Raw genomic sequence first — 57,671 nt, 5'->3', positions numbered from 1 at the left:
CAATGAGATCACTTACTTTCCCATTTTCACTTTCTTCAATTTCTAATTCATCATTCAGATCTTTGGCTTCGGCATGAATTTCATCATGATCAAACCCAAGCGCATGACTGGCTTGCACTTCATGTTTTTTCATCAGGCCAACATCCAATTGGAACCAGGCCACAACGAATACCATCAACAATGCAAATACTGCGTAAAAGTTCATAGGTGCCAGTTGAATAAACGCACTCAGTGCAGAATATTCTGTAACACCATGTGAAACCAAAATACCACCAACAACTGTAATGATATATGCCCCCCAACTTGAGGCTGGCATCAGTACGCACATAGGTGCGGCAGTCGAGTCCAGAATATAAGCCAGCTTAGAACGGGAAACATAAAAACGATCCGTTACCGGTCTGGAAATTGACCCGACAGCAAGACTGTTAAAATAATCATCGACAAAAATAAACACGCCAAGAAAAGCGGCTAAAAGTTTTGCACCGCGTTTACTTTTGATTTTTGTTTGAGCCCAATGTGCAAATGCACGCGTACCACCAGACAATGTCAGCAGCGCAGTGGTCATTCCTAATAAAAGCAGAAAAGCAACAATACTCATATTCCAGGTATTGATACCGCCATCTTCAATAAAGAGGCCTTTTACTTTACCGCCAACATAAGACAAGGTATTCGCGGCACTAAAGTCTGTCAGTAATAGCGCACCCATCAGGATACCAATGCCTAAAGACAACAGAACGCGCCGGGTCAGAATTGCCAGACTCAATGCCACAAGGGGCGGTAAGACTGAAATGGAAGATTGGGAAAAATCTACAAGGTTCATGATCTCTACTACAACCGATCTTGGTTGGAGATCTACTGCTGAACACGGCTTTACCGTGATGGGAAGCAAAATAGGAAGGCGGGTTTCACCTCTCCGGACCCCACAGTAGCGCTCCATAGTTAAATGTAAATTACTATGGCAGTGTTGTCCCTATTTGGCGACAACCCCAGCAAGGTGCTTTGACAGTTCAACCTTACTTCGGCACTGGCTCCTTTCACTGACGTTCTTCGGGGTCACCTCCCGCCAGTTACTAATAGACAATGCACCTCTACCCTTAGTCAAGGAACCGCGTATTCTACTTTTTGTTATCTGATTTGCAACCTATAAAGTACAAGATTAACTCATACTGATGAATAAGCGCTTACTAATTTACTGTATTTACTTACATTTACAGCGAGCATTACGATGTTGAATATGAAATTACTCACATTCAAACGCATTAAGAAAATTAGAACTATCTCAATTTATTAACAAGCAAAAATTTGATTTCTTCGCATCAGATGGCGATTAATCATTATGACACGGATAAAAAACCATCGAATTAACTCCGTAAATCTGAGATTTTATTTGGCAGACAGGTTTAAAAAGTATTACTATTGCTGATATAAACTTTCTCACTAATTATTAGTATAACGACAATAGGAAATTTAAAATGTCTGATGCAATGAAAGCGCTATTAAACCTTCGTAGTCTTCGTGCACTTGCTCGTGAATATTCACTGGAGCAACTGAAAGAAGCTCTGGAGAAACTTCAGACCGTTGTCACCGAACGTGAAGAGTCTGATGCAGAAGAAATCGCGAAAGAAAAAGAGCGCGAAGACAAACTGAACCAATACCGTGAAATGCTGCTGGCTGACGGTATTGACCCAGAAGAACTGATGGCAAGCCTGGGTAAAACTAAAACCAAGCGTGCTGCTCGTCCGCCAAAATACAAATTCATCGATGAAAACGGCGAAGAGAAAACCTGGACTGGCCAGGGCCGTACTCCTTCAGCACTGAAAAAGGCGCTGGATGAAGGTAAATCTCTGGACGACTTTAAGATCTAATCTGATTCGATTTGATCAAAAAGCCCGGCAACTTTAGCCGGGCTTTTTCTTTTTCCAACATCAATTTAGAGCAATCACTTAAATAATGGCTATGCCATTAGTGAATACTGTCTGCTAGTGTACTCACAGCCAGCGCAAAGTAATGCGAGCGATTCCATTTCAGTAATGTCTGATAATTGCCATAAATCAAATAAGCACGACCATGATTATCATCCGGTTGAACTAACCAGGCATCTACATCAACTTTAGGCAATGCTGAGCCATTTAAACGACGCACACCCAATGCCTGCCATTCTGACAACGTTTTCCGCTTCTGAGGTTCCACCCCTTTCAGATCATCGCTCAGGCCATCAGGAACCTTCACCTGACGTCCCCAGGTATATTTATCATCCCAGCCAGATTTACTGAGATAATTTGCAGCCGAAGCGAAGACATCCGCTTCCGTTTTCCAGATATCTGCCTTACCGTCTCCATTTCCATCCACGGCAAAAGTCAGATAAGAAGTCGGCATAAACTGTGGTTGTCCCATCGCCCCTGCCCAGGAACCTTTCATTTCACTCACAGTAATATGTCCGTCCTGAAGAATGCTCAGTGCAGCCATAATCTGCTCACGGAAAAAAGCTTCCCGCCGGCCTTCATATGCCAGGGTAGTTAAAGCTTCAATCACGCTGTAACTTCCGGTCAGCTTGCCAAAATTACTCTCCACTCCCCACAAAGCAACAATGAACCGAGGCTGTACGCCATACTGACGCCCAACACGCTCCAGTGCCTTCCTGTGCTGGTGGTAATACTTATTTGCCTGGGCAATTTTCCATTGCGGAACCGCTTTCGGCAAATACTCATCCAGAGTGAGTTTTTTCTCCGGCTGGTTTTTATCGGCTGTAACCGCACGCTCAATAAATGTCACATTGGCAAATGCAGATTCCAGAATCGATTCATCAATTCCCTTCGCTCGCGCTTCCTGCTTTAACCCGGTTACATAATTGTCAAAACTTTCATCCGCCGCAGCCATAGGCGATGAAAGGCCAAGTCCTAAGGCCACCAGGGCCGCTAACCATTGCTTCCGCATATCCATTTTTTCACCGTCAGGTATTATTCAGTGCTTTTTTTGCTTTGTATTCTTCAAGAAGATTAGTCACTGGTGGTGGTATTTGCAGGTAATAACCCTGCGTTGACAGCGACTCCCTCACCTTCCTGATATCCGCCAGGGCCAGTTTTCTGTCTTCACTCAGTTTGAGTACCATCACGAACTGAGGCGTGCCAAAGGTGCTCAGTAACGCTTCCGGGACTTCTGAAAAATCATCTTTCTTGTTGATGTATAGATAAGTGTTGTCTTTTTTAGGACTTTTATAGATTGCACAAAACATAAGCAGACCTGCTGGTTACCCTTCACCACTATCTGACCACGACAAACGGAAATCATTCCTGAACGGAGGACATTCTGCCCAGCGCTGTCACCATCATGGTCATCATTTAAACTTTATACCGAACTCTGACAAGGAGAACTTGCTGAGACCTGCCGGGGAATATAACATGCTATAACCTATGTGATAACGTACCTGAGCGCGAAATTCTCCGCGCAAGAAGAATAAGCCATGGCAAAAACGGCAGAATTGAAAGGGGGCAGCTATACGCTCTCATCACTACACTTGGCTGACAGCGGTTTAGATCAGGCGATCAGTTTCCTTAAGGATAAAGTAGAGCAGGCTCCGGCATTCTTTGCTCACGCCCCGCTGGTGATTGATATCAGCAAAACCAGTCAGGAGCTTGACTTCAGGCAGTTGCGACAAGGCATTCTGGATGCAGGGATGATCCCGGTAGGCATCAGTGGTTGCAAGCCGTCACATTTACAGGCTCAGGCAAAATCCGCAGGTTTTGCCATCATGAATGCCGCCAGACAGGCAAAAGCCAGCAGCCCTGTCATGGAACCCACAAAAGTGATTCGCTCCCCGGTTCGTTCAGGGCAGCAAATTTATGCTAAAAATTGCGATCTGGTCGTATTGAATCATGTCAGCGCTGGTGCTGAAATTATTGCTGACGGCTGCATCCATATTTACGGGTGCTTGCGTGGCCGGGCAATTGCCGGAGCCAGTGGGGAGACGAACGCTCAGATTTTCTGCCATAATCTACAGTCGGAATTAATATCCATTGCAGGCAATTACTGGCTGAGCGATAAGATTCAAGAATCTCACTGGGGATCGAGTGTCGTTATCTCTTTGATAGACAACAATTTAAATATAGAGCATCTGGCTGTATAACTTTAAAAAGGAATAAAACAGATGGCACGAATTATCGTGGTGACCTCAGGTAAAGGCGGGGTCGGAAAAACGACCTCCAGTGCGGCCATTGCGTCCGGCCTTGCTCTGAAAGGCAAAAAAACAGCCGTCATCGATTTTGATATTGGTCTGCGAAATCTTGATCTGATTATGGGCTGTGAACGTCGGGTCGTGTTTGATTTTGTGAATGTTATCAATGGCGAAGCAAAACTGAATCAGGCGCTGATCAAAGATAAGCGCGTGGACAACTTGTACGTGCTTCCGGCATCGCAAACCCGTGACAAAGATGCGTTAAGTAAAGAAGGCGTCGAAAAAGTTCTGAATGAAATGGATGAAATGGGTTTTGAATTCATTATCTGCGATTCTCCTGCAGGTATTGAAACCGGTGCATTAATGGCGCTGTACTTTGCAGATGAAGCCATTGTTACCACAAACCCTGAAGTAGCTTCCGTCCGGGATTCAGACCGTATTCTGGGAATTCTGGACTCCAAATCGCGTCGCGCTGAAAATAACGAAACGCCAGTGAAACAACACCTGCTGCTGACCCGTTATAACCCATCCCGGGTAACTCAGGGTGATATGCTCAGTGTTGCTGACGTCGAAGAGATCCTGCACATTCCTTTGCTGGGTGTCGTACCGGAAAGCCAGTCTGTTCTGAATGCTTCAAACAAAGGCGAACCGGTCATTTTTGATGTTGATTCTGATGCGGGTCAGGCTTATCAGGATACAATTGAACGTTTGCTGGGCGAAGAACGCCCGTTCCGGTTCATTGAGGAAGAGAAAAAAGGCTTCCTGAAACGAATATTTGGAGGCTAACCACACTATGGCTTTGCTAGAGTTCTTCCGCCCCAAAAAACAATCGACCGCGAGTGTGGCGAAAGAAAGGCTGCAGATCATTGTTGCTGAACGTCGCTCCGCCTCTATGGGCAGCCCGAGTTACCTGCCACAGCTTAAGCAGGATATTCTGGACGTCATCCGCCGTTATGTTGATGTCACGCCGGAACATGTCACGGTCCACCTCGATCAGAAAGAGGAAGACCTGTCCGTTCTGGAATTGAATGTGACTTTGCCAGACGAGAAATAAAAAAATCCCCGGTTTCAACGCCGGGGATTTTTTCATGAAACTTTTCAGTTTTCAGCCTGTTTTGCTGGTGACCAAAGGTAAAACACGAGGGGCAAAGTGTTCCCGGCGCCAGGTGGATAACATTTCAGGCAATGCATCTTCCGGACATCCTTTCTTCCAGGCCCAGCTCAGCAACTGATTGATTTGTTTCTTCGATGCAAGAAACTCCTGCGCCAATCCTGTTTGTTCAGAGACCGCAACCACTTCATCTTTAATGCGTTTTACCATCTGTTTATAGCCCGGCAGATCAACCAAACGCGTTAAACGTTCCGGATAATCAAGCTCGCTCATCTGCTCCACTTCCCTCACCAGAGCAATCAGCCGGTTTCCGTGTCGCTGAATTTCACGCTCGTCAAAGCCCTCTCTGGACATCACCGCTTTAGACGTGATTTCAAAACGCGCCACTTTCCACAGATTCAGTTCTTTGAGCACAAAGTTCAACGCAAGATCCCGCTTTCTGGCTTCCTGAAGCCGCCAGGCTGCCACTTTTTGCAAGATAGCCAATTGCTTCGGAGACAGCTGCCAGGCATTCTTGATGTCTTTATACACCTGATCCGACGATACAGTACGGCTTCGTTTCACCAGCATGGTATCGCATTCTTGCTGAAGTGCTTCCATCCAGCCTTTCTCTTCCACTCCCGCCAAGAGCTTCTGATAAAGTGGCAGCAGGTAGTACACATCTGCCGCCGCATAATCGAGCTGCTTATCTGTCAGAGGACGCGCCAGCCAATTGGTTCTGGCTTCCCCTTTCTCCAGTTCAATCCCCAGATATTCCTGGACCAGCGCGCCAAAACCGGTCGACAGTCCATGTCCGAGAAACGCAGCCATAATCTGCGTATCCAGCATCGGAGTCGGCATACAACCCGCAGCAGACTGAAACACTTCCAGATCCTCACCGCAGGCATGGAGTACTTTAATCACCCCGGGGTTCTTCAGCAGCGCCCAAAGTGGCGACAGGTCTGTCAGAGCCAGCGGATCGATCAGGGATAACTGCTCGCCATCATACAGCTGAATCAGCCCCAGCTGGGCAAACAGGGTTCGGGTGCGAACAAACTCAGTATCCAGCATCACAGCAGGATACTGACTTGCCTGCTGGCAGACTTCTGCCAGTCTGTCGTTCGTTGTTATGATTTCAAATTTCAAAGCTCACCTTTTTACAGAGACTAAGCTCACATTGCCCAGTCTTGCATATCAATGCACAGAGCGGAAAAACAAAGTGCCGGCTAAACAGCCGGCACTAACGCAAAATCAGTGTATCTTAAAATCGGCGTTTATGCTTGTGCCGCCTCTTTCTGGGCTTGATCCGACTCTTCGCGCAACGCACGTCGTAAAATCTTACCCACATTAGTTTTCGGCAGCTCATCGCGGAATTCAACCACTTTGGGTACCTTATAACCCGTCAGATACTGGCGGCAGTGGGCCAGCAGCTCATCCTTCGTCAAGCTCGGATCGCGCTTCACGACACAGATCTTTACCACTTCACCGGCCGCACCATTCGGTTGGCCAATCGCGGCAACTTCCAGCACTTTCCCATGAAGCGCAACGACATCCTCGATTTCATTCGGGTAAACATTGAAACCCGAAACCAGAATCATATCTTTCTTCCGGTCTACGATATGCAGGAAACCATCTTCATCAAAGCGGACCACATCACCCGTCGACAACCAGCCATCCTCAGACAGGACCTCACGAGTTGCTTCCGGACGCTGCCAGTAACCTTTCATAACCTGCGGACCTTTCACCTGCAGTTCGCCGGTCTGATCCATGCCCAGCACGTTACCTTCTTCATCCACAATACGGATATCAGTCGACGACACCGGTAAACCAATCGATCCGTTATATTCGGTCAGATCATGCGGGTAAGCAGCCACCAGAGGAGAGCATTCCGTCAGGCCATAGCCTTCCAGCAAATAGTTTTTGGTGGTTGCCAGCCATTTTTCTGCAACGGCTCGCTGAACGGCCATACCGCCACCCACCGACAGACGCAGTCGGCTGAAGTCCAGTTCGTGGAAATCTTCATTACCAAGTAACGCATTAAACAGGGTGTTTACCCCGGTCATCGCTGTAAATGGGTAACGTTTCAGCTCTTTGACAAAAGTTGGAATATCTCTCGGATTGGTGATCAGCAGGTTCTGACCGCCCATCTCGATAAACAGCAGACAGTTCACCGTCAGCGCAAACACGTGATACAGCGGCAGCGCCGTAACCACAAACTCACGACCTTCGTGCAGAATCGGTCCGTATGCAGCTTTGGCCTGGAAGACGTTAGCCATCATGTTTCGGTGGGTCAGTATTGCCCCTTTCGCGACACCGGTTGTCCCTCCCGTATACTGAAGGAACGCCATGTCATTGCCTTCAATGAACGGCTTCACATACTGCATACGGCGTCCCTTTTTCAGGGCATGATTGAGTGACGTTGCATGTGGCAGATGATACTTCGGCACCATCTTTTTGATGTATTTCACCACAAAGTTCACCAGGGTACGCTTCGGATGCGACAGCTGATCACCTAAGCTGGTCAGAATGACATGCTCAACGCCCGTATTCCCGACGATTTTTTCCAGCGTGTGTGCAAAATTGGACACAATGACAATGGCTTTCGCACCAGAATCGTTCAGCTGATGCTCCAGCTCACGAGGGGTGTACAGCGGATTGACGTTCACCACCACACAGCCGGCCCGGAGAATACCGAACAGCGCAATCGGGTACTGAAGCAGGTTGGGCATCATGACTGCCACACGATCACCTTTTTTCAGTTTCAGATCGTTTTGCAGATATGCCGCAAAAGCCCGGCTGCGTTCTTCCAGTTTCCTGAAAGTCATCACCTGGCCCATATTGATAAAGGCCGTTTGGTCGGAATATTTCTGGACAGACTGTTCAAAAAGTTCAACCAATGAAGTGTAAGCATCTGGGTTGATTTCAGCCGGTACATCATCCGGATAGCGGTTAAGCCAAACCTTATCCACCATGCACTCTCCTTATATTTTTCTGGGCTTTAAACGCCATAATATTGCTGTAGCGAAAATTCAAACACTTGTTCTATACAAGCATTACAGCACAATTAACATTGAATTAACACAACTGATTAGACCAGCTTTTTGATTTTTGAAGTAAACAGCAAAATCTGTTCACAGACTTGCCGGGGGCTTTCCAGATGGCAGTGATGGCCACCGGGAACTGTTATCTGAGCGGCCTGTGGAACCCAGGAAAGCCCTGCATCAGGCTCTTTCAGATAAGTGAACCCACGCTCACCAAGTACGGACAAGACCGGGCACGCAATACCGGACATCATTGTTTTCGCTTGCGTTTCTGTCATCCTGATCAGTGAGTCACAACGTAACTTGTCGTCATGCCGCCAGTACCAGTAATCCCCATCCCGATAAGTTGCACGCTGAACCAATGGTCGCAGTTGCTCTGCATCCAATCCATTAATCCGGCAACGAACAGTCAATGCGGCCTGAAATGAGTCGAGCTTAAGTCTTTTCGAGACTCTTTGCCTGCGTTTCATCCGGCTTTCAATTCCCTGACGTAACCTGTCAGCAGCTAATTCAGCGTTTTCACAAAGCGGAGCGAGCCCTTCAATTAACACTAAACCAGCCAGAGTTTCAGGAAATGCTCCTGCGTAGGCCGCCGCCACCAGTGCTCCCAGCGAGTGCCCGACTAAAATCACAGATTGTCCGGCTAATGCCTGTCTGATCTGTGCCAGATCGTCAACATAATCCATGAAATAGTAGTAATTATCGATCCCCCTGTGCTCAGACAAGCCATGTCCCGGCCAGTCAACCGAGACCAGATGGAAAGCTTCGCTCAAGGGTTTGAATAAGGGTGTAAAACTGGCCGCATTATCATGCCAGCCATGCAGAAAGACCAAAGTCGGTCGCTGATCTGGCAATTCAGCAGCGGAGACAAGCTTCCCCTGTGCCAGTGCTTCTCGGCAAGGAGGAAAAGATGTCATGATCGCCAGCTCGGATTCTGCCAGCGGCAATCGGCACTCATACATCATATGAAGATTCAATCATCAGGTACGATAGAAAATCAGATTTGTTCAGGGGCTGACCCGATACCGGATATCAGCACTGTCCGGCCTCAGACCGTAGTGAATATACTGACAACGAATGCCCAGACACCGGTAGTAGGTGTTCACATCGTCAATGCGAACCTGCTCTTCGATACGCCAGACTTGCTGCCCTTTGGCAAAGACAACAGGATAGGTGTAATCATACTGGCCGATTTTCCCCATTTCGCTGCCACGAAGCTGACCGGCGACAGTCACCAGCTTTCCTTCCGCGTACTCAATCGGATCGGCAAATCCGTCAATATATGCAATAAAACGGCCTTGAGGTTTTGCCGTTAGATTGGGGCGGCCGGAGGTGTCAATTGGTAAACTGGCCACTTCCAGACGGGTGCGTTTCGCCTCATTTACAACAGAAGCAATCACACCGCCCAGACGCACTTCACGCCCCTGCACCCCCTGCGGGTCTTCAATCACCATCGTCAGATCGGTAATCGGTTTATCTGTTGTTGTTTGTAAACTGTCGGGCAACTGACTGCAACCACTCAGAGCCAGTAAGGCAAACGCCAGGATTGTCTTTTTCACCACGGATCCTTTTCAAAAAGAAAAACAGGGAACTGCTTTGCGATTGCGACTGATCAAATAAAAAGATCGACGCCCAGCAACCGGGAGAACTCTTCCCGTTTAGACTGATGCAGTACATCCAGATAAGCAGAAAGGGCCTGCTTATTTCTCCCTTGCGGGCTGTCATACTGAACCTGACTGTGGGCTTCCTCAATCAGTGCAGGATCTTTAATCGTTTCCGCCACGGCTCTGGCCACCACAGTCGGCTGAGCAACCGGCGCAACGGACTGTTCAGCTTTCTGCCGTTTGTCGGTTCTTCTGGCCCGTTGCGGGGCCTGTGTCGATGCCGGTAAACGAGGTATGGTGACCATAAAGACAATGAATCCTGATCAGAGGCCGTTATTCGCGGCCCGGTAGTTTTTTCCAGGTCACTTCATCCCGCAGGTAGACAGGGCTGGCATGTTCAGCGTCGACCACTTCACCACGCTGCAAAGCAAATTGTGCCAGCCAGGCCATATCCTGAGCTTCCGGATAAAGGACTGTGCTGGCTTGTTTTTCGACAGCCAATCCATTTAATTGTTCCTGATAGGTTTGCCAGCCGGTTCCGGCGGTAAACCAGTTCACTTCTGGCAGAGTAACCAAGCGTTCAGCAGCCATTTCTGGCGGAAAAACCGCTTCTTCACCCAGCACAGACCAGTCGCCGTTTTGCTGACGCTGATACTGACCCCAGTAAATTTCGCCCATTCGTGCATCAATCGCAGCCAGAACATGATCTGCCTGATGCAGGCGATAAGCTCCCTGAGACATTGCAGCCAGCGTTGAAATACCAATCATAGGCAGCTCAGCGCCAAACGCGAGCCCCTGCGCAATACCAATTCCGATGCGCACACCGGTGAAACTGCCGGGACCACGGCCAAAAGCCAGCGCATCCAACTGATTGAGTCGCAGGCCGGCTTCGGCCAGTACTTCATCAACCATAGGCAAAATTTTGGTTGTATGCTCACGCGGTGCAAACTCACAGCGTGCAATCACATCGCTCCCTGTCAAAAGAGCTACGGAACAATTTTCGGTCGCGGTATCAACAGCTAAGATCTTAGTGCTCATTCAAGCCTCTGAATGCTGGCTGTCTGAAACATCCTGCGCGTTGTGCAGGCCAGACAGGAACTGCCCGACGCCTTCAACATCCCGGGTTCGCGGAATCGGCGGCAGACTTCGTAAAAACACAGCGCCATACGGGCGCGTCACCAATCGGTTATCACAGATCACCAGCACACCTTTGTCCTGCTGGTCCCGGATCAAACGGCCAACCCCCTGTTTCAGGGTGATCACTGCATCCGGGATCTGAACCTGTGCGAAAGGATCGCCGCCGCGCAGGCGGCAATCCTCAATCCGTGCCTTCAGTAATGGATCATCCGGCGCGGTAAACGGTAATTTGTCGATAATAACACAGCTCAGCGCCTGCCCTCTAACATCAATGCCTTCCCAGAAAGCACCTGTTGCAATAAGCAGCGCATTTCCCAATTCCAGATATTCTGCCAGCAGTTTTTGCTTACTCGTTTCCCCCTGAACCAGTACAGGCAAGTCCAGAGACTCCCGAAAACCTTCGGCCAGTTCCCGGACCATCTGATGCGACGTACACAGGAAAAAACACCGCCCCCGATTGGCTTCAATCACCGGCGACATCAGCTGCACCAGCTTCGCGGCCATGCCATGACTATTCGGTTCAGGAAGAAACCGCGGCACACACAAGAGTGCCTGCTGTTGGTAATCAAACGGACTGGGTAAAGACATCTGCGCGGCTGGCTGCAAACCAAGACGGTGACTGAAATGGCCGAAGTCGTCATCCACTGCCAGCGTGGCTGAGGTAAAAATCCAGGCGCCTTTTTGCTGTTCTATCTGCTCATGAAACTTTTCTGCGACCGACAGCGGCGTAATATGCAAACTAAAATGACGCGGCGTACATTCATACCAATAGGAATAACCGGTGATAGATGTGTCACAAAGCCGCACTAAACGGGCCTTAAACAACGTCGTACGCTCAAAAGCAGCATCCAGTAATTCGCTTCGCCCCAAAGCCAGTTTGAGCACGTCATGCGCCAATTCCAGCGCATCGTTTAAACGGGTCAGTTCACGCTGAATGGCCGGGCTGTTCACCGCATCACGCCAGTTACCGCGATAGCCGGGTTCACCGAGCACCAAACGTAAATCTGAAGCAGCCTGACTGAGCCGGTCAGCGGTTTTTTCCAGCTGGCGCATGTCCCGCGCCTCGGTCCGGTAACCAATGGTAATATCTTTCGACAAATCCTGGATTTGCCGGCTGGACAGACTCTGCCCGAAATACTGGCTGGCGATATCCGGGATTTGGTGCGCCTCGTCAAAAATGAAGACATCAGCTTCGGGGATCAGCTCGCCAAATCCGGTTTCTTTGATGGCCAGATCCGCCAGAAACAAGTGATGGTTCACCACCACCACATCAGCATCCATGGCTTTCCGGCGTGCTTTCACCACAAAACAGTCTTCATAGGAAGGACATTCCCGCCCCAGGCAGTTGTCATTGGTTGAGGTGATGGTCGGAATAACCGGACTGTCTTCAGGAATGGAATCACATTCACTGATATCGCCGGTTTTCGTGGCGGACGACCAGCTTCGAATCGTCACGAGCTGACTGAGCATTCCCGGATCAACATGACCACCGTGACTTTCCGTAATCTGGCGGCTGAGCCGATCCAGACACAGATAGTTTGAACGTCCTTTCAGCAGAGCAACTTTACCGGTAAAACCCAGTGCCTGCGTCATCAGGGGTAAATCACGATGAAACAACTGTTCCTGAAGGTTTTTGGAACCGGTGCTGATAATGGTTTTATGCCCTTTGACTAGCGCAGGCACCAGATAGGCGAATGTTTTTCCCGTTCCCGTGCCCGCTTCGACCACCAGCTGCTGCTGATGCCTGATTGCTTTTTCAACCGCTTCTGCCATATCAATCTGCGGCTGTCGTGCCTGAAATCCCGGAATGGCCTTTTCCAGTGCACCACCCGGTTGAAAAAATTTCGCAATCATAGAAGTCAGTCTATTGGTTATTTATCCAGTATCTTTCCGCCGATTATGCCAAGAAAGCGGGGGGACAGCCAGCGGCAGTCATCCTCAAAAATTGTTGAGTGAGATCACAAAAGTTTTGACGCCGAAATCAATCCCATGTAAACAATAGGGTCTGTCAGCCTTTCCATACCCGGAACGCTGACAAAAAACCTAAAACAACATTCATTGATATGCTCGCAACATTAAGGACACCATGGAAAAGAAAATCCTGCTGACCGATTGCCCGGATGCCATGGGATTGATTTCTAAAATCACCAACATCTGTTACAAACATCAACTCAACATCGTTCATAACAAAGAATTTGTGGATCACAGCCACCGCCAGTTCTTTATGCGAACTGAACTGGAAGGGATCTTTAACGATGAAACCTTTCTGCTTGATTTAGACCGTGCACTGCCTGAAGGCAGCCACCGTCGTCTGGTCAGTTCAGCGCGTAAGAAAATCGTGATCATGGTGACCAAAGAAGCCCACTGTCTGGGTGATATTCTGGTCAAAGCCTATGATGGCACGCTGGATGTCGAGATTGCGGCTGTGGTCGGGAACTACGACAAACTGGGCGAACTGGTCGAAAAGTTCGGCATTCCGTTCCATCACGTTTGCCATGAAGGCCTGAGCCGTGAAGAGCATGAAGCGAAACTGCTGGACTGCATCGGCCAGTATGCCCCGGACTACGTTGTGCTGGCAAAGTACATGCGGATTCTGACGGCAAACTTCGTAGCTCAATATCCGCACCGGATCATCAATATTCACCACAGTTTCCTTCCGGCATTTATCGGGGCTCAGCCGTATAAGCAAGCCTACGAGCGCGGCGTGAAGATCATTGGGGCTACTGCACACTTCGTCACGAACGATTTAGACGAAGGACCTATCATCACCCAGAATGTCATTCCGGTTGATCACAACTACAGCGCGGAAGACATGGCCCGTTCCGGCCGTGATGTTGAAAAATCTGTTCTGAGCAAGGCACTGAGCCTCGTTCTGGAAGACAAAGTGTTCGTTTACGGCAACCGGACTGTCGTCCTTTAATACCGAGCAGATATCCAACAAAAAAGGGCAAACCAGTGAATGGTCTGCCCTTTTTTATATCTTCTTTTTTATCTCAACTTTCGCTGGCAATCACTGCCTTGAGCGAACACGGATGCAGCTTAATACACACCCCATCTTTCTTGAATGCAATCGTCGGATTCGCCAGGCGCTCTTTCTCGCCGGCCGGAGAACTGGCTTTCACTTTAATGCCAGCGCCCTCAATCTTTTGCCAGTCCAGCGCAGGAAAACGTGTCTCCAGAACTGATTTCAGTTCATCTGTTGTCGTTGCCTGACAAGGCACCACAAACTCCACATGCTCCCAACCCTGTACCGGATACACTTTGTCACCCGGGTATGGCAATTCCAAAGCTTCAATCTTCCAGTGACCTGCCACTAAAGGCTGGGTAAAGCCAATCACAACAATGGGACGGCCATTGATCACATTCGTCGACCATTCTTCACCGTAGGCCAGCCAGGCCTGATGTAATTGAGAAGCCAGCGACGCATCATTCACCCGCAGTGCAACGTGATCTGCCTGACAAGCAGATAAGTCGAGTCCTAACTGTTCCGAAAGTGCGGCAATTTTCGCCATAAATTCAGGCAGCTGTGCCAGCATTTGTTCCGGATGTAGGTTTGCCTGCTTTAAATCCTGCATGTGATTTCTCCTCGCAATTTATAGACGCTCATTATCCACAGAATCTTTTTCAGCAAAAGCCTTGTGCAACCAGCCGCCTGTGCGGTACCCAGCGAAGAAAAAAATCAGTCCGGAGCGCTTTTCACCTTGCCAAACGCCCCGCATTTATTGGTATTATTACAGCTAACTGATTTTCGTATCCATACAGCCGTTTTTACAGCCAGCAAGCTCCCGTCAGCGCTACCCGGATTACCTTTTATTCAGACATCAGACGCAGTAAACGCTTTCATCTGGTGCCGTTGCTGACCACGCGATAAACGAGTCATGCCGCTGGGCTGTAGTCCGTACGATATTGAATACCCAAGAGTTTTGCCCGTCTGGCAGGCTCCAGACCGATTGAAAGGATAGACGTGTGAACATTCAAGCACTCATTAACGATAAAGTTTCCCAGGCGCTGGAAGCAGCGGGCGCGCCAGCAGGCAGTCCTGCGGCCGTTCGTCAATCAGCCAAAGTACAGTTCGGTGATTACCAGGCCAATGGTGTGATGGGTGTTGCCAAAAAACTGGGAACCAACCCGCGCGAGTTTGCACAAAAAGTTATCGATAACCTCGATCTGGGCGACATGGCTGAGAAAGTAGAAATCGCCGGTCCGGGTTTCATCAACATCTTCCTGAACAAAACCTGGCTGGCCGAGCGTGCTGAAGCCGCACTTGCGGACGAGCGTCTGGGCGTTGCAAAACAAGCGGCCCAGAATATCGTGGTGGACTACTCTGCTCCGAACGTCGCCAAGGAAATGCACGTAGGTCACCTGCGCTCAACCATCATCGGTGATGCCGTGGTCCGTACACTGTCATTTCTGGGTCACAATGTGATTCGCGCCAACCACATCGGTGACTGGGGAACCCAGTTCGGTATGCTGATCGCCAACCTGGAGCGTGTTCAGCAGGAAGCCGGTGAAATTTCGATGGAGCTGTCCGACTTGGAAGCCTTCTATCGTGAATCGAAAAAGCTGTACGACGAAGACGAAGCCTTTGCTGAGCGTGCACGGAACTACGTAGTGAAACTGCAAAGCGGTGATCAGTACTGTGCTGAAATGTGGAAAAAGCTGGTGGACATCACCATGGAACAAAACCAGCACAACTATGACCGTCTGAATGTCTCGCTGACTCGTGCCGATGTCATGGGTGAATCCATGTATAACCCGATGCTGCCGGGTATCGTTGCGGATCTGAAAGCAAAAGGTCTGGCGGTTGAGGACGACGGCGCTCAGGTTGTTTTCCTGGACGAGTTCAAAAACAAAGACGGCGAGCCAATGGGTGTGATCATCCAGAAACGCGACGGCGGTTTCCTGTATACCACAACGGACATCGCATGCGCTAAATACCGTCACGAGCAATTCAATGCCGACCGTGTTCTGTATTTCATTGACTCCCGCCAGCACCAGCACCTGATGCAGGCCTGGACGATTGTCCGCAAAGCGGGCTACATCCCGGAAACGATGTCACTGGAACACCATGCTTTCGGAATGATGCTGGGTAAAGATGGCCGTCCATTCAAGACCCGCGCTGGCGGTACTGTGCGTCTGACCGATCTGCTGGATGAAGCCGAATCACGCGCGAATGCACTGATTGAAGAGAAAAACCCGGAACTGGATGCCGCAGAAAAAGCGAAGATCGCCTCAACCGTTGCGATGGCGGCAGTGAAATATGCAGATTTGTCCAAGCACCGCACCACAGACTATGTATTTGACTGGGACAACATGCTGGCCTTCGAAGGCAACACTGCGCCGTACATGCAATATGCCTACACTCGCGTCATGTCTGTATTCAAACGTGCGGGCCTGAGCGAAAACGAGCTGACTCATCCGGTTGTGATCAACGACGAAAAAGAGCAGGTCCTGCTGTCGAAACTGCTGCAGTTTGAAGAAGCCGTGGAAACCGTTGCCCGTGAAGGTCACCCGCATGTCATGTGCAGCTACCTGTTTGAACTGGCCGGTAACTTCTCCAGCTTCTATGAAGCCTGCCCTATCCTGAATGCTGATGAGCCTGTGAAGCAAAGCCGTCTGAAACTGGCACTGCTGACAGCCAAGACCATCAAGCAAGGTCTGGATCTGCTGGGTATCGAAACACTGGAACGCATGTAATCTGACTGAATATCACATTTATCTAATACAGCAGAACTAAACTTGAAAAGCCTTCTAGGGTATTCTTAGAAGGCTTTTTAGTGCCATTAGAGGTTGAAGACCTTTTACTTAAACATGGAATGTTTATGAGCCTTGAAGACTCAAAAGATACCGGCATCAGTCTTACTGACGACTTTCTGTCGTCGACTCAAACCTTGCGTAAAACCATTCCTTTGATGATAAAGCATAAAGTTCCGACCACACCGGTCAATTATGCTTTATGGTACAGCTATACAACGAATCAGATGCCGCTGCTCAATCAGGCACTCGATCAAAGTCTGGCTCAGTATGGTCATTGCCCGCCCAGCCTGTCTGATTCTCTGTACCGTACTCACCTGAGTCAGGGGCCGGACAGTGAGCAGGGGCAGATCAGTCACAGCCTGCAAGCCATTATGGATGAGCTTTGCCACACCATGGACGGCTCTAAAAATGAGACCCAGGCTTTTCATCAATCTCTGTCGAAAACCTATCAGCGGCTCAGTCAAAAAGTGGCACAGGGGGTCAATGTGCATGAAGCCAACGGGCTGGTGCAGGAACTGCTTGATGAGTCGAAAAGTATGCATCAATCCAGCGCCCTGCTGAATCAGCAACTGGAAAGCGCTCATCAGGAAATTGAAAACCTGAAAAAAGCACTGAAAGACAGCCTGAAACATGCCAATGAAGACCCGCTGACCGGCTTGCTCAACCGCAGGGCTTTTCAGCAGGATCTGAACAGCTGTATCCAGCACCGCACTCCTTTCAGTCTGGTGCTGCTGGACATTGATAACTTTAAAACCTTCAACGATGACTTTGGCCACCTGATGGGAGACAAAGTCCTGTGTTCCGTCGCCCGGCATCTCCAGGCTTGGTGCGAATGGGGCATGCAGACATATCGCTACGGCGGAGAAGAATTCGTGGTAATTTTACCCGGCGCGACGCTCCAGCAAAGCTGGCAAAAGGCTGAGAAGCTGCGTCAGGTCATTTCCGGGATTGCCGTTCAGGACAAACAGTCCGGTAAAACCGTCAGCTCCATCACGGTTTCTATGGGTATTGCGGAGCAGACAGGAAAAGAAAACGGCCTGGCTGTTCTGGCCAGAGCCGATAAGTACCTGCTTCTGGCCAAAAGCCTGGGCCGGAACCGTGTCTTACCTCTGATTTGAGGGTGCGGTTACTGGCCAAAACGATGTGCGGTCTGCAGGTAAGAGATCTCATCCCGGGTCGATAATCTGCCGCATGCTGCATTGCGGTGCGGGAAACGCCCGAAATCTTTGATGACCTGATAATGGCTCACCGCATACTGATAGAAGTCATCGAACACCGCTTTATGTTCAGCAGGAACTGACTGACGCAACTGATCAAACCGGAAGACACTTTCTTCCTGATCTTCCAGCGCCTCAGAATGCTCCAGCGGCATATAAAAGAAAGCCTGTTCGATGGGGGTCAGCGAACGGTCAAAGTTTTTGGCCAGCCCTCGCTTACACAATGCCTGAGCCAGCGAATCATAACGAAAAGCAGCTGCCAGGCCACGATAGATATTCCGGCTGAACTGATCCAGCAGAATCAGGAGCGCCAGTGTACCTCTGGGCGTTTCCGTCCAGGCATTTAATTCTCCCCGGCCAGCCTGACTGACCAGATCCCGGAAACGTTCCGTGATTTCACGGTCAATCTCCTCACTGCCTTTGAACCAGAGACTCCGTTTGTTCTCCGCTGTCACGTCACCTTGCAGATGACCAAACCAATAGGCCAGAACGTCTTCAATATCTGCCATCGTTTTCCCCTCTCAAACCGTAACCTCTCACAAGGTTACTGTAATTTCGGCGCTTTCGCGGCCGCACTCTGTAGTTTATCCTAGGGTGAGCTGAACTGGTGTGAATGCAATTTGTATCGACCCGATAGCTGACTTGTGAAGCACTTAATAGAAAGAAGGAATACAACAATGAGTTTCACCCTTCATCCGAGACTGAGCGCGGATACTCAGGTCATTGGCGATTTACCGTTGTGTCGGGTTCTGTTATCGAAAGAAGCCATTGGTCCCTGGCTCATTCTGGTCCCGCGCTATGAATCCTTAAGAGAAATCCATCACATGACCGCGGCCGATCAGCAGCAACTGATGATTGAATCTTCTGCCACAGCGCAGCTTCTGGAAACATATTTCAGCCCGGACAAAATCAATATCGGTGCATTAGGCAATCTGGTTCCGCAACTGCATATCCATCATATTGCCAGATTTACAACGGATATTGCCTGGCCCGGACCGGTATGGGGAAATACAGACGGCAGCCAGCGCACCGAAAACGACGAAAAAATCCTGGCAGAACGACTGAAATCCTTATTCAGTCAATTGCCCGGCTTTTTACCGGTATAACGGCACCAAATCATCAGGGAGAGCAATGCTCTCCCTGATATTTACTCACAAATGACCGTCACCGGTAACTCATTCGCTTTGAGCACCCGGTACCAGACCTCACCCTGTGGTTTACAGCACCCGGCCGAACTACAACCATCACGTTCCTGTCCGATCAGGCCTTTTTTCACCCACAACGCCATCATGGCATCCACCCCGTCTTCACTCAGACCAAACCGGTGCGCCAACTGACGGCGGCTGATCCGGCCAGATTGTTCAACCTGTTCCCGTAACTGCTGCAAAATCATAAAAGTACCCGTTTCAAACCTTGGTCTTTCTGACGACGGCTGTATCGCTTCAGCGCAAAGACAACGAGCAGATTAAGACTCAGGATAAGCGCAATCCAGCCCATACTGCCTGTTGTACCCAATTCAGCAATCTGAAAACACAAGGTTGAGATACTGAACGCCAGCCACATAGTCCACGCGGCAATCGACACCGCAAAGCGGCGGCCGAACTCCCGGGCATAAGCGCCCATTGCAGCAACACACGGCGTATAAAGCAGAATGAAGATTAAATATGACAGTGCAGCGGCCTCACTGCTGAATCCTGATCTCAAACTGTCGTATACCGATACACTGACCCCCTGCTCAGATGCCGCTAAAGAGGAGTCTTCCACATCCCCGACACTGATACCAAGCGGATCACTGTAATTCAGCGCAGCCAGGTTTGCCGGTACAGATGCTACAGCCTCGGCAAGACCGCCCCACAAATCGTAATCGCTGTCAGCCTCCTCACTGGTGGCGTACAGGCTGTTCAGTGTCCCCACAACAGCTTCTTTGGCAAATAAGCCAGTGATAATCCCAACGGTCGCTGGCCAGTTATCTTCCTGGACACCCAGTGGCGACAGCAGCGGTGTCGCAAGTTGAGCCGATTTTGCCAGCACTGAATCCGGGCTGTCCTCATGACCAAAAGTACCATCGGTGCCAATCGAGTTCAGGAAACTCAGCAAAGTCACCACCAGCACGATGGTTTTACCGGCCCCAAATACAAAGCGTTTGAGTTTATGCCAGGTATTAATCATCACAGCACTGGCTTTCGGCCACTCATAGCGCGGTATCTCCATAATCAGCGCATCACTGGTTCCGGGCAAAATCGTATGGCGCAGGAGCAAGCCAGTCAGAACTGCCGCAACAATCCCGGCAAGATACAGGGCAAAGACCAGATGCTGCCCCTGATGCGGAAAAAAAGCCGCCGCAAAAAGCGCATAAACTGGCAGACGGGCACCACAGGACATAAAAGGTGCCATAGCAGCAGCCAGCTGTCTTTCGCGCTCCTGCTCCAGAGTCCGGGTGGCCATAATCGCAGGAACGTTACAGCCAAATCCCAGTACCAGCGGCACAAAAGCTTTGCCGGGCAAGCCGATTTTCTGCATCAGACGATCAAGCACGAACGCTGCTCTCGCCATATAGCCTGAGCTTTCCAGCAATGTCATCGACAGATAGAGAAACGCGATGACAGGAATAAATGTCGCAACCGTCTGGATGCCGCCCCCCAGCCCGTCGCACAGGATAGTGACCAGCCAGGCTGGCAGACGCCCATCCAGCAGATGATGTCCGCCGTCAACCAGCACCGTCCCGACACTGATATCAAAGAAATCAATAAATGCGCTGCCGAGATTAATTGACACCATGAACATCAGATACATGGCTAACATCAGAATCGGTAAGCCCAGCCACGGATGCAGTACCCAGCGGTCAATTGCATCGCTGGCCGCCAGACTGCACTGCCCCTGCTGACGTCTGACCTGAGTGCACAACTGGTGCAGAAAGCTGTAACGACTCTCGGCAAAACTGATCTCCGGATCCAGCTGAGTGGCAATGCGTGCACAGCCCTGCACAACGGCTTGCTGAACATCAGTTGCCTGATGTTCCAGCAACAGTGCATCTCCCTCCAGCATTCTGAGCGCAATGCCCCGCTCCGCCAAAGGCTTCAAACCGTCAGACACAGCATGAGCTCTGAGGCCCTTTTGCAGCAGCAAAGCAACTTCACGCTCAATGCAGTCATCAAAGCAGATCTCCGGTTGCCCGGCACTGATTTTTCGGCCCGGACTCGCAGCAATCACCTGAGCCAGTTCTTCCTTAAACCGGGTCACAGATTCTGACTGGTTCGCAGCAACAGTAAGCACAGGACATCCCAGCTGTGCCGCCAGCTTTTCCGTATTGATATGCTGCCGGTTGGACTGAATGACATCCATTTTGTTCAGCGCCACCACCACAGGCAGCCCCAGTTCCAGCAGTTGCAATGTCAAATACAGTCCCCGTTCCAGACAGCTGGCATCCACAACATTCAAAATAACATCTGCGTTTTCAGCCATCACAACCTGAGAGGCAATCGCCTCATCCAGACCGGCGCCGGAGGCATCACTATCCAGCTGATAAAGGCCGGGCAGATCGGTCATCACGTACTGTTCATCAAGATAGGTATAGCGACCTGTTTTTTTGTCTACGGTAACGCCGGGCCAGTTACCGACTTTTTGCCGGGCGCCGGTCAGGCCATTAAATAAGGTGGTTTTCCCGCTGTTTGGGTTGCCTATCGTCAGCATCACGTGTGATTTCATTTCAGCGTTACCTCAATACTGCTTGCGATCTTTTTCTGAATGGCCAGATCACATCCCCGCAGACGAATTTGCAGTGGATCTCCGAGTGGGCCGCGACGAATCAGCTGAACGGGGGTGTTCGGCAATAATCCCAACGCGACAAGACGCTTTCGCTGTTCCATTGGCAGGCTGGCAATATCGGTGATCACCGCACAATCACCAATGGAAAGTTCTGATAAACGCATATTAACACTCAACAATAATCATTCTTATTTTCAAATGTTAATGATGCGCGTGATGAAAGGATTGATCGTTATCAAATAACTTGATTAAAACTGTGAAGACTATGTTTTCAAAAACAGAGGTTTTCAAAAACAGAACCAAGCGCGCCGCAGTCGGCAGTGATTCAGGCTTCACCATCAAAAAACGCATCCTATGGATGCGTTTTTAAGGTTATCCCGGCATCACTGCCAGCAGATTTTGCCGTTCCCGGTTCGCCAGTTTGCGATACTCGGTTCTGGTCTTATTGGGCACTGGGTCTGCCTGCGGAAGCGGTACCTTCATGGCATTCACAGCACGGCCATACTTGAGCAGTTCATAATGCAGGTGTGGCCCTGTTGAACGGCCGGTATTTCCACTCAGGCCAATTTTTTCACCCATTCGGACTTTTTGTCCGACTTTCACCAAAATTTTACTCAGGTGAAGATAACGGGTGGAATACTCACGACCATGTTTGATCATGATGAAATTCCCTGCCAGTGAGTGCTTTTGCGCTTTCACAACCACGCCATCACCCGTCGCGACCACTGGGGTTCCGATCGGAGCCGCAAAATCTGTTCCGTTATGTGGTGACACTCTGTGCGTAACCGGGTGCTTGCGGTGCGGATCGAACGAAGAACTGATCCGGAAACGCTTCTGGGTCGGATAACGGTTCAGCGCGCGGTTCAGGCTGCGGCCATCTTCATCATAGAATTCACCATCGTCGTATCGCATGGCAAACAGCTCATGATTGCCACTCATGTAATACAGCGCTTTCACTTCTCCTTCACCGACGGCTTTCCCGTCGATAAATTCACGTTCAAGCGTGATCGCAAAACGGTCCCCTTTCCGGGCTTCCTTTCCTAAATCAAAACGCCATTGCAGGGCTTTCACCAGGGTTTGGATCTGAGCCGGCGTCATACCCGACGCCCGGGCTGACTGGTAGAAGCTGCCCGATACACGTCCGGTCAGGCGAACAGGTTTGAACTCACCAGCACGTTCTACCTTCTGATGCTTATACCCGTTCGGCGTCAATTGATAGGTGTCGGTATATTTCGCACTTCTCTCAATAGACAGCTCGCTGATTTTCCCCTCATCATCGAGCGACCATTCAATACGCTGCCCGACCCGAAGAAACTGGATCGATTTGTCGGCATCTATCAAACGGTACATATCTGAAAGCGGCAACGCGTACTGGGTGAAAATTTCTCCCAGAGTTTCGCCAGAAGCAACCTTATGGGCATGAGCAATATCTGTCGCTTTATCCAGCTGCTGCTCTAATTCATCTTTCGGGATCTGAAAATCCGGGTCTTCCGGGTCAAGTACCACCCCAAGTGGCTCACTGTTCTGTTCTGACAGTGAAACCATCTCTTCCGGCGTGATCGGTACTTCCCGCCTTGATTCCGACTCAGTACGAGAACCGTGAGAAGGCGAATGAACGTTTGCAGGCTGCCACATCAGAGCAGCCGCAATTAATAGTGATGTTGAAGCAAGCGCAATTCGGTGTTGACGGGGGAGCTGAGAAAACCGTCTGGCTGCAACCGTTAATATTTTCATTGTTATTTAAGACATTCGGTGAAACTGTATCCGAGTTCTTGCAGGAACCGGACATATCCTCCCTGTTCCGCTGCAATGTCCGTTGCCATTGGATCCAGGGTGCCAATTTTAATATCACTGCCATTTACGACGCTTTGAATGACCGCAGGTGAGAACTGCGGTTCCCTGAAAATGCACTTAACCTGAGATTTTTTTAAGGTATTCCGGATGGTAATCAAGGTTTTTGCGCCAGGCCGGCGATCAGGGGAAACCGTGAAGTGTCCCAGATTATTCAAACCGAACGTTTCTTCAAAATAGCCATAAGCATCATGAAAAACGTAGTACCCTTCGTTTTGCACAGGTTGAAGCTGTTTTTTCAGGTTTTGTACTGTTTCAGTCACGCTGGCAGTAAACCGGGACAGGTTAGCCTCATATCGGGTGCGATTCAATGGATCCCGTTCAATCAATGCAGTGCTGATCACTTTTGCCGCTTCAATTGCTTGATCCGGACCCAGCCACAGATGCGGATCGACGCCATGATGATCATGCCCGTGTTCATCATGATGCGTTTCATGTTCACTGCCATACTCCCGCAAAGCCATTCCGGACTGTGCCGTCAGTGCCAGTGTATTCGTCTGGTGCGACAGAATTTTGGTCAGAAAGGATTCCAGCTCAGGTCCAACCCATACCACTAAATCTGCTATTTTGAGTTTTTCCACATCCGAAGGCCGCAAAGCGTAATCGTGAGGCGAGCTCCCTGCCGGTAACAAGGTTTCACTTGAGCCTACGCCCTCAACCAGTTCCTGTACAATCAGATTCATCGGATGTACGGTCGTCACAACCTGCAAAGACTTTGCTGAAGCAGTAAAAGACAGAAACAATGTGATGGCACACCACAAGGCACCGAAACGCGACATGGGACTCCCCTTAAAATATTCCATGAAAAGAAGTCGAGGATGTTATAATATAACACCTCAAGATAGCAACGAGATTCACACCCTTTTATGGCCAGCTCAATGTCCGCCAATCCTTTGGTAGAACTTCAAAATGTTACCGTTCGCGCATCCGGCCGCCACATTCTTGATCAGGTGTCACTTCGTCTGGAACGTGGCCAGATCACCACACTTATCGGTCCGAATGGCGCAGGTAAATCGACCTTAGTGAAGGTTGTTACCGGTTTACGTAAACCAACCTCCGGCAAAGTCCGTCTGGCAAAAGGTTTACGTATTGGTTATGTTCCGCAAAAACTCCAGCTTAACAACAGCCTGCCTCTGACTGTTGACCGCTTTATGGCACTCGCAGGCAGATACAGCTTCCAGCAGCGCCTGGATGCACTGGCTCTGGCTGGCAGTGCGCATCTGGCCCACAGTGACATGCACAGCCTGTCCGGCGGTGAAATGCAGCGCGTCCTGCTGGCTAGGGCATTGCTGCAAAATCCTGATTTACTGGTTCTGGATGAGCCCGTACAAGGGGTCGACGTGAGTGGCCAGTTAGAGCTTTACAGTCTGATTCAGTCTCTGCGGGACAAACTCAACTGCGCAATCATGATGGTGTCGCATGACCTGCATCTGGTGATGGCTAAAACCGATCATGTCATCTGTCTGCAGCATCACGTCTGTTGTTCCGGCGAACCTGAATCCATCACCAGTCACCCGTCTTACGTGGCCTTGTTTGGACGACAGCAGAGCGAACAGCTGGCGCTGTATCATCACCATCATAATCACGAACATGATCTGGGCGGCAGCCCGCTTGGTCCTTGTCAACACGGAAATCACAATGCTTGAATTCATGTTACCTGCCCTTGCAGCAGGTATTGGCATCTCCATGCTTGCCGGGCCATTGGGCTCTTTTGTTGTCTGGCGTAAAATGGCGTATTTCGGGGACACCCTGTCACACGCTTCCCTGCTGGGAATCGCGCTGGGCTTTTTGTTCAACATCAACCTGAATCTTGCGCTGGTCATCTGTTGTCTGACACTGGCTGTCATTCTGGTCAGCCTTCAAAAGCAACGCTACATCGCCACAGACACACTGCTGGGTATTCTGGCACACAGTGCCCTGTCACTTGGTCTGGTTGCCATCAGCTTCATGGATCATGTCCGTATTGATCTGATGGCCTATCTGTTCGGTGACCTGCTGGCCGTCACAACTGACGATCTGATTTGGATTTACGGCGGCGGTGCGATCGTCATGGGCTTACTGATCACTCTGTGGCGGCCGTTGCTGTCGATGACAATCAACGAAGATCTGGCACAGGTTGAAGGCGTAAATGTCGATCTGATGCGACTTTTGTTGATGCTGATGGTCGGCATGGTGATTGCCGTTGCGATGAAGTTTGTCGGCGCGCTGATCATCACTTCACTGCTAATCATTCCGGCCGCTACGGCCCGGCGTTTTGCTCAGAGTCCGGAGCGCATGGCCATCATGGCTTCTGTATTGGGATGCATTGCTGTTTTACTGGGGCTTTGGATGTCCTGGCACTACGATACGCCAGCCGGACCATCCGTCGTTGTATCTGCCGCATTACTCTTTCTGTTCAGCCAGTTCAAACGCTCCGAAGCCTAACGCAGAAAAGAGCGATACCTGTCCTGACAGGCTTGCTTGATACTGAGCGTTGCCTCCAGCCTGCTTGATTTCGACATAAAATCAAGCAGGCACTGGTAATAGTCCTTATCTTTCTCTGTCAGTAAAATATTATCGAGATAAAGTTCCCGGCAGGCATTCAGTAACCACGTAATGGCTGCGGGCTCCTCTGCGGCAGACACGTACTGCAGAACACAATTGTTATATTGTTCACGCTGCTCAGAAAAACTGGCGGCAGCTGCATTACTCTGGCACAGCCAGTATGCCAGCCATCCAATCATCACCAGAGTCTTCATAGGCCATACCAGACCAAACAACGCTTCATCTAAGCATAGCCGAGGCCAAGCACCCCGGATTCAACCATAACCCGTTTGTCTTACCATCCCCGTATCAGATCGATGCCGAAAAAAGCTGCAAACCAGACTGGCTGATCACATGCAGGATATCACTGGCAAAACGCTGATGTTCTTTCACACTGGGGTGCCAGTGACAACCCTCACCGAACTGGTAAACAGAGTACGGATAATGAAGAATCTGTTTTTTCCCTTCACTCTCCAGCTGTTGGATCACTTGTTGGGCGTAGGAGGCAAAGAGCTCATTGGACATGACCAGCAAGGGGACATCACCATATCGTCTGTACAACGCCGTGAGAAAAGCTACTCCGGATAGAAAGCTACTCAATCAAATTCTTTCTCTATCATGAAAGGCATTCGCTCACAAAAGTGAAATGGTTCTCACAAGTGATTGAAAAATATAAATATCCAAAATAAAAGCAAATGACACATCACGATATATATGAATCGCAGGATTTTTATCTTCCAGGTTATATCGTCATGAATGACTGCACGACTATGCATGTGTTCCCTCTGGAAAGTTATTCCAGAAGAAATTGAGGGAGAATGGAAGAAAATCTGAGCGGACAGTCTGCAGACCATAAAAAACGGAGGTAGTTGCTACCCCCGTTTTTTATTGGTTCACTTCATAGAGTCTGACAACTTTTAGTGTCAGTTGAATACTTCAGCAGCATGTTTTTCCGATTCAGTATGATACGGATAAAACTGCTTTCGTTGTTCCAGTTGCAGCAGCAGCTCATCTTTCAGGGATGGATTCAGCAATGTCCAGTGACAGCCTTCGACAGCACCGGCAAACATCCACAACAGTTTTTGATCAACACTTTTTCCCTGAGACTGCTTGACCAGCAGATAAGCATCAACTGCCCCCATGTCATAAAAAGCATCAACATCTTCGATGCCTGCTTTTTTCATCATCCGCTCCAGCGTCAGACGCAGGTTCGGCAAATCTCGCAACCTTCTGTTGCGTGCCGTGCCTTTCATGACTTTTTCTTTCAGCGCAATTGCAATAGAGCTTTGAACCAGCTCAGTGCAAAGTGCAGGCTGAGAATCATAAATATCTGAGATATCATAGTAATTTACGATGGCCACTGTACTTCGTTTAACATGCTTAAACTTGTGGCATCCCAATTCCAGCAGCTGATGATCTAACTTCTCACCGCCACGGATGTAGAGCTTTTCGTCAGACAACAGAGCATACATTGCTCCCTGGACGAAGATACCTGTACCACCAAACATCGATCGCTGTTCATTCGGCACAAAGGTATCTAGGTAATCAATGAATGTTTCTTTCGTGAGTGACACAGCATTATTCCTAATATTATTCTTCGTTATCGATTTAAAACCAACGCCAACTATCATATGCAACCATGACACACAGAAATTATAAATTCCACATATGAAACAATACACAAATCAAAGTGAGACATTGCGCATGTTATAGAGCGAAATAAAATGAAATTTCAGCTTCTTAGAGTCTGTATCAATAACTGAGAATTGTGTAATTCAGGACATTTTCCTTCGCTTCGGATCGTTTTACCGGCTCACAGAGACTAAGGTTATTAGAGAACAGAGGGAGAAATATGCCTGAGATTGCCCTATTTCCTTCGGCGAGCCATGTCTTACCTGAAGGTAAACTGGAAATCACCATTGCCGAACAACGCTATCAACGCATGCTGAAAGAATCCGTTGAAGGACAGCGTGATTTTGCGATGTGCATGCGAAGTGAAGAAGAAAATAATGAGGATGAATCCATTACACGAATTCCGGCCATTGCGACCAAAGTGAACGTGGTTGATTTCAATGCACTGGAAAACGGTTTACTCAGTATTGTGGTTGAAGGCAAAACAAAGATCCGTATCCTTTCAGTCAAGCACGAAAGTGATCACTTACTGATTGCTGAATATCTGCCTTTTAAAGCCTGGCCTCCTGTGCCCGTGTCCGGAAAACATGAGTGTCTGATTGAAAAATTAAAGCTGTTCTTTGCGACCATGCCTGAAATCGGCGCACTCTATCAAAATGGCGAATATGATAATTTAAGCTGGGTTTGCCAGCGCTGGATCGAGTGCCTGCCGCTAGAAGTACATTATAAGCAATTACTTATCGCACAGGATTCACCAGCATTGACTGCACGCTTCTTGCTCAAACTTTTCGATAATCCACAGTTATTTGATGATGATATCAACTAACTCTTACTTTGTTCTCAAAAATCGCCCGCCTTGGTGTACTCCACTCATCTGACCAAGATAAAATAAATACAAATATCTTAGGTTATTAATCTTTCATGTCGCATCTATCTTTTTTCTGGTTAAAACCCGAAAACGACAAAATTTTGACAGGCCTTCAATCGGAATTTCACGGACTCGTGAAAGACGCGATTAAAGAAAACCGCCTGACACTTCCGCCGATCCCCGATGTTCTGGCCGAACTCCAAGCACTGTGTAACAGGGATGATTCCACGGTGCGTGACGCAGCCACCGTTTTACTCAATGATCCCGGCATGACTGCCACAGTCGTTAAAACATCAAACACGATGATGTTTAACCGACGTAATATCGTTTGCCATGACATCCAGACTGCGGTCAGCCGACTAGGCATCATTCGGGTCAGAGACATCATCACAGCAAAAACGGTTCTTGATATTAAACTGAACAGCAGCTTTGATTATGAATGTAAGCTCCTGTTATCCGGCAGTGCCGCCCGCTCGCGTCAATTAGCCGGCAGTATGGCATTGGTCACACAAAACCTGCTCATACACCGCCCTGAGCTGAAACTGGAGCCAGAAAAAGCATTGCTCGCCGGTCTGTTTGCAGATATTGGCCTGTTCAGCCTGATCTATGAATATCAAAACTACCTCGACAGCGGCAATTTCCTGGACATCCAATATGCAAAGTATGTCTTCGAACATTGCTGCAACAAGGCCAGCCTGGATATTCTGAAGCACTGGGGGTTTGACCAGGATTATCTGGAAGTTGCCAGTAATAAGCGGGTCTTCCCTGCCTATAAAAAAGATGAGGACATTACCTACCTTGATGTCGCGCGCATGGCCAATCACCTGCTGTTGTTCAAAGAAGACGACGACGACATTGATGACCATGAAGTAGAGCTTGATCTGGCAGGTGCAGAAGTGATGTATACCCTGACCAACCTGCCTGATGACGAGTTTGATCGCCAGATCAACCACGTGCTGCTCAGCAGCGGCTTTTAAGCTGCCGAACAGCACGTGGTTCATTCATCTGCCTGCTTGCGCTGTTGAAAAACAGCGCTCTATTGACCCTTTGTTAAACAGCCTGATAAGCTTCTGAATTCATTAACAGCACGTTTACACCTGCGCGGGTCAATGACGTAATGAAACCCTGGATTTCACTGGCTGCCAGCGATGTCATAGCCAGACAACCTCTGTAAGGATACTCATGTTCTCAGGAATGCTTTTTATTTTCCTGCCACTTATCATCGGCTATTTCATCCCGGTCAGAAATGCATCGGTCCTTGATTTTATTCATGCTCAGACATCCCGGCTGGTCCTGGTTATTCTGACTCTGATGGGGCTCAGCCTGGCGGGATTAGACAACCTGGGGGAAAACCTCAGCCAAATCCTGCTATATACCTTCACGTTCTTTGTCTGCATCAGTGCCTGTAATGCCCTGGCTCTGCCGCTTCTCGATAAATACTATCCGCTGGAAACACAGCATGGGCATCAGCAGCTGCCAAAAGCCAAAATGCTGATGGAGTCCGTCAAACTGATTCTGGTTGTGGCTGCCGGGCTGGGTCTCGGATTAATCATCAATATGGATCTCAGTTGGGTTGACCAGGCCAGTGAAATTATCCTGTTGCTGCTTTTGTTTTTGATTGGAATTCAGCTGCGCAACAGCGGCATGACCCTCAGGCAGATTCTGCTCAATAAACAAGGAATTATGATTGCGCTGACAATCATTGCAACGTCTCTGCCCGGTGGTCTGATTGCTGCCTGGATGCTGGATATTCCGATGACTCACGGACTAGCCATGGCTTCAGGTTTCGGTTGGTATTCTCTGGCCGGTATTTTGATCGGAGACGGACTGGGACCGGTATTTGGCGGGGCTTCTTTCCTGAATGAGCTGCTTCGGGAATTGATTGCGCTTACTTTGATTCCTGTTGTCATCGCCCGCTATCCAAACACAGCGATTGGCTATGCAGGGGCAACTGCGATGGATTTCACCCTGCCTGTGATCCAGAACTGCGGAGGTATTCGCTGCGTGCCGATTGCGATTGTCAGCGGTTTTATCCTCAGCCTGCTGGTTCCTGTGTTCATCCTGTTTTTCCTGTCGCTTTAAAGCGTTTCCTCCATGCGTCTGACATGGCTGGTAAATTTGCACTTATACCGGGCTTACTCAAATGCGTATCGTCACACGATACGCATTTGGTGGCGTTCAGCGATGACTCTGACCCAGTGACCCCGTCAATGAGACGGATCAATCCGGCACACATACTTGTTCGCCAAACGATCAAAGACCCAGTACAAGATTTTCTGAATATAAAGAGAGAAACGGGACGTCTGCATCCAGACCAAATGTAATGCGTGGTGAGCTCATCATGAGCTGACAATTTTCATCAATCAGGCATTCAGGTGTATCGCTCAGACTGATCACACATTTCTGGGTTTGATCATAGGTCGTCACATATCTTGAAATCGTTCCGCGGCTTCGAAACAGCAAATCCGGATTGGAGTAGTACACAATCTCAGTGTACTGAATATCGCGCAGCGCCGCTTTTCGGGTCACGATATAACAAACCTCCTGCTCATATTTCAGGACGTGCTGCTCACATTCCAGGACTTCATGCGCAAAAAAAATTGATTGCTGCTCATCCGTCAAAAAGGCGATGCCCTTCTTGCCGGTATAGATATCAAACAGTGAATCCGATTCTGATTCGGGTGCCGCAATGATCTGAAACCGATCTGACTCTTCCCTTGCATTGAGGAAGTTCTTTGCAACGCTGTCAGCGATCTGGCTTGCCGACAAAATCGTGAACAAGGTATCACTGAAATGTTGTCTCAAAAAAGAAAGGGTTCGCAACCCGTAACCTCGAAAATCGGGATGTGTCACGGCACAGGTCAAATTAATCGTATTCACAACTTTTCCTGAACGGCTGACACGCTTTTGGGGAATAATACCTATCGCTCCAACCAGTTTCCCGGAGACCCGGATACCCACACCGGTCACAGCATTTTTGTCAGCCCGATTAAAAATACGCTCAAGCCGCGCTTCCTCAACATCCCCCAATTGTTTCGGTCGGAGTAATGTCAGTAATGCAGGATAATCATCAGATTTAAGTTCATTGATCACCACCCTTTTCGTTTCACTGCAGGCTCGGTCCATCGACATCATACAATTTCACTCCATGTGAATTTAAAAGCCACAACAGCGCGCATAATGCCACCAGAAACCTTAATACTCAATAAGTTGCAATATGTTCACTATCATTACATCTCATTGCATTGATCGAAAATCTCTCCTGGATGATGAGTCCTCCGTGTGATGACTGTTGCAGGGGAATATCAGGCAACTGCGTTTTCAGATGGATAGGATCGTCAGATGTCTCGACGACAGAAACAACAGAAATAAAAAAGCCTGGCTGCAGGAGCCAGGCTTTTGAACACTGAGAATCTTCAGAAATTACGCGTTATTGCGAATCCACTCATCCATTTCAGTACGCAGGTTGTCAGACTTCGTTCCGAAGATGGCCTGAACACCACCGGAAACCACCACAACACCCGCAGCACCCAGACGTTTCAGTTTGTCCTGATCAACAATCGCTGTATCTGCCACACTCACACGCAGACGTGTGATACATGCATCCAGGTTCGTGATGTTTGCTTTACCGCCGAAAGCTTCAACCAGCTCACCCGCCAGCTCAGTACCCGCAGCTGTTTCAGTCTCAGCCGTTTCATCTTCACGGCCCGGTGTTTTCAGGTCCAGTGCACGAATCACGAAGGTAAATACCACGTAGTACAGTACAGCGTAACCCAGACCCAGCACAACCAGCGTCCATACGTTTTCAGCACGTGGCATCTGAACGATGAAGTCAATGAAACCATTCGAGAAGGTATGGCCGTGAACAACACCCAGGGCGTTCGTCAGAACATAAGCCAGACCAGCCAGTACCGCGTGAATCGCATACAGAACCGGTGCGATAAACAGGAATGAGAACTCAATTGGCTCAGTGATACCGGTCAGGAATGAAGTCAGTGCAGCAGATGCCATGATACCAACAACTTTGGCACGGTTTTCTGGCTTCGCACAGTGAGCAATCGCGAAAGCCGCTGCTGGCAGACCAAACATTTTGAACAGGTAGCCACCCGCCAGCTGACCGAAACCATTACCCGCGGCACGGGATGCATCATCAGCAGTCAGGAAACAAGTCATGATACCGTGAACCGTTTCACCGGCACCGTTCACACAAGTACCCGCTTCATAGAAGAAAGGAACGTTCCAGATATGGTGCAGACCAAATGGGATCAGAGAACGCTCAACCACACCGTAAATACCGAACGCCAGTACAGGGTTTTGGTTCGCAGCCCAGTCAGAGAATGCAGCAATGCCGGCACCAATCGGTGGCCAAATCACAGACAGAACGACACCCAGTGCGATAGAAAGGAAACCCGTGATAATTGGAACCGCACGCTTACCAGCAAAGAAGCCAAGATATTCCGGCAGCTGAATTTTGAAGAAACGGTTAAATGCCCAGGCAGCAACACCACCCGCCAGGATACCACCCAGCACACCCGTTTCGATGCTTTCAACACCCATGACTTGCGCCATCACTTTCAGTGTGGCAACCATAATGCCGTAGCCGACAATTGCAGACAGACCAGCAACACCGTCATTCTTGGTAAAGCCCAGTGCAACACCAACGGCAAACAGCAGTGGCATCTGGCCGAATACGGAACCACCAGCCTGTTCCATCAGGTGAGAAACAACTGCTGGCAACCAGCTAAAATTAGCCGCCCCTACACCTAACAGAATACCTGCTACCGGCAGAACCGATACTGGCAGCATCAGCGCCTTACCGACTTTCTGCAGGTTCGCAAAAAAGTTCTTAAACATATTGTGCTCCTGAGTGAGATATTTACTACGTATCCAGCGGTTACCAGCGACCTACCCCCGTAGTCATAATGCTAGCACCACCCGTTTTTATTGTTCGGCATAAGTATAAAATGCGGCGCCAAATATAACGTGACAGTAATCAAGAATACCAACGGATCGTGAAAGTAAATTTCAGTTTGACACATAGATCACAAATGAACTCAGTGCACAAAAACGCCAAAAAACACAAAAAATCAATACAAACCAACAGTTTAATCTAAAAACACACCTATCATTAAATTGTAATTATATTTCACCCCTGTAACCCATGTTTCTTCATGTAACGAAACAACATTACAATTCAGATCGGAAAAAAAACGAAGATTCGTGCAGGAATGAACAAAAGAGCTAATAATTTTTTGAAGTAATCAATTAAATATATAAAAAAAGGAGCTTTCGCTCCTTTTTTGACACTTTTATCGTTTGGCCTGCGAAAAAAGACGGAAGAAGTTTTCGGTCGAAATTCTGGCAACCTCTTCCCCTGACACACCTTTCAGCAAACCGATATAATCTGCAACTTCCTTCACGTAAGCAGGCTGATTCTCTTTGCCGCGGTACGGAATCGGAGCCAGATAAGGAGAATCCGTTTCCACCAACAACCGTTCAAGCGGCAAACGACTCACCACATCTTTCAGTTCAGCGGCTTTATTAAAAGTGACGATCCCTGAAATCGAGATATAAAACCCCAACTCCATCGCAGCTTCTGCCATTTCCAGGCTTTCAGTGAAACAGTGCAGGACACCACCGCAACGTTCCGCACCCTCTTCTTTTAAAATATGGATCGTATCTTCACGCGCCATTCGGGTGTGAATAATCAATGGCTTATTCAGTTCAACAGCCAGGCGGATGTGCTGACGAAAGATTTCCTGCTGCTGCTCTGCCAATTCAGGCTGGTAATGATAATCCAGACCCGTTTCGCCAATCGCAACGACTTTGTCGTCACTGGCATAAGCCTTCAGTTTGTCGTAATCAAAACCGGCTTCTATATCCAGCGGGTGAACACCACAGGATGCAAAAACGTGGTCAAAAGGCGCAATCATTTCCATCATTGCAGGAAAACTTTTCAGCGTTACCCCCACTGAAAGAAAGTACTCGACGCCTTTCGCCTGTGCTTTTGCCAGGACATCGGCCACATCGGTATGCAGTTCGTCATAATTCAGTTTATCGAGGTGGCAATGTGAATCTACTAACACCTGAATATCCTCTTGAGTTCGGTGTGTTTACTGAGAAGAGATAAAACCTGATAACCAATCCGTTATCAGGAGCTCATCATTCAGACCCGGATGTGCTTCCAGTTCGCGGATTAATGCATTCAAGGCTTTTATTTGCCCAAGCAACAGCGACTGCTGTAACTGAGCCGCGACCTGCCCTGCCAGAGCCGATGACTCCGCATGGACAAGATAGCCGACCACGCCCTGTTGTATTTTCAGGCAATCCACCAAAAAATAGCTCAGCCACTTCAGACTGAGCAGGCCATCTTTCATACAGTGCTCTGCCACGCTGAACAAGCCAGAATGAGGTGGGACCAGGAATTGATGAAAACTTTCCAGCAAGTTCTGATGCCGGATGTCCTGTCCCTGCTCAATAAAGTGTAAAGCAGCCAGTGGCGCATTGCCGTTCAATCGGATAGCTTCGACTTTCACTGCCTGCTTGAGCTGACTTTCAACCCAACGCTTCACATCCTGTTCTGCAGGCAATGGTAAACGCCATTTGTTACAGCGGCTGTTGATTGTGGGTAACAGGCGATCCAACTCTGTCGTCGTTAAAATAAACTGACAATTAGCTGGGGGCTCCTCCAGCGTTTTCAGCAGCGCATTAGCTGCGGCCTCACCCATGCAGTCGGCCTGTTCAATTAAAACAACCCGCTTTCCGCCTAACTGCGACGTTTCCCAAGCCCAGTGATTACACTGACGAATGGCATCAATACTGATCGCTTTCCCGTCCTGGGGCCGGATCGTGTGACAGTCAGGATGCGTTTCAGCGGCAAACAACTGACAGCTGTGACAGATGCCACACGGCTCCGTCATCCCGTTCTGGCAAAGCACAGTTCTGGCCAACTGCCGGATCAACGTTTCACTGCCACAACCGGAAGGTGCAATCAGCAACATCGCATGATGCATCCGATCCTGCGTCAACAGCTGCTGCCATTGCTGCCAGACTGTAGTCAGCCAGGGATAGCTCATGCGTGCTCCTGCTGCGACAGCCAGTGTGTCAGGTACCGCCGGATATCAGCCGTCACATCATCCAGACTCTGAGAGGCATCAATGATGATGACTTTCGGATTATTCCGGGACAAGGCCAGAAAACGTTCCCGGGTCCGCTCAAAGAAAGGCAGATCCATTTTCTCGATCCGATCCAGCGCACCGCGTCCGCGCGCACGTGCCAGGCCCAGTTCCGGATCGATATCCATGTAGATGGTTAAATCCGGTTCGAATGTTCCCAGCACCATGGTTTTAATATTGGTCATCAATTGGGTATCAAACCCGCGACCACCACCCTGATAAGCCTGGGAAGACATATCATGACGATCCCCGATGACCCACTTTCCAGCTTCTAAGGCTGGTTGAATCACATGCTCAACCAGTTGGCTGCGTGCCGCATAGAGCAACAGCAGCTCAGCCATATCCGTCAGAGGTTCATCCGGATGGCCTTCTTTCACCAAAGTCCGCATTTTCTCGGCAAGGGGAGTACCACCCGGTTCACGGGTCGACTCAATCTCAGTGATTCCCTGTTCAGCCAGTACATGCTGCACAGTTGAGATCGCAGTGCTCTTCCCTGCCCCTTCCAGGCCTTCAATGACGATAAATTTTCCGTTCATTATTGTTTGAGTATCTTCAGATAATGGCGAACAGCTTGGTTATGTTCGCTGAGTGTTTTTGAAAACGTATGGCCGCCTTTGCCGTCAGCCACAAAATAGAAATAACTGGTCTGGGCCGGTTTCACGGCAGCCAGTACCGACGCAGCACTCGGCATGGCAATCGGTGTTGGCGGCAACCCAAAAATGGTATAGGTATTGTACGGTGTCGGGGTGCGCAAATCTTTCTTACGAATGTTGCCGTCAAACTTTTCACCCAGACCATAAATCACGGTCGGATCGGTCTGAAGCCGCATACCTTTGTGCAATCGGTTCATAAAGACCGAAGAAACTTTGGCACGCTCATGATCCACAGCTGTTTCTTTTTCAATGATGGAAGCCATGATCAGGACTTCATACGGATTTTTCAGCGGAATCGATGCATCGCGTTCTTTCCACGCCTCATCAAGCAGAGACATCATATGTGCATAAGCGCGTTTCAGTAAGGCCAGATCAGATGTGCCTGCGGTGTAATGATAAGTCTCAGGCAACAGATAGCCTTCCAGCTTCTTCACATCAGCTCCTATCGCTTCAGCGATATCGGACTCACTCATCTGCGCCGTTTCATTTTTCAGCATCGGTGCATTTTCCAGTGCTTTCAGCCAATCTGAAAAACGATCACCTTCCAGCAACGTAATCGAAAACTGATACTCTTTACCGGAAGCAACAATGGCCAGCACATCTCTGAGCGTCCGGGCATTTTCAATCGAATAAGTCCCGGCCTTGATGCGCGCTAAGGTCGGCTCCAGTTTGCCAATCCAGCGGGTCCAGGGTGAATCCGCAAGTACACCCATCTGGTTGAGCTGATAGATTAAACCACGGAAAGTCGTGCCTTGTCTGACCGTCAGATAAGGCTCATCGACCTGTACAATTGGCTGTTCAATACTGGCCTTCACCTGTAAATATGCCCAGCCTGCACCGCCGGCCAGAATTGCTCCCAGCAGTACAAACACCAATGCCAACTTTTTTAGCACGTGTACAACCTCTTCATTATTGCTTCTGACGCACTGCGTTCATCGTACGTTTCAGATTGAATTTTTGTCACAGGCACCAAGGCCATGAGAGCATTAGTAATAAAGACTTCATCAGCGCAAAGCAAGGCGTCTAAAGGGCTTTTAACAAACTCAAGACAATAGCCCAGCTCTTTCGCCAGTTCACAGACATGCGCACGCATAAGGCCATGAACACCGGCCTGACTCAGTTCAGGGGTATATAAAATCTGACCGTGACGCCAGAAAATATTGGAAGCGCAAGTTTCGGTAACATGGTCGTGGATATCCAGCACGACCGCATCCAGCCAGCCATTGGCTTCAATTTCCTGTTTCAGCATCACCTGCTCAAGACGGTTTAAATGCTTCAGTCCGGCTAACATAGGGACCAGCCCCAGACGTTGCTGACACACTCCCAGTTCAATCCCTTCCTGCTGCCATGTCTCGTAATGAGCCGGCCAGGCAAAATCAGAAATCATCACCTGAGTCTGCTGACACCCTGCAGGACTGTACCCCCGGCCACCGGCACCACGGCTGATCAGTATTTTGATGACGCCTTTCTCAGGATAGTTCTGAGCTAAAGACATCACCGTTCTGGAAATGGGCGACCAATCCGGTGCCGCAATGTTCAGTTTCAGCAGCGTGTTTTGCAGTCGCTTCAAATGTTGTGGCCAGAGCCTCGGCGAACCCTCTTCCACTAATACAGTTGTGAAACAGCCATCGCCATACTGAAAAGCCCGGTCCGATACGCTGACACTGTCTGATTCAACACCGTTGATCCACGCCATTGTATACCCCATAAAAAAACGGCCCGGTCATTGAACCGGGCCGCTTAGCATAACAGATATGACTTAGATTTTCTTGAACAGCAGTGAGCCGTTTGTGCCACCGAAGCCGAAGGAGTTACACAGGGCATACTCCAACTTCACCTGGCGTGCTTCACCTGGTACATAATCCAGGTCACAACCTTCGTCCGGATTCTCCAGGTTGATTGTTGGCGGAACCGCCTGATCAACCAGAGACATCACCGTAATGATTGACTCAACAGAGCCAGCCGCACCCAGCAGGTGACCGGTCATTGACTTGGTTGAAGACACCAGGACTTTATCAGCAGCCGCGCCCATGGCGCGTTTGATACCCAATGTTTCAGCAACGTCACCGGCAGGCGTCGACGTACCGTGAGCATTCACATAACCAATTTGATCCTGGCTGATACCGGCATCGCGGATAGCCGCTTCCATCGCCAGTGCACCACCTGAACCATCAGCACTTGGTGAAGTCATGTGATAAGCATCACCACTCATACCAAAGCCAACCAGTTCTGCATAGATTTTTGCACCGCGGGCTTTCGCGTGCTCATATTCTTCCAGAACCATCATACCGGCACCATCGCCCAGTACGAAACCATCACGCTCTTTGTCCCAAGGACGAGAAGCGCCCTGAGGATCATCATTGCGGGTAGACAGTGCTTTCGCTGCAGCGAAACCACCCATACCCAGCGGCGTAGATGCTTTTTCTGCACCACCAGCCAGCATCATGTCAGCATCGCCGTATGCGATCATACGGGCAGCGTGACCAATGTTATGCAAACCAGTCGTACAGGCAGTAGAAATTGCAATGTTCGGACCACGCAGGCCATACATAATCGACAGGTGACCTGCGATCATGTTGACAATTGTAGACGGTACAAAGAATGGGCTGATCTTACGCGGACCTTTTTCCAGCATTGCCTGATGGTTTTGCTCAATCAGACCAAGACCACCAATCCCTGAACCAATTGCCACACCAAAACGGCCGGCATTTTCTTCACTGACTTCAATACCAGAGTCTTTCAACGCCTGAGTACCAGCAGCCACGCCATACTGGATAAACAGGTCCATTTTACGGGCATCTTTTTTGGTCATGTATTCTTCGCAATTGAAGTCTTTGACCATGCCAGCAAAACGGGTTGCAAAATCACTCGCATCAAAGTGCTCAATATTGCTGATACCACTCTGGCCTGCCAATAAGGCTTTCCATGAAGATTCGACAGTATTGCCAACTGGTGAAAGCATACCCATACCAGTTACAACTACGCGACGCTTAGACACGATTTATTTCTCCGGGAATGAAGGATTAATTTGGGTTTACAAATGAAAATCAGGCGGTCATGGAGACCGCCTGGAAGTGTTCTTGAAATTACTCTGCGGAAGCGCTTACAACGTAGTCGATAGCAGCTTGAACCGTAGTAATTTTCTCAGCTTCTTCATCTGGGATCTCTGTGTCGAATTCTTCTTCCAGAGCCATTACCAGCTCAACAGTATCCAGAGAGTCAGCACCCAGGTCGTCAACGAAAGAAGCTTCATTTTTAACTTCAGACTCATCTACGCCCAGCTGCTCAACGATGATTTTTTTTACGCGTTCTTCGATGTTGCTCATACTAATCTATTTCCTTAAACAAGAGTTCGCTATTGCGATTTGCTGTAGTTTATTCATTACTGTAAAAGTTGCAAGACTAAGGGTGCTGGTCAAACCACGATTCAGCGTTAAATCCACCCGAGTTTGACCTGCATCCAAAAAGATTTCAACTTTTTTGGTTAAATCATGTACATGCCGCCGTTCACGTGCAGTGTCTCACCGGTGACATAACCTGCATCGTCAGAAGCCAGAAATGCAACAGCTGCTGCAATTTCGCGCGGCTCGCCCAAACGACCAGCAGGAACAGCAGACAGAGTAGATGCACGCTGATCATCATTTAGTGCTTTAGTCATATCGGTTTCGATAAAACCAGGCGCCACTGCGTTCACGGTAATACCACGAGAAGCAACTTCACGCGCCATTGATTTGGTGAAACCAATCAGACCTGCTTTCGCTGCTGAATAGTTTGTCTGGCCCGCGTTACCCATCGTACCAACCACAGAACCAATGCTGATAATACGGCCGTAACGTTTTTTCATCATAGAACGTAATACGGCTTTCGACAGGCGGAAAATAGAAGTCAGGTTGGTATCAATGATGTCCTGCCACTCGTCATCTTTCATACGCATCAACAGGTTGTCACGCGTGATACCCGCATTATTCACCAGAATATCGACGTCACCGTAGGCTTCTTTGATTTGTTTCAGAACATCATCAATCGACTCCTGAGACGTCACATTCAGTGCCAGGCCCTGACCTTTGTCACCCAGGTAAGCACTAATCGCTTCCGCACCGCTTTCTGATGTTGCAGTACCAATGACAGTTGCACCACGCTCTGCCAGAATTTCTGCAATCGCACGGCCAATGCCACGGCTCGCGCCTGTTACCAGCGCAACTTTACCTTGCAGGCTCATGTTTCTTCCTCTTTATATAGCCCGTCATTTTGAATACGGACAGACTGATGACTAATTTTGCCGTGATCCGGGCATTCCCGAGCCACGATCATGATTCAATTATTTTGCCGCTTCCAGGCTGGCCGGATCGTTCACGGCGGCAGCATTCAGCGACTTATCGATGCGTTTTGCCAAGCCGGTCAGAACTTTACCCGGACCAACTTCCAGCAACAATTCAACACCTTCGGCAGCCATACGCTCTACAGACTCAGTCCAGCGAACCGGGCCATACAGCTGCTTCACCAGTGCCTGCTTGATTGCAGCAGGATCAGTCTCAGTTGCCACATCAGCATTATTGATGACCGGAACTGCCGGTGCGCTGAATGCAACAGATTCCAGTGCCTGAGCCAGTTTTTCAGCAGCTGGCTTCATCAGTTCACAATGAGACGGGACAGAAACAGGCAGCGGCAGTGCTCGTTTGGCACCCGCGGCTTTACACAGCTCATTTGCTCGCTCAACTGCAGCTTTGTGGCCTGCAATAACAACCTGACCTGGTGAGTTAAAGTTCACAGGCGCGACCACTTCACCCTGTGCTGCTTCTTCACAGGCTTTGGCAATCGCGTCATTGTCCAGACCAATAATGGCAGACATTGCGCCCACACCAGCAGGAACCGCTTCCTGCATCAGTTGACCACGCAGTTCAACCAGCTTAATTGCTTCTTTGAAATTCAGCACGCCAGCACAAACCAGTGCTGAGTATTCACCCAGGCTGTGGCCTGCCAGAACGGCTGGCTGAGCTCCACCAACTTCCTGCCATACACGCCAGATAGCGACAGATGCCGCCAGCAGCGCAGGCTGAGTACGGTGAGTCTGGTTCAGCTCTTCAGCAGGTCCGTTCTGGACCAATGCCCACAGATCATAACCCAGTGCTTCAGACGCTTCGGCAAACGTTTGTTGTACACTTTCGTACTGCTCAGCCAGTTCAGCCAGCATGCCGACAGCCTGAGAACCCTGCCCAGGAAAAACAATCGCGAACTTAGACATTCGAGAATCCTTCTACAAAGAGAAATGGCATCAAAGATGCCATCGTTGATGCGGCTGACAGGCGGATATTGATTAACACGCCCGAACCGCATATTCAAAAAGTGTGCGCTTCTATCAAAATTTCACTAAAGCTGAACCCCAGGTGAAACCACCACCAAAGGCTTCCAACAACAGTGTCTGTCCCCGTTGAATCCGGCCATCACGAACAGCCTCATCAAGCGCAGCAGGAACAGTTGCAGCCGAAGTATTCCCCTGCTTATCCAGAGTCACCACGACCTGATCCATTGGCATCGACAACTTTTTCGCCGTCGCTGCAATGATTCGTAAATTGGCCTGATGCGGAACTAACCAGTCCAGCTCAGATTTATCCATGTTATTGGCAGCCAGTGTGTCTTTCACCAGATTCGACAACTGGGTCACAGCGACTTTGAAGACTTCATTGCCAGCCATATACAGCCACTTGTCGCTGTCAAAGTTCTCGCCATGCTCAGGCACAGCCAGACTCAGCAAGCCACCAAAGTGACCATCGGCATGCAGATGCGTCGAAATAATTCCGGCTTCCTCACTGGCCCCCAGAACCACTGCACCCGCGCCATCGCCGAACAGAATGATCGTCGAACGATCATCCGGATCGCACTTATGCGACAGGGCATCGGCACCAATCACCAGCACATTTTTTGCCATACCGGTTTTAATATGCTGATCCGCCACACTCAAGGCATAGACAAAGCCGGAGCAAGCCGCTGCAATATCAAATGCCGGACAGCCTTTCACGCCCAGCATGCCCTGTACCTGACAGGCTGCGGATGGAAACGCGTGGCTGGCTGATGTGGTGGCAACAATGATCAGGTCGATGTCATCGGTTTCAATCCCGGCCATATCGATAGCACGGGCTGCCGCCTGATAACCCATCACAGCAACCGTCTCTTCTTCAGAAGCAATACGGCGCTCACGAATACCAGTCCGGGCAACAATCCACTCGTCACTGGTATCGACCATTTTTTCCAGATCCGCATTGGTGCGGACCTGCTCTGGCAGGTAGCTGCCGGTACCTAAAATTCTGCTATACATGAAGACTAATAATGCCTCTCAAGTAGTACGTGTTCCAAACGGTCACTAATTCTTGTCGGTATCTTCCGCTTGATTTCATGTACCGCTTCACCAATCGCATTGGTGAAGGCAGCAATATCAGCACTTCCATGGCTCTTCACGACAATACCGCGCAATCCTAACAGACTTGCGCCATTGTACTGGTCGGGGTTCAGGCTTTGCAGTTCCCGGAACAGGTCACCAAACAGCCACTTAGCGATGAGTCGCTTGAGCGGATGCTGACTGACTGCCCTTTTGAAACTCTCTATAAAAAGATTAGCAACCCCTTCGCTTGTTTTCAGGCTGACATTTCCGACAAAACCATCGCACACAATCACATCCGCTTTTCCATCGTACAGCTCATTGCCTTCGACGTAGCCGATATAATGGACATCCTGCGAACGGCTCAGCATCGATGCGCAGCGCTTCACCAGATCATTGCCTTTGATTTCTTCCGCGCCAATATTCAGCAAGGCCACTCTGGGCGGACGGCCGGTCGTATCCTGCTCGGCAAGTACCGAGCCCATCACGGCGAATTGAAACAAAGTATCAGCATCACAGGACACATTCGCCCCTAAGTCGAGCAACCAGGTTTTACCGCCGTTACGGCTTGGAATGGCTGAAACCAGCGCCGGGCGCTCGACGCCGGGTAATTGCTTCAGGGTATAGCGCGCTAATGCCATCAGTGCGCCGGTATTGCCTGCACTGACACAAGCATCGGCTTCACTTTCCGCCACGGCATCCAGCGCACGACGCATCGATGAGCCCTGACTTTGACGTAATGCATGTGACGGACGTGTGTGATCCGCGATAGCACGATCGCAGTGAATGATACTTAAACGGGGATGATGGGTATGATCGAGCGATGAGAGTTGGGCGGTGATTGCACTTTGATCACCAAATAGCAGCAGTTTTAGCGACGGGTATTGCAACAGTGCCTGCACGGCGGCAGGCACTGTTACCTGGGGACCGAAGTCCCCACCCATTGCATCAAGTGCAACGGTTAGACCAGTCAAGGTTCAACCTTATTTGTTGATAACCTTGCGGCCACGGTAGAAACCGTCAGCAGTCACATGGTGACGCAGATGGGTTTCACCGCTAGTCTGATCGACAGAAACAGCAGCGGTAGTCAGGGCATCGTGTGAACGACGCATACCACGTGCTGAACGTGATTTTTTACTCTTTTGTACGGCCATTAACCCTACTCCTTATTACTTTTACTCAAGTTTTTCAATACTGCAAACGGATTCGGACGCTCATCAGCAACAGGGATCTCACCGAAGCTCATACCTGACGCAGAGACCGGACAGTCTGCTTCGTCATGCATTGGCACTTGCGGTAACTCCAGAATCAACTCATCTTCGATGATCTGAAGCAAATTGATCTCACCATTTTCGTCGACTTCAGCCGGCTCATAAGCTTCCGGAAATTCATCTGCTTCCTCGGGTCTGAGGAGCGGACTGTAACAGAAATCCACACCGTAATGGTGTTGGAATTCTTCCTGGCATCGCTGACAGGTTAACATCACATCGACTTCTGCATGCCCACGCATGTACGCCATGTGACGCTGGTCAAAGTCAAATGATAAGGTGACGTTTGCATCACTTAATACGCTGGAAGCCGATTCAGCCAGACGCTCTAAAAGCCCGGCTTTGATGATGCCATCATAGTCGAGCTTTTTCTGAGCGGCGCGGACCGGATCAACCGTCAGCGGCAATTTTACCTTTTGCATAGGGCGCGAATATTAGCCTTCTAATTGGTTTGAGTCAAAGGAAATGTGTCCGAAATCCCAGCTTTTGGCCATTTCATCTTCAGTGGTTTTACTTCACCGTTTGGGTCAATGGCACCAAGGGTATAATAAGGTTGGTTCTGAGTTAAAACTAGCGTAGATTTCACTCTCACGCCCGTTCGATTACCTCACAACCAAACAAGACAGAGTCACCTCATGAAACAAGCTTTACTTCTGGCCTCCACATCGCCGTTTCGCCGCAGCCTGCTGGAAAAATTCGGCTTACCGTTTTCCTGTGCCGCGCCAGATATCGACGAAAGCCCGCTTCCTGGTGAAAATGCCGAAACGCTGGTCAAACGACTGGCTGAAGCCAAAGCCAGAGCCTGCCGTCCCGGACACCCGAATCATCTGATCATCGGCTCGGATCAGGTCTGTGTCATCAACGGGAGCATCGTAGGTAAACCCCACACCACGGAAAATGCCTGCGCACAGCTGATGGCAGCAAGCGGACAAACCGTCACTTTCTATACAGGTTTATGTCTGTATAACGCAGCAAACGATACAGCTGAAGTCATCTGTGAACCCTTCCATGTGCATTTCCGTGAACTCACAGAGAATGAAATCCGGCAATATGTCCTGCGCGAACAGCCATTACGGTGTGCCGGCAGCTTTAAAAGTGAAGGACTGGGGATTGCCCTGTTTGATCGCCTGAATGGCCGGGATCCCAATACACTGGTTGGATTACCGCTCATCACACTGAGAGAGATGCTTTCCCGACAAGGTATCAGCGTTCTCTGAGCCCGCCTGAACCACCCTTGCTTTCGTCATGGGTGGTCTCTGCTTTTGCATTTACCCTCCCTTCGGATCTCTCACGATTCTGAAAAGATATGTTTTTTATGACCTCTATCCACAGAACATATTCAACAGATTACTTAGTGCGTCGCCTGTTACAGTCAACACATAGATTGCAGTCAGCAGACCCATGACAGCCTTCTGACTGTCAAAAACACTGAGTTAATGGAATGATTGGACAAATATTATCGCTGCTGAAAACTTATACCAGCGGATTAAAACGCAAGCCTTTATACGCAGCTTTCCGGGAAGACCATGTATTTTGTCTGACCGAAATGAAAGAACAGTCCCACAGCCCCCAACAGCACAGCATCTACAAAGGAAAAGTCGTCCGGATCGAAAACAGCTTTGAAGCCGCTTTTATCGACATTGGTGCACTGGAACCTGGTTTCCTTCCCCTTCGAAAAATTGCGCTTCATTATTATCCCCAAAGTTATGCTTATCAGGGTCGTCCACAGATTCGCGATGTCGTCCGAATCGGGCAGGAAGTTCTGGTTCAGGTTGAAAAGCTGGATCAGAGGTATTGTCACGCGCATCTGACAACATTGATTGCCATTCCAGGTCAGTATCTGACCTTAAGACCCAATACGCCAGGGGCCGTTGATGTGTCTCATCCGCTGGATACCGATGCCATGTCGGCACTGACAACATTGTTACACACGCAATCGGAACAAGAAGAGATGAGCGTGGTGGTGACTTTGGCGGCTTCCAAACAGCCCGTTGAAACACTCACCGCGGACCTGCAATCATTGCTCAATATCTGGGATTCCGTGAAAGCAATGTAAGCCAAGCAATGTAAATTAATGACTGACTCAATTAATAATTAGTCCGGTTTCACTCAACGGCTGGCGAGTTGAATCACCTGTGCCAGCCGCTGAGTGTCTGAAAATGCTTCAGCCTTTTCTCAAAGATTCCAGCGTGCGATTCAGCATCGCATCCATTGGGGCATTGATCTCCATCCGCTCTTCTGTCCCCGGATGTTCAAAGCAGATGTTGGCCGCGTGCAGGAACAAGCGGTTGAGACCTGCTTTTTTCGTGTAGGCATCAAACCGCGGATCACCGTATCTGTCATCCCAGGCAATAGGATGGCCTGTATACTGACAATGCACGCGGATCTGGTGTGTCCGCCCGGTCACCGGGCTCGCCTGCACCAGTGTTGCCTCTTTGAAACACTCAAGGACCTTAAAGCGTGTATCTGAAGGCTTCCCGTTCGGGTTCACCCGCACAATACTGTTCACTTCATTTTTCAGCAGTGGCGCGGTGACCTTATTGCAACCTTTTGGCCACTGCCCCATGACCAGTGCGAAATAGTATTTCTGAACCGTCTTCTGCCTGAACTGCTCCTGGAGTTTACGCAGTGCTGAACGTTTCTTCGCTACCAGCAAGATTCCTGAGGTATCCCGGTCAATCCGGTGAACCAGCTCCAGAAAACGAGCATCCGGACGCAAAGCCCGCAGAGCTTCGATTGCACCAAACTTCAGACCGCTGCCGCCGTGGACCGCAGTACCCGAAGGTTTATTCAGGATCAGCATATGCTCATCTTCATAAATGATGCAGTTTTCCAGCTCTGCCACTTTGTCCAGTTTGGTACTGACTGGCGCCGCAGTTTCCTTTTCAGGAACAACGACAGGCGGCACCCGGACCAGATCGCCTTCTTGAAGCTTGTATTCAGGTTTTATCCTTTTTTTGTTTACTCGCACCTCTCCCTTACGCAAAATGCGGTAAATCATACTTTTGGGAACGTTTTTCAATCGGGCACGGAGAAAATTATCAATCCTTTGCCCGGCAAAATCATCAGCAATAGCGATGAATTGCACTTTCGGTTTGTTATCTTTCATGGTCCAAGATTCTATCATGGCTATAAAGCAGATTGCCGCAAAAAAGTCACCCTGCTATGATTGCAGTCTGGAATCAGGGAAAATCCCAATTTCCATGCCATGGCGGACAATTTTACGCCATGATGAATGTTTTTTATCCTGCTCTGCCTGTCATCGCAGCAAAAGGCGTAAGACGACAAGTCATGCAGAGTCAATCTTAGTGTTCCGATCGCAGATTTTTTTTATCGGTGTTAGAGATACAACCGCGACAACGCGGTGTTACCGGCTGTATATCCCGGATCTAACCATCTTAAGTACAGCTGGCAGATATGTGTAGCCAAAGAGCACTCCTGAAACATCCAACCGTGAGGTTGCAACCGTAAATCAGACTTGGAGTCAGGCAGCATCGGTAAATGATCCAACATTGGCTCACTAAAACAACGACAATAAATGAGTACACAGAATGAAAAGAATGTTGATCAACGCAACTCAGAAGGAAGAGTTGCGCGTCGCATTAGTGGACGGTCAGAAGCTGTTCGATTTGGATATCGAAAGTCCTGGCCACGAATCTAAGAAAGCTAACATCTACAAAGGACGCATCACCCGTATCGAGCCAAGTCTTGAAGCTGCTTTCGTAGACTATGGTGCCGAGCGACACGGTTTCCTCCCTCTGAAAGAAATTGCCCGCGATTACTTCCCAGCAAGTTACACCTACCAAGGCCGCCCGAACATCAAGGAAGTGCTGAAAGAAGGTCAGGAAGTCATCGTTCAGGTTGATAAAGAAGAGCGTGGTAACAAAGGTGCCGCCCTGACAACCTTCATCTCACTGGCTGGTAGTTATCTGGTCCTGATGCCAAATAACCCGCGTGCCGGTGGTATTTCACGTCGTATCGAAGGTGAAGAACGCACCCAGCTCAAAGCCGCACTGAGCACCCTTCAGTTGCCGGACGGCATGGGCCTGATCGTTCGCACCGCAGGTGTGGGTAAATCAGCTGAAGAACTGGAATGGGACCTGAACGTCCTGCTGAATCACTGGAACGCAGTGAAAGAAGCGGCCGATTCCCATCCGGCTCCGTTCCTGATTCACCAGGAAAGTAACGTGATTGCCCGCGCGATCCGTGACTATCTGCGCCGCGACATTGGTGAAATCCTGATCGACAGCCCGAAAATTTTCGAGCGTGCACGCGATCATATCAAACTGGTTCGTCCTGACTTTGAACCTAAAGTGAAGCCGTATGACGGCGAAGTACCGCTGTTCAGTCACTATCAGATTGAAAGTCAGATTGAATCTGCATTCCAGCGTGAAGTGCGTTTGCCTTCCGGTGGTTCGATTGTGATCGATCCGACCGAAGCCCTGACTTCGATTGACATCAACTCCGCCCGTGCAACCAAAGGCGGCGACATCGAAGAAACGGCACTGCAAACCAACCTGGAAGCAGCCGATGAAATTGCCCGCCAGTTGCGTCTGCGTGACCTGGGTGGCCTGGTCGTTATCGACTTTATTGATATGACACCGGTTCGCCACCAGCGCGAAGTTGAAAACCGGCTGCGCGAAGCCGTCCGCATGGACCGTGCCCGCGTACAGATCGGCCGCATTTCCCGCTTTGGTCTGCTGGAAATGTCCCGTCAGCGTCTGAGCCCTTCTCTGGCTGAAGCCAGCCACCACGTTTGCCCACGCTGTAAGGGAACGGGTGTGATTCGTGATAACGAATCGCTTTCTCTGTCGATTCTGCGTCTGATCGAAGAAGAAGCCCTAAAAGATAACAGTGCTCAGGTACAGGCCATTGTGCCAGTCGCTGTTGCGTCTTACCTGCTGAACGAAAAACGCCGTTCGGTACAACACATCGAGAAATACCACGATGTGAAAGTAATTATTGTCCCGAATGCAGACATGGAAACACCGCACTTTGATGTGCATCGTGTCCGCACCGGTGATGAAAAAGACACACTGTCATACCATATTCCGCAGCTGATTGAAGCCGCTCGTGAAAGCGAAGCGTCAGAAAGCCCGGCAGAACGTGTTGTGAAGAAACGTGAAGAACCTGTACTGCAAGGCTTCACAGCACCAAAAACACCAGCGCCAGTGGCGAAGCCAGCACCAGTGATAGCAAAACCTGAAGCGGCTGCTGAATCTAAACCAGGTTTATTCCAGCGTTTGTTCCAGAAGATTGCCAGCCTGTTTGGCGGCAGCAAAACTGAAGCACAACCTGCGGAAACAGAGCAGAAGCAGGCACCACGCCGTGACAACCGCCGCGATGATCGTCGCGACAACCGCCGTGATAACCGCCGGGGCAAAGACGGTAGCCGTCCGAGCCGCAACCGTCAGGACGAAGAACGCGAGTCTCGCGATGCTAAATCTCGTGACTCGAAGTCCGGCGAAAAAGGCCAGCGTCAGCAACGCCGTCGCAGTGATCGTCCGAAGCAAGACCGCCAGGCACAGGTAGAAAAACCAGCCAAGGCAGCGGCTTCCCGTACTGTCGCAGATGAAGAAATCAAAGAGCAGAAACGCCAGCGCCGCGACGAAGTTCAGAAACAACGTCGTAAAGAGAAGCAGCAACTGGCACAAACTGAAGCAACTGAACAGCTGCAGGAAACGCAAGAGACTCCTGAACAGCAGAAGACAGAGAAGGTGAAGCAACGCCGTCAACGTCGTCAGTTGCAGAAGAAAATCCGCATTGAAGATACTGAACTGCAATCGGCAGAAGTCGCTTCAGACGAACCAGCAAGCCAGCTGCAATCCATCGGTACGGCTGTCGCGAAAGAAGCCAGTCAGGTTGCTCAAGCGTCTGTCAAAGGCGCTGTTCAGGATGCTGTGGATGACACAGAAGCAGAGCTTCAGGGTGACACGGAAAATGGTGCTCAGGAAGGTCAGCGTCGTAACCGTCGTTCACCACGTCACCTGCGTGCCAGCGGACAGCGTCGCCGCCGCATGCGTGACACGCGTCCGAATCAGGAAGAAGAAGTTGATCAGGTCGTCTCTGACGCCATTACCCATGCGGTAGAAGAAGCTTCTGAAAGCCTGAGCGAGCTGGAAAACGTGGTCACGATTGTTGAGCGTCCGAAACGACGCCCGACAACAGGTGTTGCTTCACCGGAAATGGCTATGGGTAAAGTATGGCCGCGCGCTGACAAACCAGCAGTTCATGCCGAAGACGTCGTTGAAACGGCGGCTGAAGCAGCGCCGGTGGTTACAGAGACAGCCGCAGAGCAACAGGTGTCCCAGGCACCGACGCTGAGTGGTGTGGCTATGCCGGAAATGGCTATGGGTAAAGTGATGCCGCTTCGTCAGCCTGTACCGCAAGCTGAAGAGCCAGTGGCCGTTGCTGAACCTCAGCCTGAGCCAGTGAAAGCGACAGAAGCACCTGTTGCGGACGTAGTGGCTGAACCTGCTGAAATTCAGGTGACTGAAGCACCGGAAGCCGTCGTGAAACAGCCTGCACCATCTGCAGTGAAAATTGCTCAGGTGACGGCAAGCTCGCCGCGTGGATTCCACAGCGTTTCGCCGATGGCGAAAGCACCTGCACCAGAGCAGGTTCTGGATACCACTCCGGTCGCTGTTGCGCCGAAACGTGAAGTACTGGCACAAACGCGTCAGGCCGGCAGTCAGACCGCAACCAATGTTGCCTCTGCTCCGATGACGAAAGCCGTTTTTGAACAACACTAAGTTCCGGCTTCGCTCAATCTCAAAAAGCCATGCATTTGCATGGCTTTTTGTTGTCTTCAGCGATGGGCCCGCCACATTGATAACCTGATTAAAAGTTGAACCAGCTCACGGTTATCGGTAGCATTTGCCCGCTAAACCCAATCTATTCAGAAAAAAGACAGAAACGACAATGTTTGAATTTCCCAAGTTTACACACCAGTCTGTCAAAAATGACATGCTCTCGGGGCTGACAGTCGCCCTGGCACTGGTGCCGGAAGCTGTAGCTTTCGCCTTTGTTGCCGGTGTCGACCCGATGGTCGGCCTTTATGCCGCTTTCATCGTGGGCCTGGTAACAGCAACCTTAGGTGGCCGTCCGGGGATGATCTCCGGCGCAACCGGCGCCATGGCCGTCGTCATGGTCAGTCTGGTGGCCGAACACGGTATCCAGTACCTTTTTGCCGCCATTCTGCTGGCTGGTTTACTGCAAATTCTTGCCGGGATACTCAAGCTCGGTAAATTTATCCGCATCGTCCCGCACCCGGTCATGATTGGCTTCGTGAACGGTCTGGCAATTGTGATTTTCCTGGCACAGCTGGGACAATTTAAAGTTCCGGATGCATCCGGCATGCTGGAGTGGATGCAAGGCACACAACTTTACATCATGGGTGGGCTGGTCCTGCTGACCATGATGATTATTCATTTTCTGCCAAAGCTGACGACAGCCGTTCCATCCTCTCTGGTTGCGATTCTGGTGGTCACCGGTCTGGTCCATGGTCTGGATCTGGAAACCCGTACCGTGATCGACTTTGTCCGCAGTATGAGCGGTAATGCCGAAGCCACACTGGCAGGTTCCCTGCCAACCTTCTCGGTGCCAACTGTCCCGCTGACACTGGAAACTCTGTATATCATTCTGCCTTATGCTGTGGTTCTGGCAGCTGTAGGTCTGATTGAATCACTGCTGACCCTGACGGTCCTGGATGAAATGACAGGGACCCGTGGTCAGAGCAACCGTGAATGTGTCGGTCAGGGCCTGGCCAACGTCACCTGTTCCGTCTTCGGGGCGATGGGTGGCTGTGCGATGATTGGTCAGTCAATGATCAACATTAACTCTGGTGGCCGTGGTCGTCTGTCGGGAATCACGGCTGCCATTGGTCTGCTGCTGTTCATCCTGTTCGGATCCGACCTGATCGAAATGATCCCGCTGGCTGCGCTGGTTGGTGTGATGTTTATGGTCGTGATTGGTACCTTCGAATGGGCCAGCTTCAAGATGGCGCGCAAAGTACCGAAACACGACTTCTTCACCATTATTCTGGTGACCTGTGTGACAGTTGCGGCTGATCTGGCCATTGCTGTCTTTGTGGGTGTCATCTACTCTGCACTGGTATTCGCGTGGGAACATGCCAAGCACATCAATGCAGAAAGCAAAACAGATAAAAACGGCAGCAAGGTGTATCACCTGAACGGCCCGCTGTTCTTCGGTTCCGTCTCGCATTTCCTGGAACTGTTTGATGCCGCCAAAGATCCGAAAGATGTGATCATCGACTTCGCCGATTCCCGGGTTGCAGACCACTCTGCCATTGAAGCGATCGATACGATTGCTGAGCGTTATGCCAAAGAAGGCAAAACCCTGCACCTGCGCCACCTGAGTCCGGAATGCCGCAGCCTGCTGCGCAAGGCGGGTGATCTGGTGGAAGTCAATGTGATGGAAGACCCGACCTATAAAGTCGCTACAGATACGCTGGGTTAATCCCCCTGTGCTCTGAATCAAACAAGCCCGCATTCAATGCGGGCTTTTTTATGCCGGGCGTTTCTGCCCTGACGTGAATGTCATCGGTTTTTCAGACTCGCCAGCACACCCTCTGCAGCCAGCTCGACCAGATCCAGCACATATTCGAAACCCTGATCGCCGCCATAATAAGGGTCTGGCACCTCATCTTCCGCAACATCGGCATAATCCAGAAACAAGGCCAGTTTCGACAGATGTTCATCAGGGCATATCGCCATCAGATCCGACAGATTTTGCCGGTCTGCCGCCAGGATCAGGTCAAACCGTTCAAAATCTTCAGCTATCACCTGCCGGGCGCGCATGCCTTTGAAACTGTATCCCCTCGCCTCTCCCGCAGCACGGGCACGGCTGTCCGGCGGGTTTCCCTGGTGATAACCAATCGTGCCTGCCGAATCAATTTCGATTGCCATACTCGCCGCCTGTGCCCGGGCTCTCAGCACCGCCTCACCGGTGGGCGAACGACAAATGTTGCCCATGCAGACTAACAGAACTGATGGTATTTCTTTATTTTTCATGATGTTAGTCCCATTATTTCCTTTAAATTACTTCATCAGATACAAAAATTAACTTTCGTATTTTCAGTAAGTTACAGTAGGTTTTGGAGGGGGATTTGTCACTAATTATGTTACACGTAAGGAGATTCCATTGGGAAGCGATGATAGAAACCTCTGATCGGCATTCTTCATACAGTTCCTGAAGCAGAGTGATCCTTTTACTAGTTTTTATGAAAAATCCAGTTGTCGAACCTGTAGTTTCGAAAAGAAAAACGGCTCATACAAGATACCATCTTTGATCCGTTTTTATAGGTTCTATCTTGGGTCAGGCTAGAAATGGTGCAACGCGAGAAACAAGGGATTTTAAATCCGGTAGAAAGTTGTTTTTAATTATGTGCCTAGGAGAAACTTCAGAATATAGACCATATTTCATGTCATTATAATTCAATGAGTTACACTTAACATCAGCCAAATATTGTGAAGATATACACATTGATTAAGTGATGATACCAAAGTATTTCTTGGGTACCGCGGCCGATTTATGGCGAAAAGTACACTAACTTTCGTGATAGGGGTGCTTGATATGCAAGAGAGATTTGAAACAATGACAATGAGAATATTTATTATTTCTAAGTGTATCCGTCCATGGAACTCTAAAGAACAAGCTGCAACGTTAACTTGTCTGTCCTAACTAGCTCTGTTGTTAAAACTCATTATTAGTCAATGAACTTCTGATTTATTGATGATGCTTGAAGAATTTCTCGGCATTTGCAAAAAGAGAATCACAATGTTTCTTCTGTTTATTATAATCAGCAGTGCCTTCTTTCATGGAATCCAGTAATTCTTTTGCACTATGGTATTCTTTAACCATCATCTCAAATTTAGCTTCATAACCGCTTTTCCTTGCTTTTTTTTGAGGGGTTTCTCGTCTTTTTTTCATTTTCTTCCTTTATGTAGCTCTCAAAATTTATAAGGGGACAATACTAGCTCATATGATATAAATAAAAACAACAAGCTCATTTAGAAGTAATATGACGAAAAAATCGCAATATAAATTATAAGATACTTGAAGTGAATATCTCATTAATAGTTCATATTTGAATGATAAGGCACACTATACACAGTTCACTCTAAATAGATAGGAATTTTCTATTTTTTTTGACCCTTCCATACAATTAGGTGAATATAGTTAGCCTTTTCGATAAAGATAAGCCAGCACATCAATCTATTCTAAAGCATCAATTGATAACTATCAAAAGTCAGACCTAACCAAAAAACAAGCAAATCCAGTAAAAACCATCAAAAAACAATAAGTTAAAACAAAAGCAACTTAAACTTAAACAGAGAGCAAAAAATAGTGCTGTTCATTTCCCAGACAATCTGTATAGTGGGCTCAGCTCTAGCAAAAGAGCTATTCCTAAAAATGAAGTGCAAGCCTGTTCCCAGTTTCCTTTCGATACCTTCGTCTAGCTCCTGCGATAGCTTCTTCTCATTGTTTATAAGTAGCATTTGCTCGAAGTCTAATTATTTTTATTTATCAGAGGTATCTATGTCCAACAAAACAACGGGTTCAGTAAAGTGGTTTAACGAAGCAAAAGGTTTTGGCTTCATCTCTCAAGATAATGGTGGTTCAGATGTATTTGTACATTTCAAATCTATCGTATCTGAAGGATTCAAAACACTTGTTGAAGGCCAGAAAGTGAGCTTTATTCTTGAAGACGGTCAAAAAGGTCCTCAAGCTACAAATGTAACTGCTCTGTAAGTGGCTTAGGTGTCATAAATCATATGACACCTATTTTCTCTAACTGAAGTCGTTCTATAACACTCAACAATCAAGGGGTTTTATTGTCTAGAAGAACAAGCCGCCAGCGATATTGGTATAAAAAGCTTTGTGATTTAAACTCACAACGGGGTAAAAACAAACGTGATAGCCTATTAACCATAGAATCATCTTCATCGCCACATCAGAAATAAAAAAGCTCCTACGGTAAACACCTAAACCTAGGCTGTACCTCCGACTCTGAAAATTCAAAGCAGGGATATATGAAAAAAAGTAAAAAAAGCACTACCCAAAAAGATAAAGCACCCCCTCCTTTAAACGAGCATAAGAAAGCAAACAGCACCAGAAGAAAAATTGAAGACATTCTAGAAAAACGTAATTTTGAAAAATTATTTGATTTTTAAACACCCTCAAAGCTTGAATTGTTTGTAATCGAGACTACTTCTCAGATTACAAGAAATACGCAACTGCAACCCTGACTCACTGAGTGACCATTCCACCATCTTATTTCGCCAGGTTCCGTCTTCCACATCGCCGAACCCCTTCAACGTCAAATGGCCTTCCGCAACCAGGTTCATCAGTGAACTGCGCGCTGGCATCGTAATATCCAGCACATCACTCCCCGAACGCACTTGTTTTGCTCTGGCCATGACTGCTGCTTTGGCCTCTTCATAATTGGGGTATTTGAAAACGATCTTGAACTCTGGATCACCGGTTCCGGTTGAAACCTCTTTCGTGTCCCCGGTTTCAACATCATGGTAAGTCGCAACCACCCGGCGAACATCATTACGACTGCTGAACCGGCATTGCCAGGTTGTGACCTCGTGAGGCTCAATCGTGATATTAGTCATTTTCTTTCCGGATGCAGATTTCCCTTCACCTTCGTTCAAAAACAGCCAGTAACCGTTGGCAGGCTTACTGACTGCGCCATAGCGTTTGGCCAGCCGGGTCACCAGGTTCATGTCACTTTCGGCCACTTGATCAATATGATTAATTCGGATGCTTTCCAGAGAGGCGCTGACTCTCGGGATCAAGCCGTGCTCTCCAGCAACGGTTTTCAGAACATCACCCAGCCTGACATCATCCCAGCTACGGGTTTTCTGAGTCTGCAATGAGCCCGGTTGCTTTCGGTTATCCATCGGGGCGGCATTCGCCACAATCTGAACCCGCCGAGGCGGGCCACTGGTTGTAACCTCATCCACCACGAATCGCCCTTTATTCACCAGCTCACCATTGAACCCCAACCCTAACTGAAGCACAGCTCCCTTTGTCGGGGTCGGCGCCGAACTGGGCCAACTGAGGTCTAACGCCAGCCGGTCTGATTCATTGCCTGCATTATCGGTCAGGGTCAGACTGATCAGATTCCGCTGAATCACAGCCGTAATATCATGCCCGTCCGTAGACAGGGAAAAATCCGGACGAAAATCTAATCCCATAAACTTACCGCCTCTTCGCTGACCGGCACAGCCAGGTCAGGCAGCTTAATTTCAATCCCGCTGGGTAACAGCGGGCCAAAATCAGCAAGACCGGGATTTGTGGTCAGCACGGCTTCAACCGCACTCTCCCGGCCATAATGACGCCAGCAAATATCATCCAGCATGTCCCCGTCACGGGTTCTGTAGGTTGTTGCCATAAAACGCCAGCTCCACAGTAAACGACTGAGCGCGGGGCAACCCACCGCTCACGAACTTGGTATTTGACTCGCTGAGATCAGTCATGACCCAGTAGCCCAGAATATCCCCCAGACCACTCACCAGCAGATGAGGCTTCTGCTCATCCCCCAACCTGGCCAACTTGTCTATCTGCCGGGTTCCGACCTCCCTGAACAGCGTCGCAATCTGGCCGTTCAGGGAGATTTTATTGGCCGCTTTCCCGGTATACTGCAGCAGGTCTGACTGACCAATCCGGGACTGAGACTGCCAGCGCCACTGCCAGGTTCTGACCAGCTCGTTATATGCTGCAGCATCGATGTTGAACTTAAAGCCGCCATAAGACAGCATCACTTGAGCCATTATCCTGCCTCCGGTAAATCATACAGCGCGCTGTTCTGGTATCCGCCCAGCTTGGCATGAACAGCCCGGCCAATGTCTTCCGGACTCTGTCCCGGCGCCGCATAGACCTTGATTTCACCCACACTCTGGTGAACGGTGGCCCCTTTACTCGCCGGATAAGAGTTATTGACTGCCGCCATTGCCCTGCTGGGCGCCATTTCAGCCTGCACCTGGTGATAGGACCTCACTTTCATTTCCGGGGCATCACTGTCCCAGAACTTGATTGAATCCATCCAGCCGCTGACCGTATCCCAGACACCACTGATTCTGGCGATGCCTGCATCAAAAATGCCCGTGACCCCGCCCCACAGCTCCGTAAAGAAACGGGTCAACGGTTCCCAGTTGTTGATGACTAATCCGAGCGGTGACCAGTCAAATGCCGTTTTAATGATCTGAAACGCCAGATTGATCGTGCCGCTGGAATCGCTGAAAATCCCGGTAATCGCACCCCACAAGTCTGAGAAGAACCCGGTGATGGGTTCCCAGTGATTGATGATCAGCCCGAGCGGTGACCAGTCAAAGGCTGTCTTGATGGCATTTGATACTGCTGGGAACTCGGTTTGAAACCAGCTCAGTTTTTCACTGAACCACGCCGTCACGGCATCCCAGTTTTGATACAGCTCAATTCCAACAAAAATCAGAGCTGACACAGCTGCGACTACGGCCCCAATCGGATTGGCAGCCATCACCGCGTTGAGACCGGC

General features: G+C 49.4%; 60 protein-coding genes, 1 pseudogene and 1 riboswitch (1 of these 62 running past the window's edge). Of the genes and pseudogenes, 19 read left to right on the top strand and 42 right to left on the bottom strand.

The genetic code is table 11. From position 1 onward, the window contains the following. A protein-coding gene (locus ACYP03_RS11550; protein ID WP_459779931.1) for a Na+/H+ antiporter NhaC family protein crosses the window boundary here: on the bottom strand, positions 1–820 show its 5' portion. 782 nt of this gene lie to the left of the window's left edge; only the first 820 of its 1,602 coding nucleotides appear in the window; its start codon is at positions 818–820; its stop codon lies beyond the left edge, outside the window. A 98-nt stretch (positions 821–918) separates the two neighbouring features. Further along, a riboswitch (Lysine riboswitch) is annotated at positions 919–1,099 on the bottom strand. Between the two features lie 373 nt (positions 1,100–1,472). Here ACYP03_RS11550 and ACYP03_RS11545 point away from each other — a divergent pair. Beyond that, complete coding sequence (locus ACYP03_RS11545; RefSeq protein ID WP_248140884.1) at positions 1,473–1,865, top strand: H-NS family histone-like protein; 393 nt, start codon at positions 1,473–1,475, stop codon at positions 1,863–1,865. A 97-nt stretch (positions 1,866–1,962) separates the two neighbouring features. Here ACYP03_RS11545 and ACYP03_RS11540 read toward each other — a convergent pair whose 3' ends face one another. Continuing rightward, positions 1,963–2,934, bottom strand: coding sequence for a lytic murein transglycosylase (locus ACYP03_RS11540; RefSeq protein WP_248141691.1), 972 nt, complete (start codon positions 2,932–2,934; stop codon positions 1,963–1,965). 16 nt (positions 2,935–2,950) lie between these two features. Beyond that, on the bottom strand, positions 2,951–3,232 hold the full coding sequence (locus tag ACYP03_RS11535; RefSeq protein ID WP_248140885.1) for a YcgL domain-containing protein: 282 nt from the start codon (positions 3,230–3,232) through the stop codon (positions 2,951–2,953). Positions 3,233–3,460: 228 nt separating this feature from the next. Between ACYP03_RS11535 and minC the strand changes: the two genes are divergently transcribed. Genes minC through minE form a run of 3 tightly spaced genes read left to right on the top strand, consistent with a single transcriptional unit; the run spans position 3,461 to position 5,225 of the window. Beyond that, complete coding sequence (minC, locus tag ACYP03_RS11530) at positions 3,461–4,123, top strand: septum site-determining protein MinC (protein ID WP_459779928.1); 663 nt, start codon at positions 3,461–3,463, stop codon at positions 4,121–4,123. A gap of 21 nt (positions 4,124–4,144) precedes the next feature. Then, positions 4,145–4,957 (top strand): septum site-determining protein MinD, encoded by an 813-nt coding sequence (gene minD, locus ACYP03_RS11525; protein ID WP_330959158.1) that lies wholly within the window; start codon positions 4,145–4,147, stop codon positions 4,955–4,957. 7 nt (positions 4,958–4,964) lie between these two features. Further along, positions 4,965–5,225, top strand: coding sequence for a cell division topological specificity factor MinE (minE, locus tag ACYP03_RS11520; RefSeq protein WP_248140888.1), 261 nt, complete (start codon positions 4,965–4,967; stop codon positions 5,223–5,225). Positions 5,226–5,276: 51 nt separating this feature from the next. On the opposite strand, the gene rnd is transcribed toward minE, so the two are convergent. The 7 genes from rnd to ACYP03_RS11485 form a co-directional block, all read right to left on the bottom strand. Further along, on the bottom strand, positions 5,277–6,407 hold the full coding sequence (gene rnd / locus ACYP03_RS11515) for a ribonuclease D (protein ID WP_459779925.1): 1,131 nt from the start codon (positions 6,405–6,407) through the stop codon (positions 5,277–5,279). 128 nt (positions 6,408–6,535) lie between these two features. Then, positions 6,536–8,230, bottom strand: coding sequence for a long-chain-fatty-acid--CoA ligase FadD (gene fadD, locus ACYP03_RS11510; protein ID WP_305885159.1), 1,695 nt, complete (start codon positions 8,228–8,230; stop codon positions 6,536–6,538). Between the two features lie 119 nt (positions 8,231–8,349). Continuing rightward, on the bottom strand, positions 8,350–9,219 hold the full coding sequence (locus ACYP03_RS11505; protein ID WP_459779923.1) for an alpha/beta fold hydrolase: 870 nt from the start codon (positions 9,217–9,219) through the stop codon (positions 8,350–8,352). Between the two features lie 90 nt (positions 9,220–9,309). Then, positions 9,310–9,861, bottom strand: coding sequence for a Slp family lipoprotein (locus ACYP03_RS11500; protein ID WP_459779921.1), 552 nt, complete (start codon positions 9,859–9,861; stop codon positions 9,310–9,312). Positions 9,862–9,914: 53 nt separating this feature from the next. After that, the gene (locus ACYP03_RS11495) at positions 9,915–10,211 is read right to left on the bottom strand and encodes a hypothetical protein (protein ID WP_459779919.1); all 297 of its coding nucleotides are present in this window, start codon (positions 10,209–10,211) and stop codon (positions 9,915–9,917) included. A 28-nt stretch (positions 10,212–10,239) separates the two neighbouring features. After that, a complete protein-coding gene (gene tsaB, locus ACYP03_RS11490) occupies positions 10,240–10,944 on the bottom strand; it encodes a tRNA (adenosine(37)-N6)-threonylcarbamoyltransferase complex dimerization subunit type 1 TsaB (RefSeq protein ID WP_248140897.1) in 705 nt (234 codons plus the stop codon). Beyond that, a complete protein-coding gene (locus ACYP03_RS11485) occupies positions 10,945–12,897 on the bottom strand; it encodes an ATP-dependent DNA helicase (RefSeq protein ID WP_248140898.1) in 1,953 nt (650 codons plus the stop codon). It abuts the gene before it with no gap. Between the two features lie 232 nt (positions 12,898–13,129). Here ACYP03_RS11485 and purU point away from each other — a divergent pair, with 232 nt between their 5' ends. Further along, positions 13,130–13,963, top strand: a complete 834-nt coding sequence (gene purU / locus ACYP03_RS11480) for a formyltetrahydrofolate deformylase (protein WP_248140899.1) — start codon at positions 13,130–13,132, stop codon at positions 13,961–13,963. 73 nt (positions 13,964–14,036) lie between these two features. Here the strand turns inward: purU and ACYP03_RS11475 are convergent, their stop codons facing one another. Beyond that, positions 14,037–14,618 carry a VOC family protein gene (locus ACYP03_RS11475; protein WP_459779916.1) on the bottom strand — a complete coding sequence of 194 codons (582 nt, stop codon included), beginning with the start codon at positions 14,616–14,618 and terminating at the stop codon, positions 14,037–14,039. Between the two features lie 391 nt (positions 14,619–15,009). Here ACYP03_RS11475 and argS point away from each other — a divergent pair, with 391 nt between their 5' ends. Then, positions 15,010–16,740, top strand: a complete 1,731-nt coding sequence (argS, locus tag ACYP03_RS11470) for an arginine--tRNA ligase (protein ID WP_248140901.1) — start codon at positions 15,010–15,012, stop codon at positions 16,738–16,740. Positions 16,741–16,865: 125 nt separating this feature from the next. Next, positions 16,866–17,918, top strand: coding sequence for a GGDEF domain-containing protein (locus ACYP03_RS11465; RefSeq protein WP_459779913.1), 1,053 nt, complete (start codon positions 16,866–16,868; stop codon positions 17,916–17,918). 8 nt (positions 17,919–17,926) lie between these two features. On the opposite strand, the gene ACYP03_RS11460 is transcribed toward ACYP03_RS11465, so the two are convergent. After that, on the bottom strand, positions 17,927–18,526 hold the full coding sequence (locus tag ACYP03_RS11460; RefSeq protein ID WP_248140903.1) for a DUF924 family protein: 600 nt from the start codon (positions 18,524–18,526) through the stop codon (positions 17,927–17,929). Between the two features lie 168 nt (positions 18,527–18,694). Between ACYP03_RS11460 and ACYP03_RS11455 the strand changes: the two genes are divergently transcribed. Further along, complete coding sequence (locus ACYP03_RS11455) at positions 18,695–19,123, top strand: HIT domain-containing protein (RefSeq protein WP_459779910.1); 429 nt, start codon at positions 18,695–18,697, stop codon at positions 19,121–19,123. Between the two features lie 41 nt (positions 19,124–19,164). Here ACYP03_RS11455 and ACYP03_RS11450 read toward each other — a convergent pair whose 3' ends face one another. From ACYP03_RS11450 to znuA, 5 genes are all read right to left on the bottom strand, one after another. Further along, complete coding sequence (locus ACYP03_RS11450; RefSeq protein ID WP_459779908.1) at positions 19,165–19,410, bottom strand: FeoC-like transcriptional regulator; 246 nt, start codon at positions 19,408–19,410, stop codon at positions 19,165–19,167. Further along, positions 19,407–21,722 (bottom strand): Fe(2+) transporter permease subunit FeoB, encoded by a 2,316-nt coding sequence (feoB, locus tag ACYP03_RS11445; protein WP_459779907.1) that lies wholly within the window; start codon positions 21,720–21,722, stop codon positions 19,407–19,409. Before feoB ends, ACYP03_RS11450 begins: the two co-directional genes overlap by 4 nt. Beyond that, positions 21,719–21,946: a FeoA family protein gene (locus tag ACYP03_RS11440; RefSeq protein ID WP_459779905.1), complete on the bottom strand. Its 228-nt coding sequence runs from the start codon at positions 21,944–21,946 to the stop codon at positions 21,719–21,721. Before ACYP03_RS11440 ends, feoB begins: the two co-directional genes overlap by 4 nt. Positions 21,947–22,154: 208 nt before the next feature. Next, entirely contained in the window at positions 22,155–23,516 is a 1,362-nt protein-coding gene (gene mepM / locus ACYP03_RS11435) for a murein DD-endopeptidase MepM (protein WP_248140910.1), read from the bottom strand. 2 nt (positions 23,517–23,518) lie between these two features. Further along, positions 23,519–24,412 (bottom strand): zinc ABC transporter substrate-binding protein ZnuA, encoded by an 894-nt coding sequence (znuA, locus tag ACYP03_RS11430; RefSeq protein WP_459779903.1) that lies wholly within the window; start codon positions 24,410–24,412, stop codon positions 23,519–23,521. Between the two features lie 99 nt (positions 24,413–24,511). On the opposite strand from znuA, the gene znuC reads away from it, so the two are divergent. Next, a complete protein-coding gene (gene znuC / locus ACYP03_RS11425) occupies positions 24,512–25,279 on the top strand; it encodes a zinc ABC transporter ATP-binding protein ZnuC (RefSeq protein ID WP_330959150.1) in 768 nt (255 codons plus the stop codon). Beyond that, positions 25,272–26,057, top strand: a complete 786-nt coding sequence (gene znuB / locus ACYP03_RS11420; RefSeq protein WP_248140914.1) for a zinc ABC transporter permease subunit ZnuB — start codon at positions 25,272–25,274, stop codon at positions 26,055–26,057. Before znuC ends, znuB begins: the two co-directional genes overlap by 8 nt. On the opposite strand, the gene ACYP03_RS11415 is transcribed toward znuB, so the two are convergent. The 3 genes from ACYP03_RS11415 to ACYP03_RS11405 form a co-directional block, all read right to left on the bottom strand. Then, positions 26,054–26,371, bottom strand: coding sequence for a VF_A0006 family four-cysteine protein (locus tag ACYP03_RS11415; RefSeq protein WP_248140915.1), 318 nt, complete (start codon positions 26,369–26,371; stop codon positions 26,054–26,056). The genes znuB and ACYP03_RS11415 overlap by 4 nt on opposite strands. Before the next feature lie 94 nt (positions 26,372–26,465). Continuing rightward, complete coding sequence (locus tag ACYP03_RS11410; RefSeq protein WP_459779901.1) at positions 26,466–26,756, bottom strand: SGNH/GDSL hydrolase family protein; 291 nt, start codon at positions 26,754–26,756, stop codon at positions 26,466–26,468. Positions 26,757–27,079: 323 nt separating this feature from the next. Then, positions 27,080–27,730 carry a TfoX/Sxy family DNA transformation protein gene (locus ACYP03_RS11405; protein WP_459779899.1) on the bottom strand — a complete coding sequence of 217 codons (651 nt, stop codon included), beginning with the start codon at positions 27,728–27,730 and terminating at the stop codon, positions 27,080–27,082. Positions 27,731–28,008: 278 nt separating this feature from the next. Here ACYP03_RS11405 and ACYP03_RS11400 point away from each other — a divergent pair, with 278 nt between their 5' ends. The 3 genes from ACYP03_RS11400 to ACYP03_RS11390 all read left to right on the top strand — a co-directional run bounded on the left by ACYP03_RS11400 (position 28,009) and on the right by ACYP03_RS11390 (position 30,738). Further along, entirely contained in the window at positions 28,009–28,614 is a 606-nt protein-coding gene (locus tag ACYP03_RS11400; RefSeq protein WP_459779898.1) for an LON peptidase substrate-binding domain-containing protein, read from the top strand. Positions 28,615–28,709: 95 nt separating this feature from the next. Beyond that, complete coding sequence (locus ACYP03_RS11395; RefSeq protein WP_330959146.1) at positions 28,710–29,633, top strand: HDOD domain-containing protein; 924 nt, start codon at positions 28,710–28,712, stop codon at positions 29,631–29,633. A gap of 205 nt (positions 29,634–29,838) precedes the next feature. After that, the gene (locus tag ACYP03_RS11390) at positions 29,839–30,738 is read left to right on the top strand and encodes a LysO family transporter (protein WP_248140921.1); all 900 of its coding nucleotides are present in this window, start codon (positions 29,839–29,841) and stop codon (positions 30,736–30,738) included. 171 nt (positions 30,739–30,909) lie between these two features. On the opposite strand, the gene ACYP03_RS11385 is transcribed toward ACYP03_RS11390, so the two are convergent. The 15 genes from ACYP03_RS11385 to yceD form a co-directional block, all read right to left on the bottom strand. Beyond that, complete coding sequence (locus ACYP03_RS11385; RefSeq protein WP_459779896.1) at positions 30,910–31,791, bottom strand: GNAT family protein; 882 nt, start codon at positions 31,789–31,791, stop codon at positions 30,910–30,912. 288 nt (positions 31,792–32,079) lie between these two features. Continuing rightward, positions 32,080–33,510 (bottom strand): PTS glucose transporter subunit IIBC, encoded by a 1,431-nt coding sequence (gene ptsG, locus ACYP03_RS11380; protein WP_248140925.1) that lies wholly within the window; start codon positions 33,508–33,510, stop codon positions 32,080–32,082. Between the two features lie 455 nt (positions 33,511–33,965). Further along, positions 33,966–34,742, bottom strand: a complete 777-nt coding sequence (locus ACYP03_RS11375) for a TatD family hydrolase (protein WP_459779894.1) — start codon at positions 34,740–34,742, stop codon at positions 33,966–33,968. 27 nt (positions 34,743–34,769) lie between these two features. Beyond that, the gene (holB, locus tag ACYP03_RS11370; protein WP_330959142.1) at positions 34,770–35,732 is read right to left on the bottom strand and encodes a DNA polymerase III subunit delta'; all 963 of its coding nucleotides are present in this window, start codon (positions 35,730–35,732) and stop codon (positions 34,770–34,772) included. Further along, entirely contained in the window at positions 35,729–36,367 is a 639-nt protein-coding gene (gene tmk, locus ACYP03_RS11365) for a dTMP kinase (RefSeq protein WP_459779892.1), read from the bottom strand. Before tmk ends, holB begins: the two co-directional genes overlap by 4 nt. Then, positions 36,367–37,377, bottom strand: coding sequence for an endolytic transglycosylase MltG (gene mltG, locus ACYP03_RS11360; protein ID WP_248140932.1), 1,011 nt, complete (start codon positions 37,375–37,377; stop codon positions 36,367–36,369). Before mltG ends, tmk begins: the two co-directional genes overlap by 1 nt. Then, complete coding sequence (gene pabC, locus ACYP03_RS11355; RefSeq protein ID WP_459779890.1) at positions 37,371–38,180, bottom strand: aminodeoxychorismate lyase; 810 nt, start codon at positions 38,178–38,180, stop codon at positions 37,371–37,373. Before pabC ends, mltG begins: the two co-directional genes overlap by 7 nt. Before the next feature lie 63 nt (positions 38,181–38,243). Further along, on the bottom strand, positions 38,244–39,482 hold the full coding sequence (fabF, locus tag ACYP03_RS11350; RefSeq protein WP_248140937.1) for a beta-ketoacyl-ACP synthase II: 1,239 nt from the start codon (positions 39,480–39,482) through the stop codon (positions 38,244–38,246). 88 nt (positions 39,483–39,570) lie between these two features. Next, a complete protein-coding gene (gene acpP, locus ACYP03_RS11345) occupies positions 39,571–39,810 on the bottom strand; it encodes an acyl carrier protein (RefSeq protein WP_027253507.1) in 240 nt (79 codons plus the stop codon). Positions 39,811–39,968: 158 nt separating this feature from the next. After that, positions 39,969–40,703: a 3-oxoacyl-ACP reductase FabG gene (gene fabG, locus ACYP03_RS11340; protein WP_248140938.1), complete on the bottom strand. Its 735-nt coding sequence runs from the start codon at positions 40,701–40,703 to the stop codon at positions 39,969–39,971. A gap of 99 nt (positions 40,704–40,802) precedes the next feature. Next, a complete protein-coding gene (fabD, locus tag ACYP03_RS11335; protein ID WP_248140940.1) occupies positions 40,803–41,726 on the bottom strand; it encodes an ACP S-malonyltransferase in 924 nt (307 codons plus the stop codon). Between the two features lie 114 nt (positions 41,727–41,840). After that, positions 41,841–42,797: a beta-ketoacyl-ACP synthase III gene (locus ACYP03_RS11330; protein ID WP_248140943.1), complete on the bottom strand. Its 957-nt coding sequence runs from the start codon at positions 42,795–42,797 to the stop codon at positions 41,841–41,843. A gap of 5 nt (positions 42,798–42,802) precedes the next feature. Next, positions 42,803–43,831: a phosphate acyltransferase PlsX gene (gene plsX, locus ACYP03_RS11325; RefSeq protein ID WP_459779886.1), complete on the bottom strand. Its 1,029-nt coding sequence runs from the start codon at positions 43,829–43,831 to the stop codon at positions 42,803–42,805. A gap of 9 nt (positions 43,832–43,840) precedes the next feature. Next, positions 43,841–44,011 (bottom strand): 50S ribosomal protein L32, encoded by a 171-nt coding sequence (gene rpmF, locus ACYP03_RS11320; RefSeq protein WP_248140945.1) that lies wholly within the window; start codon positions 44,009–44,011, stop codon positions 43,841–43,843. A gap of 5 nt (positions 44,012–44,016) precedes the next feature. Continuing rightward, complete coding sequence (yceD, locus tag ACYP03_RS11315; RefSeq protein ID WP_250684107.1) at positions 44,017–44,547, bottom strand: 23S rRNA accumulation protein YceD; 531 nt, start codon at positions 44,545–44,547, stop codon at positions 44,017–44,019. 213 nt (positions 44,548–44,760) lie between these two features. Between yceD and ACYP03_RS11310 the strand changes: the two genes are divergently transcribed. Further along, positions 44,761–45,342 carry a Maf family protein gene (locus ACYP03_RS11310; protein WP_459779884.1) on the top strand — a complete coding sequence of 194 codons (582 nt, stop codon included), beginning with the start codon at positions 44,761–44,763 and terminating at the stop codon, positions 45,340–45,342. 224 nt (positions 45,343–45,566) lie between these two features. Further along, positions 45,567–46,181 carry a S1 RNA-binding domain-containing protein gene (locus tag ACYP03_RS11305; protein ID WP_459779882.1) on the top strand — a complete coding sequence of 205 codons (615 nt, stop codon included), beginning with the start codon at positions 45,567–45,569 and terminating at the stop codon, positions 46,179–46,181. 108 nt (positions 46,182–46,289) lie between these two features. Here ACYP03_RS11305 and rluC read toward each other — a convergent pair whose 3' ends face one another. Further along, positions 46,290–47,234 (bottom strand): 23S rRNA pseudouridine(955/2504/2580) synthase RluC, encoded by a 945-nt coding sequence (rluC, locus tag ACYP03_RS11300; protein WP_459779881.1) that lies wholly within the window; start codon positions 47,232–47,234, stop codon positions 46,290–46,292. 442 nt (positions 47,235–47,676) lie between these two features. Here rluC and rne point away from each other — a divergent pair, with 442 nt between their 5' ends. Together rne and ACYP03_RS11290 are read left to right on the top strand one after the other, a co-directional pair. After that, positions 47,677–50,877, top strand: coding sequence for a ribonuclease E (gene rne / locus ACYP03_RS11295; RefSeq protein ID WP_459779879.1), 3,201 nt, complete (start codon positions 47,677–47,679; stop codon positions 50,875–50,877). Between the two features lie 169 nt (positions 50,878–51,046). After that, a complete protein-coding gene (locus ACYP03_RS11290; protein WP_459779878.1) occupies positions 51,047–52,603 on the top strand; it encodes a SulP family inorganic anion transporter in 1,557 nt (518 codons plus the stop codon). An 80-nt stretch (positions 52,604–52,683) separates the two neighbouring features. On the opposite strand, the gene ACYP03_RS11285 is transcribed toward ACYP03_RS11290, so the two are convergent. Beyond that, positions 52,684–53,157 (bottom strand): low molecular weight protein-tyrosine-phosphatase, encoded by a 474-nt coding sequence (locus tag ACYP03_RS11285; RefSeq protein ID WP_459779876.1) that lies wholly within the window; start codon positions 53,155–53,157, stop codon positions 52,684–52,686. 715 nt (positions 53,158–53,872) lie between these two features. Continuing rightward, positions 53,873–54,076, bottom strand: a complete 204-nt coding sequence (locus ACYP03_RS11280) for a hypothetical protein (protein WP_459779874.1) — start codon at positions 54,074–54,076, stop codon at positions 53,873–53,875. 609 nt (positions 54,077–54,685) lie between these two features. Here ACYP03_RS11280 and cspE point away from each other — a divergent pair. Both cspE and ACYP03_RS11270 read left to right on the top strand, forming a co-directional pair. Beyond that, positions 54,686–54,898 carry a transcription antiterminator/RNA stability regulator CspE gene (cspE, locus tag ACYP03_RS11275; RefSeq protein ID WP_211645693.1) on the top strand — a complete coding sequence of 71 codons (213 nt, stop codon included), beginning with the start codon at positions 54,686–54,688 and terminating at the stop codon, positions 54,896–54,898. A 281-nt stretch (positions 54,899–55,179) separates the two neighbouring features. After that, positions 55,180–55,320: an adenosine deaminase gene (locus ACYP03_RS11270; protein WP_459779872.1), complete on the top strand. Its 141-nt coding sequence runs from the start codon at positions 55,180–55,182 to the stop codon at positions 55,318–55,320. 6 nt (positions 55,321–55,326) lie between these two features. Here the strand turns inward: ACYP03_RS11270 and ACYP03_RS11265 are convergent, their stop codons facing one another. From ACYP03_RS11265 to ACYP03_RS11250, 4 genes and pseudogenes are all read right to left on the bottom strand, one after another. Next, a complete protein-coding gene (locus ACYP03_RS11265) occupies positions 55,327–56,352 on the bottom strand; it encodes a contractile injection system protein, VgrG/Pvc8 family (protein ID WP_459779870.1) in 1,026 nt (341 codons plus the stop codon). Further along, positions 56,343–56,549 (bottom strand): tail protein X, encoded by a 207-nt coding sequence (locus tag ACYP03_RS11260; protein ID WP_459779868.1) that lies wholly within the window; start codon positions 56,547–56,549, stop codon positions 56,343–56,345. The genes ACYP03_RS11265 and ACYP03_RS11260 overlap by 10 nt, the downstream gene beginning before the upstream one ends. Continuing rightward, complete coding sequence (locus ACYP03_RS11255; RefSeq protein WP_459779866.1) at positions 56,524–56,928, bottom strand: phage tail protein; 405 nt, start codon at positions 56,926–56,928, stop codon at positions 56,524–56,526. The genes ACYP03_RS11260 and ACYP03_RS11255 overlap by 26 nt, the downstream gene beginning before the upstream one ends. Beyond that, a pseudogene (locus ACYP03_RS11250) lies at positions 56,928–57,671 on the bottom strand (hypothetical protein); the annotation flags it as partial. The gene ACYP03_RS11255 and the pseudogene ACYP03_RS11250, both read right to left, overlap by 1 nt.

The organism is Photobacterium sp. R1, from assembly GCF_054600795.1.
This window is presented reverse-complemented; position numbering and strand designations above follow the sequence as displayed.

Coding starts and splice junctions, on each gene's coding strand:
- ACYP03_RS11545 (WP_248140884.1), top strand. CDS start 1,473: ATGTCTGATGCAATGAAAGCGCTATTAAACCTTCGTAGTCTTCGTGCA.
- ACYP03_RS11540 (WP_248141691.1), bottom strand. CDS start 2,934: ATGCGGAAGCAATGGTTAGCGGCCCTGGTGGCCTTAGGACTTGGCCTT.
- ACYP03_RS11535 (WP_248140885.1), bottom strand. CDS start 3,232: ATGTTTTGTGCAATCTATAAAAGTCCTAAAAAAGACAACACTTATCTA.
- minC (WP_459779928.1), top strand. CDS start 3,461: ATGGCAAAAACGGCAGAATTGAAAGGGGGCAGCTATACGCTCTCATCA.
- minD (WP_330959158.1), top strand. CDS start 4,145: ATGGCACGAATTATCGTGGTGACCTCAGGTAAAGGCGGGGTCGGAAAA.
- minE (WP_248140888.1), top strand. CDS start 4,965: ATGGCTTTGCTAGAGTTCTTCCGCCCCAAAAAACAATCGACCGCGAGT.
- ACYP03_RS11505 (WP_459779923.1), bottom strand. CDS start 9,219: ATGACATCTTTTCCTCCTTGCCGAGAAGCACTGGCACAGGGGAAGCTT.
- ACYP03_RS11495 (WP_459779919.1), bottom strand. CDS start 10,211: ATGGTCACCATACCTCGTTTACCGGCATCGACACAGGCCCCGCAACGG.
- tsaB (WP_248140897.1), bottom strand. CDS start 10,944: ATGAGCACTAAGATCTTAGCTGTTGATACCGCGACCGAAAATTGTTCC.
- ACYP03_RS11485 (WP_248140898.1), bottom strand. CDS start 12,897: ATGATTGCGAAATTTTTTCAACCGGGTGGTGCACTGGAAAAGGCCATT.
- purU (WP_248140899.1), top strand. CDS start 13,130: ATGGAAAAGAAAATCCTGCTGACCGATTGCCCGGATGCCATGGGATTG.
- ACYP03_RS11475 (WP_459779916.1), bottom strand. CDS start 14,618: ATGCAGGATTTAAAGCAGGCAAACCTACATCCGGAACAAATGCTGGCA.
- ACYP03_RS11465 (WP_459779913.1), top strand. CDS start 16,866: ATGAGCCTTGAAGACTCAAAAGATACCGGCATCAGTCTTACTGACGAC.
- ACYP03_RS11460 (WP_248140903.1), bottom strand. CDS start 18,526: ATGGCAGATATTGAAGACGTTCTGGCCTATTGGTTTGGTCATCTGCAA.
- ACYP03_RS11455 (WP_459779910.1), top strand. CDS start 18,695: ATGAGTTTCACCCTTCATCCGAGACTGAGCGCGGATACTCAGGTCATT.
- ACYP03_RS11450 (WP_459779908.1), bottom strand. CDS start 19,410: ATGATTTTGCAGCAGTTACGGGAACAGGTTGAACAATCTGGCCGGATC.
- feoB (WP_459779907.1), bottom strand. CDS start 21,722: ATGAAATCACACGTGATGCTGACGATAGGCAACCCAAACAGCGGGAAA.
- ACYP03_RS11440 (WP_459779905.1), bottom strand. CDS start 21,946: ATGCGTTTATCAGAACTTTCCATTGGTGATTGTGCGGTGATCACCGAT.
- mepM (WP_248140910.1), bottom strand. CDS start 23,516: ATGAAAATATTAACGGTTGCAGCCAGACGGTTTTCTCAGCTCCCCCGT.
- znuA (WP_459779903.1), bottom strand. CDS start 24,412: ATGTCGCGTTTCGGTGCCTTGTGGTGTGCCATCACATTGTTTCTGTCT.
- znuC (WP_330959150.1), top strand. CDS start 24,512: ATGTCCGCCAATCCTTTGGTAGAACTTCAAAATGTTACCGTTCGCGCA.
- znuB (WP_248140914.1), top strand. CDS start 25,272: ATGCTTGAATTCATGTTACCTGCCCTTGCAGCAGGTATTGGCATCTCC.
- ACYP03_RS11415 (WP_248140915.1), bottom strand. CDS start 26,371: ATGAAGACTCTGGTGATGATTGGATGGCTGGCATACTGGCTGTGCCAG.
- ACYP03_RS11400 (WP_459779898.1), top strand. CDS start 28,009: ATGCCTGAGATTGCCCTATTTCCTTCGGCGAGCCATGTCTTACCTGAA.
- ACYP03_RS11395 (WP_330959146.1), top strand. CDS start 28,710: ATGTCGCATCTATCTTTTTTCTGGTTAAAACCCGAAAACGACAAAATT.
- ACYP03_RS11390 (WP_248140921.1), top strand. CDS start 29,839: ATGTTCTCAGGAATGCTTTTTATTTTCCTGCCACTTATCATCGGCTAT.
- ACYP03_RS11385 (WP_459779896.1), bottom strand. CDS start 31,791: ATGATGTCGATGGACCGAGCCTGCAGTGAAACGAAAAGGGTGGTGATC.
- ptsG (WP_248140925.1), bottom strand. CDS start 33,510: ATGTTTAAGAACTTTTTTGCGAACCTGCAGAAAGTCGGTAAGGCGCTG.
- holB (WP_330959142.1), bottom strand. CDS start 35,732: ATGAGCTATCCCTGGCTGACTACAGTCTGGCAGCAATGGCAGCAGCTG.
- tmk (WP_459779892.1), bottom strand. CDS start 36,367: ATGAACGGAAAATTTATCGTCATTGAAGGCCTGGAAGGGGCAGGGAAG.
- pabC (WP_459779890.1), bottom strand. CDS start 38,180: ATGGCGTGGATCAACGGTGTTGAATCAGACAGTGTCAGCGTATCGGAC.
- acpP (WP_027253507.1), bottom strand. CDS start 39,810: ATGAGCAACATCGAAGAACGCGTAAAAAAAATCATCGTTGAGCAGCTG.
- fabG (WP_248140938.1), bottom strand. CDS start 40,703: ATGAGCCTGCAAGGTAAAGTTGCGCTGGTAACAGGCGCGAGCCGTGGC.
- fabD (WP_248140940.1), bottom strand. CDS start 41,726: ATGTCTAAGTTCGCGATTGTTTTTCCTGGGCAGGGTTCTCAGGCTGTC.
- ACYP03_RS11330 (WP_248140943.1), bottom strand. CDS start 42,797: ATGTATAGCAGAATTTTAGGTACCGGCAGCTACCTGCCAGAGCAGGTC.
- rpmF (WP_248140945.1), bottom strand. CDS start 44,011: ATGGCCGTACAAAAGAGTAAAAAATCACGTTCAGCACGTGGTATGCGT.
- yceD (WP_250684107.1), bottom strand. CDS start 44,547: ATGCAAAAGGTAAAATTGCCGCTGACGGTTGATCCGGTCCGCGCCGCT.
- ACYP03_RS11310 (WP_459779884.1), top strand. CDS start 44,761: ATGAAACAAGCTTTACTTCTGGCCTCCACATCGCCGTTTCGCCGCAGC.
- ACYP03_RS11305 (WP_459779882.1), top strand. CDS start 45,567: ATGATTGGACAAATATTATCGCTGCTGAAAACTTATACCAGCGGATTA.
- rluC (WP_459779881.1), bottom strand. CDS start 47,234: ATGAAAGATAACAAACCGAAAGTGCAATTCATCGCTATTGCTGATGAT.
- rne (WP_459779879.1), top strand. CDS start 47,677: ATGAAAAGAATGTTGATCAACGCAACTCAGAAGGAAGAGTTGCGCGTC.
- ACYP03_RS11290 (WP_459779878.1), top strand. CDS start 51,047: ATGTTTGAATTTCCCAAGTTTACACACCAGTCTGTCAAAAATGACATG.
- ACYP03_RS11285 (WP_459779876.1), bottom strand. CDS start 53,157: ATGAAAAATAAAGAAATACCATCAGTTCTGTTAGTCTGCATGGGCAAC.
- ACYP03_RS11280 (WP_459779874.1), bottom strand. CDS start 54,076: ATGAAAAAAAGACGAGAAACCCCTCAAAAAAAAGCAAGGAAAAGCGGT.
- cspE (WP_211645693.1), top strand. CDS start 54,686: ATGTCCAACAAAACAACGGGTTCAGTAAAGTGGTTTAACGAAGCAAAA.
- ACYP03_RS11270 (WP_459779872.1), top strand. CDS start 55,180: ATGAAAAAAAGTAAAAAAAGCACTACCCAAAAAGATAAAGCACCCCCT.
- ACYP03_RS11265 (WP_459779870.1), bottom strand. CDS start 56,352: ATGGGATTAGATTTTCGTCCGGATTTTTCCCTGTCTACGGACGGGCAT.
- ACYP03_RS11260 (WP_459779868.1), bottom strand. CDS start 56,549: ATGGCAACAACCTACAGAACCCGTGACGGGGACATGCTGGATGATATT.
- ACYP03_RS11255 (WP_459779866.1), bottom strand. CDS start 56,928: ATGGCTCAAGTGATGCTGTCTTATGGCGGCTTTAAGTTCAACATCGAT.